Source organism: Rhizobium sp. LARHSG275 (genome assembly GCF_052871115.1).
The window spans coordinates 114,503-172,173 of the sequence record NZ_JBIXJN010000014.1; the positions used below are offsets into that span (position 1 = coordinate 114,503).

At 60.5% G+C, this 57,671-nt stretch carries 50 protein-coding genes, 1 tRNA gene and 1 pseudogene (2 of these 52 running past the window's edge); 23 read left to right on the forward strand and 29 right to left on the reverse strand.

What is annotated here, in order from left to right:
• The 4 genes from ACIPSK_RS20255 to bfr all read left to right on the forward strand — a co-directional run.
• Positions 1–902, forward strand: the 3' portion of a protein-coding gene (locus tag ACIPSK_RS20255) for a Y-family DNA polymerase (protein ID WP_348642874.1). The gene continues 544 nt to the left of window position 1, outside the view; only the last 902 of its 1,446 coding nucleotides appear in the window; its start codon lies off the left edge, out of view; it ends in the stop codon at positions 900–902.
• Positions 899–4,363, forward strand: coding sequence for an error-prone DNA polymerase (locus tag ACIPSK_RS20260; RefSeq protein WP_162114988.1), 3,465 nt, complete (start codon positions 899–901; stop codon positions 4,361–4,363). Before ACIPSK_RS20255 ends, ACIPSK_RS20260 begins: the two co-directional genes overlap by 4 nt.
• Positions 4,364–4,499: 136 nt before the next feature.
• A complete protein-coding gene (locus tag ACIPSK_RS20265; protein ID WP_162114989.1) occupies positions 4,500–4,898 on the forward strand; it encodes a (2Fe-2S)-binding protein in 399 nt (132 codons plus the stop codon).
• Positions 4,864–5,349, forward strand: coding sequence for a bacterioferritin (gene bfr, locus ACIPSK_RS20270; protein WP_064683952.1), 486 nt, complete (start codon positions 4,864–4,866; stop codon positions 5,347–5,349). Before ACIPSK_RS20265 ends, bfr begins: the two co-directional genes overlap by 35 nt.
• 59 nt (positions 5,350–5,408) lie before the next feature.
• Here bfr and ACIPSK_RS20275 read toward each other — a convergent pair whose 3' ends face one another.
• The 6 genes from ACIPSK_RS20275 to rsfS form a co-directional block, all read right to left on the reverse strand.
• Positions 5,409–5,942 (reverse strand): RNA pyrophosphohydrolase, encoded by a 534-nt coding sequence (locus tag ACIPSK_RS20275; RefSeq protein WP_162114990.1) that lies wholly within the window; start codon positions 5,940–5,942, stop codon positions 5,409–5,411.
• 37 nt (positions 5,943–5,979) lie between these two features.
• Positions 5,980–7,176, reverse strand: a complete 1,197-nt coding sequence (locus ACIPSK_RS20280) for a divergent polysaccharide deacetylase family protein (protein ID WP_162114991.1) — start codon at positions 7,174–7,176, stop codon at positions 5,980–5,982.
• A gap of 77 nt (positions 7,177–7,253) precedes the next feature.
• Positions 7,254–8,576 carry a S41 family peptidase gene (locus ACIPSK_RS20285; protein WP_162114992.1) on the reverse strand — a complete coding sequence of 441 codons (1,323 nt, stop codon included), beginning with the start codon at positions 8,574–8,576 and terminating at the stop codon, positions 7,254–7,256.
• Complete coding sequence (locus ACIPSK_RS20290) at positions 8,566–9,966, reverse strand: murein hydrolase activator EnvC family protein (protein WP_162114993.1); 1,401 nt, start codon at positions 9,964–9,966, stop codon at positions 8,566–8,568. Before ACIPSK_RS20290 ends, ACIPSK_RS20285 begins: the two co-directional genes overlap by 11 nt.
• 188 nt (positions 9,967–10,154) lie before the next feature.
• Entirely contained in the window at positions 10,155–10,637 is a 483-nt protein-coding gene (gene rlmH / locus ACIPSK_RS20295; RefSeq protein WP_011654027.1) for a 23S rRNA (pseudouridine(1915)-N(3))-methyltransferase RlmH, read from the reverse strand.
• A gap of 118 nt (positions 10,638–10,755) precedes the next feature.
• A complete protein-coding gene (gene rsfS / locus ACIPSK_RS20300; RefSeq protein WP_003589592.1) occupies positions 10,756–11,199 on the reverse strand; it encodes a ribosome silencing factor in 444 nt (147 codons plus the stop codon).
• 209 nt (positions 11,200–11,408) lie between these two features.
• On the opposite strand from rsfS, the gene ACIPSK_RS20305 reads away from it, so the two are divergent.
• Positions 11,409–11,786: a winged helix-turn-helix domain-containing protein gene (locus ACIPSK_RS20305; RefSeq protein ID WP_162114994.1), complete on the forward strand. Its 378-nt coding sequence runs from the start codon at positions 11,409–11,411 to the stop codon at positions 11,784–11,786.
• Here ACIPSK_RS20305 and modC read toward each other — a convergent pair whose 3' ends face one another.
• The 7 genes from modC to obgE form a co-directional block, all read right to left on the reverse strand.
• Positions 11,787–12,854, reverse strand: a complete 1,068-nt coding sequence (gene modC / locus ACIPSK_RS20310) for a molybdenum ABC transporter ATP-binding protein (RefSeq protein ID WP_162114995.1) — start codon at positions 12,852–12,854, stop codon at positions 11,787–11,789.
• Positions 12,851–13,552, reverse strand: a complete 702-nt coding sequence (gene modB / locus ACIPSK_RS20315; protein WP_162114996.1) for a molybdate ABC transporter permease subunit — start codon at positions 13,550–13,552, stop codon at positions 12,851–12,853. The genes modC and modB overlap by 4 nt, the downstream gene beginning before the upstream one ends.
• 266 nt (positions 13,553–13,818) lie before the next feature.
• Positions 13,819–14,610: a molybdate ABC transporter substrate-binding protein gene (modA, locus tag ACIPSK_RS20320; protein WP_162114997.1), complete on the reverse strand. Its 792-nt coding sequence runs from the start codon at positions 14,608–14,610 to the stop codon at positions 13,819–13,821.
• A 527-nt stretch (positions 14,611–15,137) separates the two neighbouring features.
• Positions 15,138–15,737 carry a nicotinate-nucleotide adenylyltransferase gene (locus ACIPSK_RS20325; RefSeq protein WP_168724633.1) on the reverse strand — a complete coding sequence of 200 codons (600 nt, stop codon included), beginning with the start codon at positions 15,735–15,737 and terminating at the stop codon, positions 15,138–15,140.
• A gap of 37 nt (positions 15,738–15,774) precedes the next feature.
• Positions 15,775–17,058, reverse strand: coding sequence for a glutamate-5-semialdehyde dehydrogenase (locus ACIPSK_RS20330; RefSeq protein WP_162114998.1), 1,284 nt, complete (start codon positions 17,056–17,058; stop codon positions 15,775–15,777).
• On the reverse strand, positions 17,051–18,220 hold the full coding sequence (gene proB, locus ACIPSK_RS20335) for a glutamate 5-kinase (protein ID WP_162114999.1): 1,170 nt from the start codon (positions 18,218–18,220) through the stop codon (positions 17,051–17,053). The genes ACIPSK_RS20330 and proB overlap by 8 nt, the downstream gene beginning before the upstream one ends.
• Positions 18,207–19,295: a GTPase ObgE gene (gene obgE, locus ACIPSK_RS20340; RefSeq protein WP_017966063.1), complete on the reverse strand. Its 1,089-nt coding sequence runs from the start codon at positions 19,293–19,295 to the stop codon at positions 18,207–18,209. The genes proB and obgE overlap by 14 nt, the downstream gene beginning before the upstream one ends.
• 84 nt (positions 19,296–19,379) lie before the next feature.
• Between obgE and ACIPSK_RS20345 the strand changes: the two genes are divergently transcribed.
• A complete protein-coding gene (locus ACIPSK_RS20345) occupies positions 19,380–20,246 on the forward strand; it encodes an endonuclease/exonuclease/phosphatase family protein (protein ID WP_162115000.1) in 867 nt (288 codons plus the stop codon).
• A 46-nt stretch (positions 20,247–20,292) separates the two neighbouring features.
• Here ACIPSK_RS20345 and ACIPSK_RS20350 read toward each other — a convergent pair whose 3' ends face one another.
• From ACIPSK_RS20350 to rplU, 4 genes are all read right to left on the reverse strand, one after another.
• Positions 20,293–20,883, reverse strand: coding sequence for a GNAT family N-acetyltransferase (locus ACIPSK_RS20350; protein WP_162115001.1), 591 nt, complete (start codon positions 20,881–20,883; stop codon positions 20,293–20,295).
• Entirely contained in the window at positions 20,880–21,536 is a 657-nt protein-coding gene (locus tag ACIPSK_RS20355; protein WP_017966066.1) for a GNAT family N-acetyltransferase, read from the reverse strand. The genes ACIPSK_RS20350 and ACIPSK_RS20355 overlap by 4 nt, the downstream gene beginning before the upstream one ends.
• A gap of 126 nt (positions 21,537–21,662) precedes the next feature.
• Complete coding sequence (rpmA, locus tag ACIPSK_RS20360) at positions 21,663–21,932, reverse strand: 50S ribosomal protein L27 (RefSeq protein WP_003543909.1); 270 nt, start codon at positions 21,930–21,932, stop codon at positions 21,663–21,665.
• A gap of 34 nt (positions 21,933–21,966) precedes the next feature.
• Positions 21,967–22,284, reverse strand: a complete 318-nt coding sequence (rplU, locus tag ACIPSK_RS20365; RefSeq protein ID WP_003543907.1) for a 50S ribosomal protein L21 — start codon at positions 22,282–22,284, stop codon at positions 21,967–21,969.
• A gap of 304 nt (positions 22,285–22,588) precedes the next feature.
• Between rplU and ACIPSK_RS20370 the strand changes: the two genes are divergently transcribed.
• Positions 22,589–22,678, forward strand: a tRNA-Ser gene (locus ACIPSK_RS20370).
• Between the two features lie 135 nt (positions 22,679–22,813).
• Here the strand turns inward: ACIPSK_RS20370 and ACIPSK_RS20375 are convergent.
• The 9 genes and pseudogenes from ACIPSK_RS20375 to ACIPSK_RS20415 all read right to left on the reverse strand — a co-directional run bounded on the left by ACIPSK_RS20375 (position 22,814) and on the right by ACIPSK_RS20415 (position 31,264).
• On the reverse strand, positions 22,814–23,161 hold the full coding sequence (locus tag ACIPSK_RS20375; protein ID WP_162115002.1) for a hypothetical protein: 348 nt from the start codon (positions 23,159–23,161) through the stop codon (positions 22,814–22,816).
• A gap of 17 nt (positions 23,162–23,178) precedes the next feature.
• Positions 23,179–23,730, reverse strand: a complete 552-nt coding sequence (locus ACIPSK_RS20380) for a Panacea domain-containing protein (protein WP_162115003.1) — start codon at positions 23,728–23,730, stop codon at positions 23,179–23,181.
• A 151-nt stretch (positions 23,731–23,881) separates the two neighbouring features.
• Positions 23,882–24,358 (reverse strand): hypothetical protein, encoded by a 477-nt coding sequence (locus ACIPSK_RS20385; protein WP_162115004.1) that lies wholly within the window; start codon positions 24,356–24,358, stop codon positions 23,882–23,884.
• Positions 24,359–24,367: 9 nt separating this feature from the next.
• A complete protein-coding gene (locus ACIPSK_RS20390; RefSeq protein WP_162115005.1) occupies positions 24,368–24,991 on the reverse strand; it encodes a hypothetical protein in 624 nt (207 codons plus the stop codon).
• A 311-nt stretch (positions 24,992–25,302) separates the two neighbouring features.
• Positions 25,303–26,655 (reverse strand): KAP family P-loop NTPase fold protein, encoded by a 1,353-nt coding sequence (locus ACIPSK_RS20395; protein WP_446532962.1) that lies wholly within the window; start codon positions 26,653–26,655, stop codon positions 25,303–25,305.
• Positions 26,655–28,463, reverse strand: coding sequence for an AAA family ATPase (locus ACIPSK_RS20400; protein WP_162115007.1), 1,809 nt, complete (start codon positions 28,461–28,463; stop codon positions 26,655–26,657). Before ACIPSK_RS20400 ends, ACIPSK_RS20395 begins: the two co-directional genes overlap by 1 nt.
• Before the next feature lie 531 nt (positions 28,464–28,994).
• A pseudogene (locus ACIPSK_RS20405) lies at positions 28,995–29,186 on the reverse strand (integrase); the annotation flags it as partial.
• 44 nt (positions 29,187–29,230) lie between these two features.
• On the reverse strand, positions 29,231–29,791 hold the full coding sequence (locus tag ACIPSK_RS20410; protein ID WP_162115008.1) for a DsbA family protein: 561 nt from the start codon (positions 29,789–29,791) through the stop codon (positions 29,231–29,233).
• 36 nt (positions 29,792–29,827) lie between these two features.
• A complete protein-coding gene (locus ACIPSK_RS20415; protein ID WP_162115009.1) occupies positions 29,828–31,264 on the reverse strand; it encodes a DUF6880 family protein in 1,437 nt (478 codons plus the stop codon).
• Positions 31,265–31,464: 200 nt separating this feature from the next.
• Between ACIPSK_RS20415 and ACIPSK_RS20420 the strand changes: the two genes are divergently transcribed.
• The gene (locus ACIPSK_RS20420; protein ID WP_017966072.1) at positions 31,465–31,719 is read left to right on the forward strand and encodes a DUF2934 domain-containing protein; all 255 of its coding nucleotides are present in this window, start codon (positions 31,465–31,467) and stop codon (positions 31,717–31,719) included.
• A 33-nt stretch (positions 31,720–31,752) separates the two neighbouring features.
• Here ACIPSK_RS20420 and ACIPSK_RS20425 read toward each other — a convergent pair whose 3' ends face one another.
• Both ACIPSK_RS20425 and ACIPSK_RS20430 read right to left on the reverse strand, forming a co-directional pair.
• Entirely contained in the window at positions 31,753–32,322 is a 570-nt protein-coding gene (locus ACIPSK_RS20425; RefSeq protein ID WP_017966073.1) for a GNAT family N-acetyltransferase, read from the reverse strand.
• Between the two features lie 155 nt (positions 32,323–32,477).
• The gene (locus ACIPSK_RS20430) at positions 32,478–33,122 is read right to left on the reverse strand and encodes a ThuA domain-containing protein (RefSeq protein WP_162115010.1); all 645 of its coding nucleotides are present in this window, start codon (positions 33,120–33,122) and stop codon (positions 32,478–32,480) included.
• A gap of 247 nt (positions 33,123–33,369) precedes the next feature.
• Here ACIPSK_RS20430 and galE point away from each other — a divergent pair, with 247 nt between their 5' ends.
• Positions 33,370–34,353 carry a UDP-glucose 4-epimerase GalE gene (gene galE / locus ACIPSK_RS20435; protein WP_162115011.1) on the forward strand — a complete coding sequence of 328 codons (984 nt, stop codon included), beginning with the start codon at positions 33,370–33,372 and terminating at the stop codon, positions 34,351–34,353.
• Positions 34,331–35,875: an alkaline phosphatase family protein gene (locus tag ACIPSK_RS20440; RefSeq protein WP_162115012.1), complete on the forward strand. Its 1,545-nt coding sequence runs from the start codon at positions 34,331–34,333 to the stop codon at positions 35,873–35,875. The genes galE and ACIPSK_RS20440 overlap by 23 nt, the downstream gene beginning before the upstream one ends.
• Positions 35,876–35,882: 7 nt before the next feature.
• Here ACIPSK_RS20440 and ACIPSK_RS20445 read toward each other — a convergent pair whose 3' ends face one another.
• A complete protein-coding gene (locus ACIPSK_RS20445; RefSeq protein WP_162115013.1) occupies positions 35,883–36,380 on the reverse strand; it encodes a DUF1993 domain-containing protein in 498 nt (165 codons plus the stop codon).
• 369 nt (positions 36,381–36,749) lie between these two features.
• Between ACIPSK_RS20445 and ACIPSK_RS20450 the strand changes: the two genes are divergently transcribed.
• From ACIPSK_RS20450 to ACIPSK_RS20510, 13 genes are all read left to right on the forward strand, one after another.
• Positions 36,750–37,679, forward strand: a complete 930-nt coding sequence (locus ACIPSK_RS20450) for a sugar ABC transporter substrate-binding protein (protein WP_162115014.1) — start codon at positions 36,750–36,752, stop codon at positions 37,677–37,679.
• Positions 37,680–37,747: 68 nt separating this feature from the next.
• Positions 37,748–39,289: a sugar ABC transporter ATP-binding protein gene (locus ACIPSK_RS20455; RefSeq protein WP_162115015.1), complete on the forward strand. Its 1,542-nt coding sequence runs from the start codon at positions 37,748–37,750 to the stop codon at positions 39,287–39,289.
• Between the two features lie 36 nt (positions 39,290–39,325).
• On the forward strand, positions 39,326–40,351 hold the full coding sequence (locus tag ACIPSK_RS20460) for an ABC transporter permease (protein WP_162115016.1): 1,026 nt from the start codon (positions 39,326–39,328) through the stop codon (positions 40,349–40,351).
• A 177-nt stretch (positions 40,352–40,528) separates the two neighbouring features.
• Positions 40,529–41,587 (forward strand): dipeptidase, encoded by a 1,059-nt coding sequence (locus tag ACIPSK_RS20465; RefSeq protein WP_162115017.1) that lies wholly within the window; start codon positions 40,529–40,531, stop codon positions 41,585–41,587.
• 37 nt (positions 41,588–41,624) lie between these two features.
• Complete coding sequence (locus ACIPSK_RS20470) at positions 41,625–43,268, forward strand: ABC transporter substrate-binding protein (protein ID WP_017966082.1); 1,644 nt, start codon at positions 41,625–41,627, stop codon at positions 43,266–43,268.
• 18 nt (positions 43,269–43,286) lie between these two features.
• Complete coding sequence (locus ACIPSK_RS20475) at positions 43,287–44,354, forward strand: ABC transporter permease (protein ID WP_162115018.1); 1,068 nt, start codon at positions 43,287–43,289, stop codon at positions 44,352–44,354.
• Positions 44,351–45,286, forward strand: a complete 936-nt coding sequence (locus ACIPSK_RS20480; protein ID WP_162115019.1) for an ABC transporter permease — start codon at positions 44,351–44,353, stop codon at positions 45,284–45,286. The genes ACIPSK_RS20475 and ACIPSK_RS20480 overlap by 4 nt, the downstream gene beginning before the upstream one ends.
• Positions 45,283–46,116: an ABC transporter ATP-binding protein gene (locus ACIPSK_RS20485; protein WP_162115020.1), complete on the forward strand. Its 834-nt coding sequence runs from the start codon at positions 45,283–45,285 to the stop codon at positions 46,114–46,116. The genes ACIPSK_RS20480 and ACIPSK_RS20485 overlap by 4 nt, the downstream gene beginning before the upstream one ends.
• Positions 46,113–46,895, forward strand: coding sequence for an ABC transporter ATP-binding protein (locus ACIPSK_RS20490; protein ID WP_446532963.1), 783 nt, complete (start codon positions 46,113–46,115; stop codon positions 46,893–46,895). The genes ACIPSK_RS20485 and ACIPSK_RS20490 overlap by 4 nt, the downstream gene beginning before the upstream one ends.
• Positions 46,896–47,023: 128 nt before the next feature.
• The gene (locus ACIPSK_RS20495) at positions 47,024–47,212 is read left to right on the forward strand and encodes a hypothetical protein (RefSeq protein ID WP_162115022.1); all 189 of its coding nucleotides are present in this window, start codon (positions 47,024–47,026) and stop codon (positions 47,210–47,212) included.
• 127 nt (positions 47,213–47,339) lie between these two features.
• Positions 47,340–47,504, forward strand: coding sequence for a hypothetical protein (locus ACIPSK_RS20500; protein ID WP_017966088.1), 165 nt, complete (start codon positions 47,340–47,342; stop codon positions 47,502–47,504).
• A gap of 641 nt (positions 47,505–48,145) precedes the next feature.
• Positions 48,146–56,665: a GH36-type glycosyl hydrolase domain-containing protein gene (locus tag ACIPSK_RS20505; RefSeq protein ID WP_162115023.1), complete on the forward strand. Its 8,520-nt coding sequence runs from the start codon at positions 48,146–48,148 to the stop codon at positions 56,663–56,665.
• Positions 56,666–56,765: 100 nt separating this feature from the next.
• Positions 56,766–57,671, forward strand: partial view of an OpgC family protein gene (locus ACIPSK_RS20510; RefSeq protein WP_162115024.1) — the 5' portion only. The gene runs 327 nt beyond the window's last position; only the first 906 of its 1,233 coding nucleotides appear in the window; it begins with the start codon at positions 56,766–56,768; its stop codon lies off the right edge, out of view.

Here is a 57,671-nt window from a genome sequence, read left to right on the forward strand (position 1 = left end):
TCGGCCCGGAGCTGCTTCTGCGTCTCGACCAGGCGCTGGGACGTGAAGAGGAGCCGGTCTCGCCCCGGCGTCCTGTTGCCAGCCTCTCGGCCGAAAGCCGCCTGATCGAGCCCATCGGGACGGAAGAGCAGATCCTTGCCGTCACCAGGCAGGTCGCCCTATTGCTGCAGCCGTCGCTGGAGGCGCGGGGAGCTGGCGGGCGGGTGTTCGAACTGGTCCTGTTCCGCGTCGACGGCAGGGTCTTTCGCATCTCCGTCGGCGCTTCCCAGCCGCTTCGCGAACCAAAGTTCATTGCCGGACTTTTTTCCGAGCGATTGCAGGCGGTCTATGATGATCTCGATGCCGGCTATGGCTTCGAGATCCTGCGGTTGAATGTGTTGCGGCATGATCCCTTCAACGAGGCGCAGGGTGATTTCGAAGGCGACCGGCAGGGAGAGATCTCGCTTTCGGCCTTCGTCGACCGGGTCTCGGCCCGGCTGGGTGCGGATTGCCTGCAAAGCTTCCAGCTTCGCGAGAGCCATGTTCCGGAACGCGCCGTCATCACGGTTCCTGTGATGGAGAGCCTTCCCAGGCGGAAGGCGGAGCAGGACATCCAGCTTCCTTTCCGCGAAGAGCGCCCGCTGCGGCTGTTTGCAACGCCGGAGCCCGTCGAGACCATACTTGCCGAAGTCCCCGACGGTCCGCCGCAGATCTTTCGCTGGCGGCGTATGCAGCATCAGGTGGCAAGAAGCGAAGGGCCGGAACGGATTGCCATGGAATGGTGGATCGATGGAAATGACGCCGAGGCGCGTGACTATTTCCGCATCGAGGATGAGACCGGACATCGCTTCTGGATCTATCGGCGGGGCTTCTATGGTCAGGAGCTTGATCCTCGCTGGTTCATGCATGGTGTGTTCGCATGACAACCACGCGCGCATTCTTTGAGATCGGCACAAGGACGAATTTCTCGTTTCTTGAAGGCGCCTCCAGCCCGGAAGAGATGGTCGTGCAGGCCGCTTACCTGAAACTCGGCGGCCTCGGGATTGCGGACCGGAATTCGGTTGCAGGCGTCGTGCGGGCGCATGCCCAGGCGGAGCAGCTTGAGGAGAGATACAAGAACAGGGATGAGATTCTGGCCCAGGCTGAGAAGGAAGGAAAAATGGAGGTCATCCTCGATCCTATCCGGGTTCAACCGGGCGCCCGTCTCGTCTTTTCCGACGGAACGCCTGATATCCTCGCCTATCCCCGCAGCCGGCGAGGCTGGGCGAACCTTTGCCGCCTTCTCAGCGCCGGCAATCTGAAGGAGGAAGCGGTCAAGGGAAGCTGCATTCTGACGGAAGCGGAGCTCATGGAATGGGGGGACGAGATGATGCTTGCCCTCGTTCCCGATCGCACCCTTGTCGGTCATCAGGCGGGTCAGTCGACGCTGGAAGATTATCTGGAACGGTTTCGCAGACGCTTCCGCAAGGCTTTTTTTATGGCGCTGGCGCCAGCCTATGACGGTCGAGACAGGCAAGTCTTTGCGGTGATTGCCATGCTTGCTGCCGGAAATCGCGTGCCGCTGATTGCGACCAACCAACCACTTTACCACCATCCCGAACGCCGGCCGCTTTCGGATGTCGTGATCGCGATCCGGGAGCACGTGCAGATAGCGCAAGCCGGATTCCTGCTGGCGCCGAATGCCGAACGCTACCTCAAGGATTCACGTGAAATGGCCCGGATCTTCCGGGACTATCCCGGTGCGGTCGAGAACACGCGGGCTTTTTTCGACAGGCTGACCTTTTCGCTGAAGGAACTGGAGCATAATTATCCGCCTGAAAACGATCCCGGCGAAACACCGCAGGAAACTCTCGAAAGGCTGACGAGAGCAGGAGCGACAAAACGTTATCCTGATGGCATTCCTGAGAAAGTTGCAAAGCAGATCGATTACGAACTGAAGCTTATCAGTGATAAGAATTACGCCTCTTATTTCCTGACGGTGCACCGGATCATCCAGCACGCCCGCTATGAACTCAAGGTCTTGTGCCAAGGGCGCGGATCGGCGGCAAATTCGGTCATCTGCTATTGTCTTGAGATAACGGAGGTCGATCCCGAAAAGAGCACGCTGCTGTTCGATCGCTTCATTTCGATGGATCGCGACGAACCGCCGGATATCGATGTCGATTTCGAGCATGACCGACGCGAAGAAGTCATCCAGTTCATCTACAAAAACTACAAAAGAGAACATGCCGGACTGACGGCGGGAGTGACCACCTACCGCACCCGTTCGGCCGGCCGCGAAGTCGCCAAGGCCTTCGGGCTGTCGGAGGATGTCCAGTCGGCGATCAGTAGTCTCGTCTGGGGGTGGTCGGAGGACAATCTCTCCGAACGCGACGCCAAGGCGGCGGGTCTCGACGTCAAGGATCCGGTGACGCAGAACGTGCTGAAATATGCCTCCGAGCTTCTCGGCTTCCCGCGCCACCTCACCCAGCATGTCGGCGGCTTCGTCATTACGCGGGACCGGCTCGACGAGGTGGTGCCGATCATGAAGACGGCGATGCCGGATCGCTACATGATCGAATGGGACAAGGACGATCTCGACAACGTCAAGATCCTCAAGGTGGATGTGCTGGCGCTCGGCATGTTGACCTGCCTGCGGAAGGCCTTTTCGCTGCTGGAGCTGCATTATGACGTGAAGAAGACGCTCGCAGACCTTGGCCACAAGGAGCACGGGGACGAAGGTGAGCCGGTCTACGAGATGATGGGGCGAGCCGACACGCTCGGTGTCTTCCAGATCGAAAGCCGGGCGCAGATGAGCATGCTGCCGCGTCTTAAGCCGAAGGTGTTCTACGATCTCGTCATCGAGGTGGCGATCGTGCGGCCAGGTCCGATCCAGGGCGATATGGTGCATCCCTATCTGAAACGCCGGGAGCAGCGGGCCAAGAACATTCCGATCAAATATCCGAGCAAGGAGCTGGAAACGGTTCTGGAAAGAACCCTCGGCGTGCCCTTGTTCCAGGAACAGGCCATGCAGATCGCCATTACCGCCGCAGGCTTCAAACCGGCGGAAGCCGACAAGCTTCGCAGAGCGATGGCGACATTCAAAAGAACGGGTACGATCGGTAACTTCGAAAAGCGGTTCATCGAGGGAATGGTCGCAAAGGACTATGATCCGGAGTTCGCGCAACAGTGTTTCAACCAGATCAAAGGCTTCGGTGAATACGGTTTTCCGGAAAGCCATGCCGCCTCCTTTGCGCTGCTCGTCTATGCCTCCTCATGGCTCAAGGCCTATTATCCCGACGTCTTCTGCGCGGCGATGCTGAATTCCCAACCGATGGGCTTTTATGCGCCGGCGCAGTTGGTGCGGGATGCACGCGAGCACGGGGTAAAGATCCTGCCGGTCGACATCAATGCATCGAACTGGGAGTGCGGTCTGGAAGAGGCTGCCTTCGATCGGAATGCCATCGATTTCCGGCATGACAAGATGCGCGAGATCATCAAGACCCGGCATGCGGTGCGGCTGGGCTTCCGGCAGATCAAGGGTCTCTCGACAGACGATATGGAACGGCTCGTCGACAATCGAGGCAAAGGCTACAGTTCGGTGCGCGATCTCTGGCTGCGGTCCGGCCTGCAAAAATCCGTCATCGAGCGACTGGCGGATGCCGATGCGTTCCAGTCCCTCAAACTGTCACGACGCGACGCACTCTGGGCGGTGCGGGCGCTGGATGTGAAAAGCGCGACCGAGGAGCTGCCGCTTTTCGAGCAGGTCCGTCATGTCGACCTCCAGGCCGAGCCTGCGACGAAGCTGCCGGACATGCTGCCGGGCGAACAGGTGATCGAGGATTACCGTTATCTCTCCCTGTCGCTCAAGGCGCATCCGGTTTCCTTCCTGCGGGAGGAACTTCAGAAAATGGGCATCACGCGCAATGTCGATCTTCTGACAGTACCGAACGGAAAGAGGGTGACAGTTGCTGGATTGGTGCTGGTGCGGCAGCGTCCAGGTTCGGCCAAAGGGGTGATCTTCATGACGCTGGAGGACGAAACCGGGGTCGCCAATGCCATCGTCTGGAGCAAAGTATTCGATAAATACCGGGCGATCGTCATGGGTGCCCGGCTGGTGAAAATCCGCGGCAGGCTGCAAAGCCAGAGCGGGGTGATCCATACCGTCGTCGAGCATATCGAGGACATGACGCCGGCGCTCGGTATCCTGCAACGCGAGGCCCGGCGTTTCGGCGTCTGCGAGCGATCGGACGAGGTACTGAAGCCGGGTGTTGATCAGCGGCAGAGAAAGCTCGCGCAGGTACGAGAGAGGGCGGAGCTGGAAAAGCGGATGGCTGCCGCAAGCGGCCATGCGGTTGTGGCGGAAACAGCCCAAGTCATGCCGCGGGGACGGAATTTCCATTAGAGAGTGATGCTAAAAAACGCCACGCGCTTTCGGACGACGTTGTGCTGTATGCCTTTGATCTAGATAGAAATTCGGATTTCAGGCCAATTCTTCAAAAGCTATCCGCCTCCGGAGTGCCCTTCGGCCGCCCGACTGAATGACATGCGACTCAAATTTTTTCTTGACAGTCACCATCTTCTTTAGCAGAAAACACGATAGTCAGTGTCATGTTTGGAATGAAGACGTGCTTGTCTGCAGCTGCAATTATATAACCGATAAGGAAATCCGGGAGGTTATCACCAACCTTCTCGATGAAGATTGTTGGCAGCTTATTGTGCCTGCGAAGGTCTACCACGCCATGGAAAAACGCGGCCGCTGCTGCGGCTGTTTTCCCAACGTCGTCGACATCATTATCCAGACGACCGAGGAATATCACGCCCGTCGTCACTCGACGGAGACCGAAATATTTGATTTCATGTCCCGCTTGAAACAATTCCATGAGGAAAACAGGAGAGCGGACATTGAAAGGCGACAAAAAGGTCATCGAGCGGCTTAACGAGGCGTTGTTCCTCGAACTCGGGGCGGTCAACCAATATTGGGTTCACTATCGTCTTCTCGAGGATTGGGGTTACACCAAGCTCGCCAAGAAAGAGCGCGCCGAATCCATCGAAGAAATGCATCACGCCGATAGGCTTGTCGCCCGCATCATCTTCCTCGAAGGCCATCCCAATCTGCAGACCCTTGCACCTCTACGCATCGGCCAGAACGTCAAGGAAGTTCTGGAAGCCGATCTCGCCGGCGAGTACGACGCCCGCACGGCCTACAAGAAGTCGCGCGATATCTGTCATGAGGCCGGCGACTACGTTTCCATGAAACTTTTCGAGGAGCTGCTGGCCGACGAGGAAGGTCATATCGACTTCCTCGAAACACAGATCGACCTGCTCGAGAAAATCGGCGAGAGCAAATACGGCCAGCTCAACGCCGATTCCGCCAACGAAGCCGAATAAGGTTCGAACGGGATGCCGGCCGCTCATGGCGGCCGGACATACTATTCCTGCCGCCGTGATCAGTCTTCCGATTGAAGTGTTTCCAAGTGCTGGAACTCGGCCACCACCTGGTCGTAGACGGCGCGCTTGAAGGGCACGATCAGCCCCGGCAGTTGCTGCATCGGCTTCCATTCCCAAGCATCGAATTCCGGTTCATGGCCGCCAGGCGGCGGGTTGATGGCGATCTCGCTGTCGTCGCCGTCGAAGCGGAAGGCGAACCAGCGCTGCGTCTGGCCGCGGAATTTCCCCCTGAGCCCGATGCCGATCAGTGCCGGCGGCAGATCATAATTGATCCAGTCTCTCGCTTCGGCAAGCAGGGTCACCGTCCTCATGCCGGTCTCTTCGTAAAGCTCGCGGTAGGCAGCGTCCAATGGATCTTCGCCCTTGTCGATGCCCCCCTGCGGCATCTGCCAGAGCTGCGGCGAGCCGTCATATTCGGAATTGCCATCGGGGATGCGCCGCCCGGCCCAGACGAGGCCATCGCGGTTCAGGATCATCACCCCGACGCAGGGGCGGTAGGGCAGATCCTCGGCTTTCACGCTCGCCTGGTTCATCTTCTTCTCCGTTTTGGGATTCTTCTCAGGGATGCTCTCAAGGATTCCGGGGGTCGTTGGAAAGGGCGGCAACGCCGACGATCTCGACGCCGCGCATCGCTGCCTCCTCGCTCCATTTGGCGATGGCGTCAACGCTCTCATCGAAAGCCGAGGCGATGCCGATCGCCTGGCCATTCTTGCGGGCGATGCGCTCGAGCTCGTCGAGCTTCTTCAGGACGGCGTTGATATCAAGCTGGCCGTCGAGCTGCAGGTCGGCGAAGGCATAGGGCAGTTCGGTTCCCTTGGCGATCGCCGCCGTCTTCGACTGTGCCGAGGTGCTGTCGTCGAGAAACAGCAACCCGCGCTTGCCGATGTCTCGCATGACAGGTTCCATGGCGGCGGGATCAGACAGGAAACGGCCGCCGAGATAATTCATGACGCCGGTATAATTGGTGATCTCACCCATCGCCTTGTGCAGGTTTTCGATGTTGCGGGCGGCCGATTTCGTGGTCAACAGCGTTTCGGGGCCTGGATCGTTTGCCGGATAATCAAAGGGTTCGAGCGGCACCTGCAGAAGGATCTCGTGACCGCCGCGGCGGGCTTCCTGCATCCAGCGCTGCAGGCTGTTGCCGCTTGCGGCAAAAGCGAAGGTGATCTCCTCCGGCAGCTGCGCGATGGCGCGCTGCGTTCCGGTCTGGCTGAGCCCGAGGCCACTGACGACGATGGCGATACGGACGCCGCGCGCGCCGGACGAGGGACGCGCATATTGATCCATCGGCCGCCGGCCATCGGGGCCGACGATCGGCAGCCTGCCAAAAGGCGTCTCTTCGAGCAGTGCTTCATTGGGCTGGGCCGCGATGCGCGGATCCTGGCCGATCTGCATGGCGTCGACCAGCACCGGCCCGCCGCCGTCGCGCGGGCGGGGGCTGAATTTGGTGACAACCGAGCCGTCGCCCGTGACCATCTGCTCGACATTGGCTCCCGAGCGCGGGTCGGCGCGGGGCATACCGTCGCCCGCTTTGTCCGCGGTGGCCATCGGCGGCTGAGGGCTATTGGAAGGGGGCGTTGCGGCTTGTTCGGCCGCCGGTGGCTTGATGCGTTCGAGCTCATTGCCGCGAAACGCCGTATAGAGGGAAAAGCCGCCTGTGGCGAAAAGGCAAAGACTGGCGGCGATGCGGCCCAGGCGCAGAACACCCGGACGCTTGCGGCCGGTTTTGCGGTTGCGGCCCAGAGGCGTATGCAGGTCCGTTCCCAATTTTTCGCCCGCTCCAAAACCGGGAAACAGCAGAAAGGCTCAAGGCCGGGCGAGGTGCCCGGCCTTGAGGCGATTGATTACTTGGCGACGACGGCCTTATCTGGGTTCGGCGGGAAGGCCGGATCGGTCTTCTTGCCGCGCAGAAGGTCGAGCGCGTAGTTCAGCTGAACGTCGTCCTTCGGATCCGGCGGGACGTAGGCAATGGAACCCGAACCTTCGTCGGTTTCGCTCTGGCCCTTGATGTGGCCGCGCAGGCTGGATTCGCCTTCGGTCACCATCTTGCCCTGCAGTTCCTGCGGCAGCGGCTCCTCGACCTTGATGTCGGGAGTGATGCCGGTACCCTGGATCGAGCGGCCCGACGGCGTGTAATAGAGCGCCGTGGTCAGGCGCAGCGCGCCGTTTTCGCCGAGCGGGATAATCGTCTGGACGGAACCCTTGCCGAAGGAGCGCGTGCCGAGAACGGTGGCACGGCGCAGATCCTGAAGAGCGCCGGCGACGATTTCCGATGCGGAAGCCGAACCGCCGTTGATCAGCACGATCACCGGCTTGCCATCCGTCAGGTCGCCCGGGCCGGCATTGAAGCGGCGGGTTTCATCCGGATTGCGGCCGCGGGTCGAAACGACTTCGCCGCGCTGCAGCAGGGCATCGGAGACGTTGATCGCCTGGTCGAGCAGACCGCCCGGATTGAGGCGCAGGTCGAGAACATAACCCTTCAGCTTGTCGGCCGGAACGGTGTCCTTGATCTTCTTGATCGCCTTTTCCATGTCAGGATAGGTCTTCTCGGTGAAGGAGATGATGCGGAGATAACCGACATCGTCCTCGACACGCGACTTGACTGCCTGGACGGCCACAACGTCACGGACGATCGTCAGCTCGATCGGCTTGTCGGCACCCTTGCGGATCAGCGTCAGCTTGATCGGCGTGTTGACGGCGCCACGCATCTTCTCGACGGCGTCTTCCAGCTTCAGGCCGCGCACGGACTGGCCGTCGATTTCGGAGATATAGTCGCCGGCGAGGACGCCGGCCTTGGCGGCGGGCGTATCGTCGATCGGGGTGATGACCTTGACCAGTTCATCTTCCATCGTGACTTCGATGCCGAGGCCGCCGAACTCACCCTTGGTCTGGGTGCGCATGTCCTCGGCGTCCTTCGAATTCATGTAGCTCGAATGCGGATCGAGCGAGGAGAGCATGCCGTTGATGGCGTTCTCGATCAGCTTGTCTTCCGCAGGCGGCGTCACATACTGCGCACGCACACGTTCGAAGACATCTCCGAAAACCGAAAGTTCCTTGTAAGTCGAGGATCCGGCCGCTTCTGCCGGCACACCCGCCGAGTAAATGACGCTCATTGCGGTCGCACCCATCAATGCGCCGACCAGAACAAGAGAAGCCCTACGAATCATTGCGTGCCTTTCCAGTGTCTTTGGCGGTCCACCACGGCCGGGAATCGACCGGTTTACCGTCCTTTCGAAATTCAATGTAAAGCGTTGGCCGGTTCGTTTCCAGCGCCAATGCAGTTGCGCTTGCCACTCTTTTCGCGCCCATCACGGCAAGTGGCTCGCCGGAGAAAACGAATTTTCCCTGGCGGGTATTGATCGTATCCATTCCCGAGAGAACCAGGTGGTATCCATCGCCCGCGTCGAGGATGATCATCTGGCCGTAGCTGCGGAATGCGCCGGCGAAAACCACCAGACCATCCGCAGGCGCCGTCACCACCGTCTCTGGATTGGTGGCGACCGTCATTCCCATGGCTTCGTGCCCGGTGCCATCGGCATCGCCGAACTGGCGCAGGATATCGCCCGTAACGGGCACCTCCAATTTCGCCTTCAATTCTCCGAAGGGATATGCGGGCGCAATGCGGTTTTTATCGGGCACGCCGCTGTCGGCGAGTGCCTTGGCCTGGGCGCGCTGCTCGTCCGTCAGCAGCTTGCGGTTCTCCTCCGCCTGGCGGGCGGCAGCGGCGGCATCCCGCACCGAAGCGATCTCGGATTCCATCGAGGCGACGAGGCCTTCGAGGCTCGTCGCCTTACCTGCCAGTTCCTCCGAGCGTTTCCGTTCGGCCTCAAGTTCGGCGGCGTTGCTGCGGCTGAGCTTGTCGTTTTCGGCAAGCAGCAGATCCATGCGCCGCTCTTCCTCGATGCCGTTGGTCATCGTCGCAGTCAGCGAGGTCTTCTCGGCAGCACTTGCGGTCTGCAATGCGGCGAGGCTTGCGAGGTCTGCGGCAAGCTTGTCGGTCTCCTTGCGGATGCCGGGCACGACGGCGCCGAGCAGAATGGCGCTGCGCACGGAGGCGAGCGCATCGTCGGGGGTGACAAGCAAAGCGGGCGGCGGGTTGCGGCCCATGCGCTGGAGCGCTGCCAGCACCTCGGCCAGCAGACCGCGGCGCTCGTGCAGAGAACGGCGGATGCCATCCTCCTTGACGCCGAGATCGGCGAGCTTGTTCTCGCTTTCGAGGAGCTGCTTTTCGAGCGCCTTGCGGCGGGCGGCGGAATCGATCAGTGCTTGGCGGATGCTATCCGTGCTCTTTTCGAGATCGGCGATGCTCTGCTGAAGCGCGCTCACCTTGTCGGTGGAAAGGCTGATCGTCTTCGACAGGGTTTCGAGTTCGGCACGAGTCTGGTCACGTTTGGCGGCAAGTTCGGCGGCTGGATCGGCTGGCGCCAGCCCGGCTGCCGGCTGCGGTGCAGATTGTGTCGCCTCGGGCGCGGCATCCTGCGCCCGGACGATGAACGGATCTGCCGACACGACGATCACCGCCACAGCGGCGCCGGCCGCGATAGCCGGTAGGATCATGCGGTGTCGCCTGATGGATGCTCTCGTCATGCGTGTTGGGGCACTTTCTCAAATCGCGCGGAGACTAAGCTGATTTGGTGCACTTTGCCAGAAAGTTCGAAGGAGAACGCGTGGCCAAGCAAACACGGCTGCGTGACATTGCGACGCATTGCCGGGGTATCGGGCCGACGCATCAGGCCGACGCGGCATCAGACGCGGTGATAGGGGTGGCCGGACAGGATGGTAACGGCGCGATAGAGCTGTTCGGCGATCAGCGTGCGCACGAGTTGGTGCGGCCAGGTCATCTTGCCAAGGCACAGCGTGGCGTCGGCACGATCGTACAGGGAGGGATCAAGTCCGTCGGCACCGCCGATCGCGATGGTCAGTTCGCGTTTGCCCTGGTCGCGATAGGAGCCGAGCAGGTTTGCGAAGGCTTCGCTGTCGAGCGCCTTGCCGCGTTCATCGAGAAGAATGAGGATACTGCCATCGGCAAGCGATTTCAGAAGCATCGCCGCCTCTTCGCGCTTGCGGGTCTCCGCATTGGAGGCACGGCTTTCGGCGACTTCGGCAACACGGGTCAGTTCGAGGCCGACGGCAGGGCCGGCCTTGGCGAAACGGTCGAAATAACGGGCGGCAAGATCCTTTTCCGGGCCGGACTTCAGCCGTCCCACCGCAAAAAGACCTATTCGCATTCATCCGCTCCCGCTCATGCGACACTTCGGGCGCACAGTGCGCCACTGGCCGGCTTGCGATGTTTTCCAGCCAGCCAATGCCACGTCTCAGGCGCCGGACAGAATGCCGGCACGCCCGTCAGTGCCGTGTTTCTTCATCCATATCCGGAGCCGCCCACATCTTTTCGATGTTGTAGAACTCGCGGATTTCGGGACGGAACACATGCACGATAATGTCACCGGTGTCGATCAGGACCCAATCACCGCCTTCCTGACCTTCGACGCGGGCCGTACCGAGGCCGTCGTCCTTAAGGTCGGTGAGCAGGTGATCCGAGATCGCCATGACATGCCTGTTCGAGCGGCCGGAGACGACGATCATGTAGTCTCCCAGGGCCGATTTTCCGGCAATGTCGATGGTAACGATATCTTCAGCTTTGGAGTCCTCGAGGCTGGCGAGGACGGTTTCTAGGGCGCGGGCGGCGGCATCGGCGCCACGTTCCGCACTCTTCGGGATAACGGCGAACGTTTTTCCCTTGGCGTGTACTGTTGTCAGTGCTTTCCCTTTCCTGGAATGACAAACCATGCACAACACAGATCCGATCGCGACCGGATATGGTTAAGATAGGCATCAAACCATTAATGTTTCAAGACATGCTAAGGTACGGAACGGCTGAAAATCCGATCTGCCGTTCGAATTGAAGAATTTGGCTGCTCGGGGCGGCCTCGTGCGGGCGGTGTACAGTTTCCATGCCGCAGCGTAAAGTGCGGCAAATTCCACGATCTCCCGATTCAATGACCGACTCAGCCGCAAAAACACTCGTGCCCGTCCTGCGAATCAGCTTCCCGGATGAGGATCGTCTCGGCCATGGCAAGATGGAACTGCTGGAACATATCCGCCAGACCGGATCGATTTCGGCGGCCGGGCGGGCGATGGACATGTCCTATCGGCGGGCATGGCTGCTGGTCAGCGAGATGAACCGGATGTTTAACGAACAGGTGGTGGAATCGCAGCGCGGCGGGCAGAAGGGCGGCGGCGCGGCGCTGACGCCGTTCGGTGAGGAATTGCTCGAGCGTTTCCGCCGGATGGAAAGGACGATGCGCACCAGCCTTGCCGACGATCTCGCCTGGCTTGAGGGCAAGCGCAACCTGCAGCAAGGCGAGCGCGGCTGATCAGGCCTCCAGGGCAACTGTCTTGATGACGGCGAAGACCGCCCTTCCCGGTCGAAGATCCAGACGCTCGCAGGACAATGTCGTGATCCGGGAAAGAATGATATCGCCGCCGCAATCGAGCCGGATTTCCACCGTTCCGTCCTCGGTCGACGACATCCCGTCTATCCTTGCTTCCAGGATATTCAGCGCGCTGAGCCCCTCTGGCCTTGCGGTCGCCAGCATGACATCGCGGGAGGGGATGCGGATGCGAACCGATTTGCCGGGCGCAAGGGCGGCTCCCGGAATATGGAGTTGACAGGATTTCAGCGCGACCGTCGATAGACGGTGCCGCGCATCGAAGCTTTCGACCGTGCCTTCCAGCAGTGCGCCCGCTTCCCGCCGGTCGGAGGCGGTGGAGGGGCGGCTCAATATGTCGATGGCAGGGCCTGTCGCTTCCACCTTGCCGTCACGCATGACGATGACCTGGTTTGCCAGCCGCGCCACCTCAGCGATCGAATGGCTGACATAGACGATCGGTATGTCGGTCTCGTCGCGCAATCGTTCCAGATAAGGCAGAATCTCGGCCTTGCGCGCATCATCGAGGGCGGCGAGCGGCTCGTCCATCAACAGCAGGCGGGGCGAGGAGAGAAGTGCGCGGCCGATGGCAACGCGCTGCTTCTCGCCGCCGGAAAGTTTTGATGGGCTGCGCTCCAGCAGCGTCTCGATGCCGAGCAGGTCGACGATGTGATCGAAGCTCTCGCCGTGTGCCGGTCTCGGCGCGAACCAGCGGCCATAGGTGAGATTGGCGCGAATGCTGAGATGCGGGAAAAGTCGGGCCTCCTGGAAGACATAACCGAAGCGGCGACGATGTCTCGGCACGAAGATGCCGGTTGCGGTTTCGGTCAAGACTTCGCCGTCGAGGATGACGCGGCCTTCGTCCGGGCGGGCGAGACCGGCGATGATGCGGATCATCGAGGTCTTGCCGGAGCCGGAGCGGCCGAACAGCGCGGTGACGCCACGCTCGGAGGTGAAGGCGGCATTGAGCGAAAAGGCGCCGAGCCTCTGTTTTGCCTCGACGATCAGCGTCATTCCGGGTCGATCCTCCGGCCGGCGAGACGAGCGAGGAATTCGGAGGCGAGCAGGGCGGCCATTGATATGACGACGGCGACGAGCGTCAGGCGGAGCGCGCCGGCATCGCCGCCCGGCACCTGGGTGAAGGTGTAGATCGCCGATGACAGCGTCTGGGTTTCGCCGGGAATGTTGGAAACGAAGGTGATCGTCGCGCCGAATTCGCCCATCGCCTTGGCAAAAGAGAGGATCATGCCGACGATGATGCCGGGCAGGGTCAGCGGCAGGGTGATCGTCAGGAAGATCCAGACGGGGCCGGCGCCGAGCGTTCCGGCCGCCTCTTCCAGCTTGCGGTCGACCGCCTCGATCGACAGGCGGATGCTGCGCACCATCAGCGGAAAGGCCATGACGGCGCAGGCCAGCGCAGCACCCGTCCAGCGGAAAGACAAGACGATGCCGAAATACTGGTCGAGCAGGCTGCCGATCGGGCCGCGGCGGCCGAACAGGATGAGGAGAAGAAAACCGGTGACGACCGGGGGCAGGATCAGCGGCAGATGAACGACGCCGTTCAGCACCGACTTACCCCAGAAGCGGCCACGGGCAAGCAACAAGGCGACGAGGATGCCGAAGGGCAGGCTCGCCAGCATGGCGACGATCGAGACGCGCAGGCTGAGCAGGATCGCCGTCCATTCCTCATTGCTCAAGCCGAAGATGTCCAAATGCAGTTGTCTCCCTGGAAATTCGGTGTCACCCAGTGCCTGCCCCTCATCCGCCTGCCGGCACCAACCGGGGTCGAGCCACGGGTCTCGACCCGTCCTTCGGACCCCCGCTTGCGGGGCGAAGGGGAATAGCCGCACCCTCTCGGTTCCCCTCAAACCTTTCGCAGGGCACGTCCCCTCGCCCCGTTTACGGGGAGAGGGTTAGTGTGAGGGGCAGCCTCACGCTAGGCCGTCACTGTTGATTCCGCAATCATTTCGCCCCTCAATCACTTGAGAACGGCAAAACCCTGCGCCGCGAAGAAGGCGGCGGCCTTGTCGGATTTCAGGAAGTCGAGATAGGCTGTCGCATCCGGGTTCTTGCTCTCGGCAAGGATTGCGATCGGATAGATGATCGGCGGGTGGGAATCGGCGGGGAATGTGCCGACGATGGCGACACCCTTATCGGCTGCGGCATCCGTCTGGTAGACGATGCCAAAGGGCGCTTCGCCACGCGAGACCAGGGCAAGGGCGGCGCGCACGCTTTCGGCGCCGGCGACCTTGGTTTCGACCGATTTCCAGACGCCGAGCTTTTCGAGCGCGGCCATGCCGTATTTGCCGGCCGGAACCGATTTCGGCTCACCCATGGCAAGCTTGCCGTCGCCCAAAAGCCCGGCGAGATCGAAGCCTTGCTTGATCTCAACCGGTTTTGCCTTGTCCTTTTCCGCAACGAGCACGATCTTGTTGCCGAGCAGGTTGGAGCGGGTGTCGGCCTTGATCAGGCTCTTTTTGGCGACATAATCCATCCAGTCGAGATCGGCCGAGATGAAGACATCGGCAGGGGCCGCGTTTTCGATCTGCTTGGCCAGCGCCCCGCTCGCCGCATAGGAGGTGACGGCTTCCTTGCCGCTTTCCTTCGTCCAGGCGGCATTGGCGGCGTCGAGCGCATCCTTGAGGCTCGCCGCAGCAAAGACGGTGAGCTTTTCGGCTGCGGCTGCAGGCGCCGAAAGCGCTGTCGCGCCAAGCCAGAGGGCTGAGATCGCGGCGATTGCCAGTTTCATCCATCGGCGGCGGTTCTGCATAATTCATTCTCCGAAGTTCGAAATATTGCGACGAATATAACGGTCGAGACGTCTTGGCTAGGGATATATCCAGGAAAATATAACCGTATCGACGCTCGCGTTCGCAGCGGCGCAATGTTCACGCATTCGTGAGGTGCATGGCTTCCGCCGAAAGTGAGATCAGCAGCGCGAAAATACCCGGGAGTCAGGTTTACAAACCGCAAGGACTCCCGGCGACCGGGACTGGTTCGTTATTGTTTGCTAATAAAAACAGCAATGGGGAAGCAAAATTCACCTCGAGATTTGCATCCGGTGCATTGCTGCAATGCACCAATCGGTATTCACCTTTTTGTCGAATATGATAAAACATACTCATCGATACGGCTTCTCCTCCTCCCATAGCCGTTCGATAGGGTCGACAACACTCCTCCTCCCAGTTGTCGATCGAGTTTATAAGCCCGACGGATCTCCTCCCCCGTCGGGCTTTCTCGTTTTCTGGATCTTCTGAAATCAGGCTGACGCATGCGTCTTGCCGGGCGCTCGGCGCTCTATTCGGCGTCGCCGTGCGACGAGCCGTTGCGGATTGCCGTCGAGCTCAGGCCGGAGCGCGGCCCGTGGATAAAGGTCCAGGCCGGGGCACGTTTCTTCCAGAGAATACGGGCATCATCCTCATCGACACGGGCGAAATCGAAGGTCCTGGCCATTTTCGAGGAGAGGAAGGAAAGCGTCGCACCTGGCCGGTCGATCACCGCGATCGGGAAGGTGCGGGCAATCTCCTGCCATTTCTGCCATTTGTGAAAGGTCTGCAGGCTGTCGGCGCCCATGATCCAGACGAAATGCACATGCGGATTGCGCGCCTTGACGCGGGCAAGCGTGTTGGCGGTGTAGCTGGTGCCGAACGTCTGTTCGAAGGCGGTGACCTTGATGCGGGGCTCGGGGGCAACACGCTCGCTTTCGGCAACGCGCTCGGCGAGTGGTGCGAGCTGGTTGCGGCTCTTCAGTGGATTGCCGGGTGTGACCATCCACCAGAGCTGGTCGAGGCCGAGCCGCTTGAGGGCGATCTCGGCGACGAGCGCGTGGCCCTGATGCGGTGGATTGAACGAACCGCCGAACAGACCGACGACCATGCCGCGCTCGCTGTGCGGCATGCGGAGATAGCGCCGGTCCACATTGTCGATCTTCACGTCAGGGCCGCGTTTGTCCGGCGCCGTGCACCCGATATTTGAAAGAAGTGAGCTGTTCGACGCCGACGGGGCCACGGGCGTGCATCTTGCCGGTGGCGATGCCGATTTCCGCACCCATGCCGAACTCGCCGCCATCGGCAAACTGCGTCGAGGCATTGTGCAGCAGGATCGCCGAATCGACCTCGGTGAAGAAACGCGCGACGACGTCAGGATCCTCGGCGATGACTGCCTCGGTGTGGTTCGAGGAATATCTCTGGATATGGGCGATGGCGCCCGAAATGCCGTCGACGACGGCAACCGAAATGATCGCGTCGAGATATTCGGTCGACCAGTCTTCTTCGGTCGCGGGCTTCATGCCGGGGGCGACCTTCAGCACCGTCGGCGAAGCGCGGATCTCGCAGCCGGCCTCCGTGAGAACCTCGAGCAGCGGCGTCAGATGCGTGCCGATTGCGGCGCCATCGACGAGCAGGGTTTCGGCTGCGCCGCAGATGCCGGTGCGGCGCATCTTGGCGTTGACGACGATCCTCTTCGCCATCTCGATATCGGCCGAGGCATCGACATAGATGTGGCAAAGGCCTTCGAGATGGGCAAAGACCGGCACACGCGCCTCGCTCTGCACGCGGGCAACCAGGCTCTTGCCGCCGCGCGGCACGATGACGTCGATCGCCCCGTCGAGGCCACGCAACATGGCGCCGACGGCGGCGCGGTCGGTGACCGGCACGAGTTGGATAGCATGCTCTGGAAGCCCTGCCGCCTTCAGGCCCTCGACCAGGCAGGCATGGATAGCCTGCGATGAACGGCGCGAATCCGAGCCGCAACGCAGGATGACGGCATTGCCCGCCTTGAGGCAGAGTGCGCCGGCATCCGCCGTGACGTTCGGCCGGCTTTCGAAGATCACGCCGATGACGCCGAGCGGCGTGCGGACGCGCTCGATCTTCAGGCCGTTCGGCCGGTCCCAGGCAGCAATGACTTCACCGACCGGATCGGCAAGGGCGGCGATGGCGCGGATTCCCTCGGCCATTTCGGCGATGCGCTTGTCGTTCAGCGTCAGCCGGTCGACGAAGGAAGCGAGCATCTCGGTGCCTTCGACGTCCTTCAGGTCCTTGGCATTCTCGGCAAGAATATGCGCCTTGTTCGCCAGGATCGCATCGGCCATGGCGTTCAGCGCGCTGTTCTTGGCCTCGGTGGACGCAAAGCCCAGCGGTCGTGCGGCAGCCTTTGCCTTGCGGCCGATGTCGTTCATCAGCACGTCAATGTCAGGGCCCGGCGCAACGGTATCAAGCATAGCTCGCGTCCTTCTTCTGCCTTTCCGATTTCGAACCGATCTGCGCGGTCATCACCATGTCGTCACGATGGACCATGGCGGCGCGCCCGGCGTAACCGAGGATGGCCTCGATCTCCGCCGACTTGCGGCCGGCAATCCGACGGGCGTCGTCGGCATCGTAGCTTACCAGGCCGCGGGCGATCTCACGGCCGGCCGGGCCGATGATCGCCACCGTATCGCCGCGGCTGAAGAGGCCGGAAACGCTGCGCACGCCGGCGGGAAGCAGGCTCTTGCCGGCGCCGAGCGCTGCGACGGCGCCGTCATCGACATGCAGTTCGCCGGCCGGCTGCAGTTGCCCGGCAATCCAGGTCTTGCGGGCGGTCACGGGTGTGCCCGATGGCGCGAACCAGGAGGAACGCGCGCCGTTTTCGATCGCCGACAGAGGATTGTCGGTCTTGCCGGAGGCGATGATCATCGCGCAGCCTGATGCCGTCGCAATCTTGCCGGCATCGATCTTGGTGCGCATGCCGCCGCGCGAAAGCTCGGAGGCCGCACCTCCGGCCATTGCCTCGATCTCGGGCGTGATTTCGGCAATCGTATCGAGGAACGTCGCGTTCGCATCGAGATGCGGCGGTGCGGTGTAGAGGCCGTCGATATCGGAGAGAAGAATGAGCAGATCGGCGCCGGTCATCGTCGCGACGCGGGCGGCCAGGCGGTCGTTGTCGCCATAGCGGATCTCGCTGGTCGCAACCGTATCGTTCTCGTTTATGATCGGCACGGCGCCGATCTTCAAAAGCTGATTGATGGTGGCGCGGGCATTGAGATAGCGGCGGCGCTCCTCGGTGTCACCGAGCGTCAGCAGGATCTGGCCGGCGACGATCTCGTCGCGCGACAGACTTTCCGACCAGGCGCGCGCCAGCGCGATCTGGCCGACGGCGGCCGCCGCCTGGCTTTCCTCCAGTTTCAGCGCGCCTGACGGAAGGTCGAGCACCGAGCGGCCGAGCGCGATTGCGCCCGAGGAGACGACGAGCACATCGATGCCCTTGGCCTTCAGGCCGGAGATATCGGCGCACATGGCATCGAGCCAGGCCTTCTTCAGCCCGGCCTTGCGATCGACCAGAAGCGCGGATCCGATCTTGATGACGATGCGACGGTAGCGGCCAAGCGGCTTACGGCTGGTCATCGTCCTCGTCCTTGTCCTGGCCCTCATCGGTGACGACCATGTCGCGATGGCGCAGCTTCGGCACCTTGGCCGGCCTCTCTTCGGTATTTTCCTCGACGATGATGTCGCGCAGCGCACGCAGCACCTCGGTCATGCCTTTGCCGGTAACGGCCGAAATCTGGAATGGCGTCTTGCCGCAGGCCTTGGCCAATTCCTTAGTCTTCTTCTTCAACTCGGCATCGTCGAGCACGTCGATCTGCGACAGTGCCACGATCTCAGCCTTGTCGGTCAGTTCATTTCCGTAGGCTTCCAGCTCGTGCTTGACCGTCTTATAGGCCTTGCCGACCTTTTCTTCCTGGGCGGAGATGAGGTGGAGCAGCACGCGGGTGCGCTCGACATGGCCGAGGAAACGGTCGCCAATGCCGACCCCTTCATGGGCGCCTTCGATCAGGCCCGGAATGTCGGCCAGGATGAATTCGCGCTCATCGATGGTGGCGACGCCGAGATTGGGATGCAACGTGGTGAAGGGATAGTTGGCGATCTTCGGCCGGGCACGGGTGACGGCAGCCAGGAAGGTCGATTTGCCGGCATTGGGCAGGCCGACGAGGCCGGCATCGGCAATCAGCTTCAGGTGCAGCCAGATGGTCTTTTCCTCGCCGGGCAGGCCGGGATTGGCCCAATCCGGCGCCTGATTGGTCGAGGTTTTGAAATGGGCGTTGCCGAAGCCGCCATTGCCGCCATGGGCGAGACAGTAACGCTGGCCTTCGACAGTCAGGTCGCAGATCAGCGTTTCCTGATCTTCCTCGAAGATCTGGGTGCCCACGGGAACCTTGAGCGTCACGTCGCTGCCATTGGCGCCGGTGCGGTTCCTGCCCATGCCATGGGTGCCGATCGTCGCCTTGAAATGCTGCTGATAGCGGAAATCGATCAGCGTGTTCAGGCCGTTGACGGCCTCGACCCAGACGTCGCCGCCGCGTCCGCCATCACCGCCATCCGGGCCGCCGAACTCGATGAATTTCTCGCGTCGGAAGGAAACGCTGCCGCCGCCGCCGTCCCCGGACTTGATATAGACCTTTGCTTCGTCGAGAAATTTCATTTTACTTCCAATATTCAGTGGCACTTGGACGGCCCGTCTTGGCCCATTCGATATAGGCGGTTCGGACGGAGGTCAAAGATTATCGTGAATTTTGCGAGCTATAACATACAGTACGGCTTCGGTCTCGACGGCAGATACGATCTGGCGCGCATCGCCCGGAGCCTCGAGGGAGCCGACGTCATCGCGCTGCAGGAGGTGACCCGCGGCTTCTCCCGCAACGGTTTTGCCGACATGGTGGCCGATATCGCAGGCTTCTTTCCCGACTATTTCTGGGTGTATGGGCCAGCCTGCGATATGCATGTCGAAGCGGATGAAGGCGGACTGCAGCCGGTGCGCGGCACGCGTTTTCAGTTCGGCAACATGGTGCTGTCGCGCTGGCCGATCCTCTCGACCCGAACGCTGCTTCTGCCGCGCAGCCGGACGATCGGCAAGATCAACCCGCAGCGCGGCGCGACCGAGGCGGTGATCGCAGCGCCCGGCGGCGCGATCCGAGTCTACTCCGTGCATCTCGACCATGTCTCCGCTGACGAGCGCATCCGCCAGCTGCAATTCCTGAACGCGCATATCAATGCCTTCGTCCAGGAGGGTGGGTCGCTGACGGGAGGTGGCGAATTCGATCTGCCGGAGCCGCCGCTGCCGGAAGATTACCTGATCATGGGCGATTTCAACATGGAGCCGGAATCGCCGGAATATTGCGCGCTTACTGGGGCTGGCGGTGGATATTATGGCCGCGTGGCGAGGATCGGCACGCCGATGGACGCCTTTGCGGCGCTGGAAGCCTATCGCCCTGGGAGCTACAGTTGGATGGATCCCGAAGATCACGGCAAACGCATGCATCTCGATTACTGCTTCGTCAGTTGCGGCTTGCAGAGCCGATTGAAATCCGCCCGGATCGATACGCAATCCGAGGGTTCCGATCATTTCCCCGTATGGGTCGAGATCGGCGATTGATGGAATTGATGGAGACGCCGCCGGTGCGGCGACGTCTCGGGTTTAATCACGCCATCTTTCGCGGCGGCTGCAGCATGCCCGGCTGCAGCACGGTTTCGATGTGCGACACCATGGTGTTGCGGGCGAAACAATAGATTTCGCCGCAACCCGTCATGCGGAAACCGAGCTTCTTCTGCAGTCGCAGCGAAGCCGGATTGTCGGCGAAAACGCCGGAATGAACCGGCGTCTCCGGCATGCGGCGCGAGAAGCGCTCGATGATCGCCGCCACCGCCTCGCTCATATAGCCGCGCCGCCAGTAGTAGCGGTTCAGCCAGTAGCCGAGGTGCCAGCGACCGTGGCGCAGCTCGATCGACACGTTGCCGAGATGGACATCGTCCTTATCGGTGATCGCCAGCGGCCAGTCGGGCAGGGTGCCAGAGGTGACCGGGATCAGCCAGTCCAGCGCATCCTGCCGGTCGAACGGCGCGGGTACGCGGGACAGCATGCGCGTGACAGCGAAATCGGAGAGCGATTCCGCGATCGCAGGCGCATCGCTCAGCCTGTGGGGGCGGAGCGTCAGCCGGGCGGTCGAGATGACAGGCGCGGGGCCGGGCATCATCGGCTTGACCTCAGGCCTTTGCAGCGCAGTCGTGCTCATGCGATGTTCCCCCAGCTTCGGAGGGACATCCAGGTCTTGCGGTCGAGCCTGTACCATTCGACCGGCACGTTGCTGCCGAGCGCTAGCGAGGCGGCGAGCCCCGAACCCTGGAACTGGAAGCCGCACTTCTGGATGACGCGGCGCGAGGCGACGTTCATGACCCGGCAACGGGCGTCGATCTGATCGACGTCCTGACGGGTCCTGAACACCATATCGACCAGGGCATGGCAGGCCTCGGTCGTATAACCCTTGTTCCAATAGGGCTCGCCCAGCCAGTAGCCGATCTCGACGGTTCTGCCGTCCGCATGCGGCTCGACGCCGCAGCAGCCGATAAAGGCGCCGTTTTCGGCCTTGGTGATCGCATAGACGCACTTGCCAATATCGCCATTTTTCGTGCGACGCACGAAGTCAGCAGCATCATCGGCGGTATAAGGGTGCGGCATACGCGATACCATGGTGGCGACTTTGGCGTTGTTGGCGAGATGGGCAAGGGCGTCGATGTCTTCTTCGTGGGGCGCGCGCATGACGAGCCTTTCCGATAACAAGACAGGGCAATCGGTCCTTAACCGTTCCGGCCTCAGCCGTTCTTCGGAAGACCGCTGGTCTTCCCGGGGAGACCGTGATTGGTCTGCCCTTAACAATTCGCCTTGCATGGTTCAGTCCTCCTTGAGGGGTAAAGAAAAAGGGGAGATGGCGCCCCATCTCCCCTGTTTTCTAGACTGAACCTGATACGGCCAGCCGGGTCGATGAGACGCCGGCTGTTTTTGAGCGCTACCGGCTTATTCCGCTGCTTCCGCTTTCGGCATGACAGACACGTAGACGCGACCGTTGGCCTTCGTTCGGTAGTTCACATTGCCGGCGGTAAGCGCAAAAATCGTGTGATCCTTGCCGAGGCCGACGTTGGAACCCGGATGCCACTCAGTACCGCGCTGACGCACGATGATGTTGCCTGCGATGACGGCTTCGCCGCCGAACTTCTTCACGCCAAGGCGCTTGGACTGAGAATCGCGACCGTTGCGCGATGAACCGCCAGCTTTTTTGTGTGCCATTGGAGTTCTCCTTTAAAACCTTGTCCCGTTGATCTTACTTGGCAGCCACGATGTCCGTGATACGGACGACCGTGTGATGCTGACGATGGCCGCGCGAACGCTTCGAATTCTGACGGCGGCGCTTCTTGAAGGCGATGACCTTCTTGCCGCGGTTCTGTTCGACGACTTCTGCCTTGACAGAGGCGCCGGTTACGAAGGGCGCACCGATCGCAGCGTCGGCGCCTTCGCCGATCACGAGCACTTCGGTGAATTCAATGGAGTCGCCAGCGGTAGCTTCCAGCTTTTCGATGGTCAGCACGTCGTTGGCTGCCACACGGTACTGTTTACCGCCGGTCTTGATGACTGCGAACATTTTTTATCCTTTCATGTTCGTTCCAGCGCTCCCCGCTCATTCAGCAGGTGGCTGTCTTTTTATCAGTCGAAGTTAAGCAGAGATTTCAGAGGTGTAATCCTCGAACTCGTCCTGCCGGTGAAGCCCCGCGCAAGCGCAGGACCAGCTAGGCGCGGATTTCTCCAAACCTATTGCGCAGCCGAGATAGCCGAGGGACAAAAAGCTGTCAAGGCAAAAGGATGGAATGCTTCGACTTTTCGGCTTGCCAGCCTGTCATTTGCCCGTTATGAGAACGCCCGCGCCGAACAAGCGCCGACCAGACCGCGGAGAGGTGGCAGAGTGGTCGAATGCACCGCACTCGAAATGCGGCATACCTGCAAGGGTATCGTGGGTTCAAATCCCACCCTCTCCGCCATTGGGTCTTCGACCGTAAGGGTGTCCGCGTCCTACTGCTATCTTTCGATTTTAGATGCCAGTGCCGAAATTTGGCTAGGGCCACACTAGAGGCACTTCCTGGCTTCTTTCGATGCGCCCCACTGGCGGGAAGATCTCACTGGCAGACAGTTTGAAGATTTTTGATCGCCAACTGCACATGGGCAGGCGGCAGAGTCTTGGGCGGATTGGCATTCAGAAAATCGACGATGCCTTTTGCGAGCTGGGAGGAGATGATGCCGCGATCCTGGGCGCTTCTTAGCTCATGCGCCGGAAATGTGGTCAATCTAGAACAATCGAGAAAGCAGTCATGGGTGAGGGCTTGGTGGTCAGTCGCAGTGAGCTGGAGCTGACCGACTCCATGTGCCCGAGCGTTTGTATTGATCCAGAAAAACAAATTGTCCGAAGCGCAGACGCACAGCGTAATCTTATCCTTCGACGGACGCGCAAGTGCAGTGTTTACCACATATACAGAGCCGAGGATCACAAAACACCGTAAGCGGCGAATTCTTTTGCCTCTTCGATGATATCCTGCTTGGCAGGGTTGTCGTCATCAATCATTGCCTCATAATCCATCACGCCGTTGGCGGGCGCCTCAAGCCAGGATCGCTCTTGATGGGTTAGAGTAGAAAGGGTCCCGAAGCTTCGGCGTCTGCAAAACTGGATCGCTTCGTCCAGGCATTCGATGTCACTCTCAGATAGCACGCTGGTATCAGCATCGCGTAATGCATTGACTTTGGGCCAAGGAGCTTGAGCGACGGAGAAAGCCTTGGTGACGGCCTCTGGATCGCCAGCACTATGGAGCCGTCCTTTTATGAAGTCATAGATGGTCGAGGGAACCGGACCGTTAGGCATAGCGATGAAGGTATCTGCTACGATCGGACGCGCGTATCTGTTGAGATGATACTTCTCAGCGAAAAAAAGAATTTTTGCTGCAAAAAAGGCAGTGACGTCTGGCCAGCGCGACGCGATGTATGTCATCGCCTCCACGCCTTTCTTCTCGTCGAACTGAAATCGCAACATCATGTCTCTCATAGAGATTTCTATCTCACACTTAACCTTGACTCGTCACCTCAAATGTGGTGGCGCGCTGCGATTCTTCAATGCCGTGTCTATTGAGTCACGCTTAAGCGTGGGGTTTCAATAAACTTTCTAGCCAAATCTCACTGATTTTGCAGTCACATCTTCAAAAAGGAGGCTGAAGATGCTGCGCCCAGGCGGTTGCTGCATCCGCTGCCGCATTTAGAGCGTGGATAATCTCGCCGCGATGAGTGGCCGCATAGGCCGTCGCCTTGTCGAGGATTTCGGCCCCATGATTGCCGACATAGGTCGTGACACTGCCGCCAATCGCCCATGCCAAGCCCTTCCCAAGTATCACAGCCAGGCGGCGGAACAGAGATGCTTTCTGGATGACGGCAGCAGGGTCCGGTGTCTCCGCGTTAGCCTCCTGACGACCGTCGGCAATAAGCTCAAGCACTTGCTGCTGCTGGTCTTCCGTCAGCGGTGGGTCTCGCTCCAACAGTTCGGGTGGGTGATTATGCGATCGATGCGCACGCTCTCTCTCGCCACGAACGAGCGCTTCCAAGCGGTCGAATCGCGAAAGCATTTCGAGCCGTAGTGCTTCTGTCTGCTCAGGCGTTGCTAGAACTTCCGTGGGATTCACAAAATCATCTTAGAAAGCCCCAGATTGGAACCCTGCAGTATCATCGTCTGGCTCGTTATAATCTTCGTCTTCGCCTGGACCATTCAGATCCTCGTCTTCTGTCGGCAGATCGTCCCCAATATGCTTCGGCGCCCATTCAAAAAGGCCATCTCTTTGCACCTCGTCGACCGCCGCCTGGATTAGTTCCTCGGTCGCGACATCACCGAAGTGGCTGTAAAGCTCTTCCGAGGCATCGTATGGTCCACCCCATATGTATTGGTATCCGCCGTCGGACGAAGCGTGCGGCGTCTTTTCTGCTGGATCTTCGAAATTATCGAAGAACCATTCGACCATCGACGCAATCTTCCGCACTCTTGACAGCCGGCGAAACTGGGAAGCCGTTAGTTCATCCCCTTCTAGATAATATTGTGGCGCCCTGGCCATGGTTTCCTCGCGAATCTGGCGATTGTATTGCTTCGCCTTACACCTTAGCCGCAACCGATGGAATCGCGAAAATTCGGTGGCCGCCCCGCCCGCGAAATCCTGACTAAAGGTTCTTGAGGTTCTCACGTTCCTTGAACGAATGGCCGACGGCTCGAAAGGCAATTTGGCATTTGGCCGCGCCGCGCCGACAGTACTCAATGCGGTAAACAACGACTGCCCCCCAGCGCCGACTTCGATGACCTCGGTTTCGTCCGGATCTGAGAGGCGCGGTGTCCCCAGCTTATGCCGCCTCGGGCTCCCACGCCCCCTCGATGCGCGTCTACATCGGCAACTGTCCGACGCCTGAAAGCCTCGACGCTGCCGGCCGCCGCTGCGGCGCACGCAGTGCGGCGTCTCAACCCGGCGGCTATGACGCCTATTCATCATTGACTACGCCGACTCCGAGTTATGGCGGAAGCGCTGTATGTGGGCGGGTATTCTCGCAAGAACGGCACTTACGTTCACGGCTAGACGCGCCGTCGCTAATCGTTGATTTGGAAAAGACCGAAGTAGTCTCTACGTACCTGTGGCAGAATATCGCTGGCGTCCCTCATGCCAAAACTGTCGAACGCCCGAGAAAAGTGCTCCTGGTCCTGCGCCGGCTCGGCCCCGCCCGTGAGCGCAAATTGCCACAATCCGCGGATGATATAGGCTTCGTGCTTATAGACCCCGCTCTTTTGTGCCTCTCTGTCGATCATCGACGCGTTGATGCCGTAGAACGCATCGATTTCGGTGATTTTGAGTTTATCCGTGGTCGCTGCTTTGAAGAGGTCAGGCCTCACAGCCTGCAGCAAAACATGCGATATGATGATGGTTTGCCAACCATGATAAAAGCCGCTGATCTTCTTGTTGTGCGGAATGAGAACTAGTCGCGTTAAGACCTTTTCGATATCTCTTAGCGACACGCCGCCCGCAGTTGCAAGCTCAAGGTGACGGGTCACCTCTCCTGCCAGTTTTTGATCTATTCCCATGTCGGACGCGATTTTCTGGAAATATTTAATTTGCGCACGAACCTGGTTGGTTTTGTCGGTGAAATCGGGGAGACGCATCGAAAGAGAAATGAACCGCTTGAGGTAGTCGGCAGCGTTGACACCGATCCCATATCGCGCCCGGACGATGTGCTCCAACGCGTCAAGATTTACGCCTAGAATGAAATGCACCTTCGGCACTGCGAAGAAGTGTTTTATGACCTCCAATACGCTCAAGGCGTAATCTGGCCTGCACCGATCCAATTCGTCGATCACGACAATCAAGGGTGCGCCAGCGTCAGTCAATTGAGCGAGGCATTCCTGAAATTTGAACATAGCCGCTTTCCGTCCATCCTCGCGGCGCCAGAAATCCTCCGCGGCTTTCTCAGCTTCTTTCCCACCGGCTTCAATGACTGCATCGATGACGGGGCCGGCTAGTTCGGTAGCGCCGGCTGTTGCGGCTGCGGCGCCTAGGCGCAGAAGCGGACGAGCAAGTTTATAGGCGACCGCTTTGGCTGTCTTCCAGTGGTCCTGTTCCTTTCCGACCGGAAGCCGTTCGCCGATTGCACCAGTCAATGCAATAAGCGGATCGTCGAGGAAGTCGTTCGCGAAGGCATCGAAGTAAATGGTCGTCGCTACACCGCCGTTTTCAAGCCGGTGAGCCCCAACCCACCTCTTTAGGAAATGCGACTTCCCGCTTCCCCAGGGGCCATCCACCGCGACGACGACTGGATCTTCCACCTTCTCGAGTAACTCGGACAGACGCTGGCCAGCATCTCGGCGGCCCAATAAGTCTGCTGCGTCGAATCCTTGTTCATAGATATTCAATTCGTCTTGCGGAGGAAAAAGCTTCATCGGTAGATCCATCAGCTCCTAGACAGAGCAACGAGTTGCTTTACGAAATGGGTCAGATCCTCAACGTGGGCGCGGTCACTCGCAAGGATCTCCTTCAAGATCGCAAATGAGTGGACGCGCTTTGAGAACGGGAGCCGAGCGCCAGAAAGGCTATTGAACAGGTCGCTCAGCAGATTGGCGGCGTCTACTTTATCAAGCCATTTCTCGTTCTTCCAATCTCCGTTCCACTCGTTAGCAGCCTTGTACTTGGCAGACCCGCCTTCCCCGCTTAAAAACCCTTCGACCGCGTCTACCGATACCGGCTCCTCTTCCAACCAGGTGTTTATGACGGATGTGATCGCCGCGGGGTGAAGCAAGTAGCATTCGAAAAGTCGCCGCGGCAAAAACAGGAGCCGGCCCTTTGCCTGGCGCGTCAGATCTTCCCTTTGCTTTTCCGTCAATCCCTCCGCATCAAAGGCAAACGTCACCGCGCCAGAAAGCACAGATGCCGCGTTGCTCAAGCGATCGTAAATGTCGAATACCAGCTCGGGACGGGTGCGTTTCGCAGTAAAGTCGCCAGTGGCGACAACGGCAGTAAATTGCGGCGCCCGCTGCTGGCGCTCGCTCGCGCTGTCGTCTCGCGTTTCCTCGAATATGTAAGGGAAGGCGAGTTCTTCCGTCGGGCCTTCTACCCAAATAACTCGGTCAGACGCGAAGACATCGGTCATGGACAGACCGAGTTCGCTTGTCAGAGCGCGAAGTTGGCTGACGTTCTCTACGTCTATCGGAACGACGGTCGACGTGAAATCCGTCTTTGTGACCAGATGAACTGCTGACGGCCTGCAGGCTGAAAGCACTTCCGGCGAATGGGTTGAGATGATGTACTGATGGTGACCATAGTGGCTTTCGAGAATTCGAACCAAAGCCTTGGCCGCTGCCGGATGCAGGAAACTGCTAATTTCGTCGATTACAATGACGGCATCCTCCATTGTCATCGCGACGGTCAAAATCGCAAGAACCTGAGAGAGGCCCGTCCCGCTTTCATCAAGCGGTGTAGCCAATTCGCGATACTGCTGCTTAAGCACTGGCCAGACCAAAATTTCCAGTTCCATTGATTCGCTCTGGCTGGAAATACTCAGGTTACGAACTGTCGGGAAGATGTCTCGCATGTGCTGTTTGAGAGCATTGAAAAGATCCCCGCGATTGCCTTGCATGCGCATTAAAACAGCGGGCAAATTTCCTGCATCAGGCTGCAACTTTTCAGCTAAGTTGATAGCACACCGGCCAACGTTGTAACGTTGCGCGTCGAAATAGAAGACCGCACTATGCCAGCGCGCATCAACGATGTGATTCAAAGTCACGCCTCGGGCCTCGTAACCTACGAACTCTGCCCCCAATGGTGATGGGCGAAACCGAACTGTAGTAACGTGCTGGCCCGTATGGGCCGGCATGTTTACAACTGTTAGCCCCGCCGCATCTCTACGACACTCCGCAAGCCACTTCTCTCCATTGAAGAAGTTGTCCAGAGCGCCACTGAAACTCTTCGGTTCTGCTTCTACGGTCCAGATGAGTTCCCAGCCGGCCAGCTGCCACGTCCTGAATAATTCAGCTCCAGAAAGTTGGACCTTTGCTTGTTGAACTGACGCGGTGAGTTGCTCACGTCGAAAGGTCGTCGCATTGCGATGAGGACTTTGTTGAAAGCTCGGCCTGAAGCTGCGCAGCAAAGCAGATTTGCCAGTGTTATTCTGCCCGACGAAGAAATTGATGCCCGGCCCAAGCGCCAACACATCAGTACTGGAGAAGCTTGCGTACCCGCTCAATTGTATATCGGAAAACCTCAAATCATCTTCTCCGCCGTTCGTCAACGGAACGGAACACCGAGTCGCTTCATGCTGTCAATCAGTCGCGTATCCTGCGCCGAATTCCGGATTCTGACTTTCACTAAGGCAGGTTATTGCAGGCGCCGCTGCGCTTCGTACCGCCGACAATCCAGAAATCGGCGCCTGAAGACTTGCTCTCATTTGTGGTTCGGACCACTGCGCCGTGCGGGTGATGGCAGGAGTGACGTTCGTCGCCGGCATTATCATGTAGACGGGCGCGGTTCTGAAGACGAAAACGCGACCGCCGCCGATCTGGTAAGCGTCGTCAGGGTCATGCCGGTGGCGGACATGAATTCGCTGATAGGGCAGCCGTTGTATTGCGTCAGCCTGCCGTCAAGCATCGCATCGATCTCAGTCTGATGCTCGGCGCCGGACTGGCACCTGGAAAGCGACAGGAGCCCAAGCAGGAATATCGATCGGCAGTCCATCTCGGGCCCCCGCGCGCCGTTTCAGCGGAATAACATTGTCGGCCTTGGGTTCGCAGTAGTTCGCTCACGCCGTCATCAACCGCCGGCGCTTCTTGAGCGCGTCACCGCGGCGGTAGGCCTGTTCCGTTTCGTCTCCAACCACGTGGGCGAGCGCGGCTTCGGCGATCTCGCGCGGAAACGTGCTTTTCTCGCCGCACCAATCTCAGAAGGACGAGCGGAAACCATGCACTGTGACGTCAACCTTCATCCGGCGAAGCTGAGACAGATACGCGGGTGGAATAATCCCCGCCACCACCAGAATCAGCCACCCAGCACCTTCTTCACCCAGGCTCCAACCTCATCGCCGCTGCTCATGTCGGGCTGCACCAAGCCGTCTATCATGAAGGTCGGCGAGACGTGGATGCCGTTCTGCCGGGCATATTTGCAGTGCCGTTTGATCTCCCGGTCGAGATCCGGGATGGCGAAGGCCTCTTTCAGCTTGACGCCGCTGTAGCCTTCCAGGCGCTCGATGATCTGGTTCGGCGTCGCATCCATGTTCGGGCCGCCGGCATGGCGTTCGAATTCGAATTCCTCGCGATGGGCGGCGATAGCAGCCATCACTTTCTTTGCAGTCTGCTTGCCGCCTTCCAGCGTCGAGGCTGCGATGATGCAGCGGACGAGGACGCCCGAATACATATGCCAAGGTTGCGACTGCAGGCGGATCTTCACGGTGATCTTGTCTTCGCCGGCCTGGCCGAGCAGTTCGTCGAGCTTGTTGAACGCTCTGACCGAATAGGGGCAAGTCGGCTCCAGAAAGGCTTCGAAGATGCGGGGTCCGTTGCCCCAAGTGAGCGGATCGGCGTGCCAGGAAGCGGTCGTCATGGAATTCCTCTCTAAAGGTAAAGCATCCGCAGCGACTTAAGGTATCAGGCTCCAGAAGCCATGCCTCTTGCCGTGCCGACGTTTGAGTTCTGCGACATAGAGGTCATGGGATCTTGTGTTGCCGAAGTCATCGATATGAGGCGCAAGCGATGCGCAGTCCGCAAGATGCCTCGCCGCGTACTTATAGCGGCTGGACCGGCCGCTATCGAGCGTGAAATCGATCATGGAGCGCAAGACGATGGTTGCCGCGAGCGGATGTTTCTCCGCCAGAGCTTCGGCCGCCGGCGACATCAGCTCATAGAGATTGCCGTCCAGTTCCGCCTTCCGCCTCAACACGAGTTTCGCTGCCTCGGCAGGTGCCGGCCAATTCAGAAAAAATGTAAGCGCCTGATGGACGTCCGGGAAAGCCTGGGCATGGGCGAATGCCTTCTCCTCCGCCTCCAGATCGTCGAAATCCGGCAGTCGCTTGAGGAAGGCGCGGAGATGCTGGTCATGCAGCGACTTCTCGAAGCATGTCCATCGATAGGTCTGCGCCTCCTCTCGCCGCCCCAGGGCATCGAGCGTCTCGACGCGTGCGAACTGCCATTCGAATGGCATGCCAGCCTGGCCTGTCGCATCGACCTTATTCAACGCCGCAAGCGCTTCTTTCGCCCGGCCCGCCGAGACCAGACGACTGGCGATGCCGGCCGCAGTCATCGGCATCTTGCGCATTTTCTCAGGGTGCTGGGCGATGTAGGCATCAACATCGCCCTCAGCGTCGGCTATTTCCTGCAAGGCTATGCGCACCATCAGATCCCGCTGCGTGCCGTAGATCTCATCTTCGTAAAGCGGACCTCCGCTGCTCCAGCCGATGATCTCGCGCTTATCCTTGGCCGGCTTGTCCTTCGGTTCCTTGGACCATTGGGCGAAGAGGGTCTTCAAGCAATTGAGACCATCCTTGCCGAGAGCTGGCGCCATCGCCGCAATGAGCTTGTCGTATTGGCCGTAGCCATCGTCTTGCACGGCTTTGAACACCTTGTCGGCCAGGACATTGGAGGCGATCTTGGCGGACGCGGCGATTGCGGCAGCATCCTCGCAAGCCTGATGAAAACTTTCGATGAGAGAACTGCTGCTGTCGCTGGATCTTTCAAAGATCGGATTCGCCAGTGCGAGGAACTGCCATATCAGTTCGAAAGCCTCCTGGGGATCATCGGCGGCAACGGTCTCTGCAATGGTCTTGCGCTGGGTTTCCAGATCGCTCTTCAGCGCTTTCACTTTGTGCCAGTTGATGACGGTGCGGGCGCGCGCAATGCTGGCAAGCCGCTTTCGTACTTCACGCGCCACCTCGGCGCTGCCGTGATTGCCGGCTAGTTCCATTCGAAGCCGTCGCTTGTGCGCGGCGCTGCCCGTGCTGATCTCGATCAGCAGCTCGGCAAGGCGCTGGGCACCAAGGGATTCGAGATTCTTCGCATTGAGTGTGGTCTTGGCTGCCATAGGTCATCGCTGTCGTTTCTGTGGATGACCCTATCCTGGAGATAGTACGAGGCCAAGGTCCGGGAATGTGTGCCCTGAATAATCCCTCGGCACCTCGGATTAGCTAAAAACTAACGCTGCCTCGTAACGACTCCTAAAGCCGGTTTTGGCACCTTGTTGCCTGTCGAATATTGCTTCCAAATTTTCCGCTGGGGTTGGTCATGAGTCATAATAGAGACGCCTGGGTCAGCCAGCGCGCTTATTCACTATGGGAATTGGAAGGCAGGCCGGACGGGCGTGGGGAAAGCCATTGGGCGCAGGCGCTGAGGGAGTTCGAACAGCTGGAGCTGACGAGGGCTTCGCCTGACGGAAACGATCTCATCGAGAAACTGAAGGCAGCCGGGCGGCTGATGCGGATCTATGACGGGGCGGCCCCCGCCGTCGAGAACGACCGGCAGATCAAAGCGGCTCGGTAGACCGTATTGCCAATTCCTGAGCTGCCGAAATATTCAGGCGCATTCCAGGCGGACGACCGGCCTTGCGGGCAGGCGTCTTGCCACTTCGACGAAACCGGCACCCAGAAACATCGAGAGCGTTCCGGGATAAAGCTCGGCTCCGTTCGAAGCACGGGCAGCCTGGTCGACGGGGTATGCCTCGAGACATTGGGCGCCGTTTGTCTGCGCAAATTCGACCGCATGTTTCAGCAATAATCGCGATAATCCCTGCCGCCGGAACGGCTTGCGGACGATGAAGCAATTGATCGACCAGACCGGCCTGTCATCGACCGGCGCAAAGGGCTTTGAGCGGCGCAGCCGATCGAAGACGACGCGCGGCGCGACGCCGCACCATCCGGCCGGCTCATTCTCGTGGTAGCCGAGAATGCCGGGCGGGCGCGGTTCGGCGAGCAGGCTCCGGAACCAGTTGCGATTTCCCTCGCCCCATCCTGCCTTGTAGTCGGCATTCGGACGATACCAGTAGGCGCAGCGACAATTCCGGCCGTCGGCGCAATCGTCGAAGACCGCTTCTATATGGGCCAGGCGGTCGGTGGTGGCGGGGAAGAAAGACAAGCGATCCTGCATTCGGCTAAATTATGGCGCAGGCGGACGATCGGCAAGCGGTCGACCGTGCTGGCCGATCAGGCGCGGCTGCCCTCCAGCTTGAACGCTCGTTTTTCAGCCGCCGACATCGTTGGGCTGTCGCCGCCGCTCCTCGTTCGAGGGCGATCGTCCTGGCGCTACTGGCGTGCGGCCCAGCTCAGGCCCCGCCGTAGGATGAGGGGCATGTAGGGATGGTCGAATTCGGCTGCGACATGGCCGAGGGCGGAATAGAAGATGCGGCCGGCGCCGAAATGGCGCTTGAAGACGACGGGCATCACTACATTGCGGACTGCCGGATCGTAGGCGCCGGTGAAGGTGGTGGTCGCAAGGATTTCGACTGTGGGATCATAGTGGAGGTAATATTGCTCCGAACGATAGTCGAAGTCGGGAATGCCCTCCATGACGGGGTCGTCCTGGCGGGTGACGGCGACCCGGAAGTCGATGATATTGCCGGGATGGGCGACCCAAGTGACGCCGGAGACATAACGGAAAGGCGCGCTTTCCTTGAAGGACGTGGCGAGCGCGCCGTGATGGCCGGCAAGCCCGAGCCCGCCGCGCACCGCTTCGACGAGGCCAGCGGCATGCTCCTTCTCAAGCTTTTCGCCGGTGATGATCGGCACCAGCAGATCGGCTTTCGCCAGCGTCGGAGATCCAAACACGCCGAGATCGCCGGTCACCTCGACGGTAAAATCGTCCTCGCGCAGCAGGTCGGCGACAATATGAGCGCATTGCTCCGGCTCATGGCCTTGCCAGCCGCCCCAAACGACCAATGCCTTCCTCATTCGCGCTCTCCCTGCTTTATAGCTGCAGACCGTTTATCATCACATGGTGGTGGAAAGCCCATTAGATCGGGCTACTGTGCAAATCACGCGAATAATTCAAGACTATTTGCTGATCCGGCACAATCTCCGCGAATGGGGCTTCGGCATTTGACGTATTGTCCATTGACGCCGATCGCAGTTCCTTCTTTTTATTGACGTGTATCTCGTCTAGGTTTCTCCCATCTCTCGTGAACAATAAGGGTGGTGCATGGCAGGTGAAACTGTTCTTGTCGTCGGCGGCGCCGGCTATATCGGCTCGCATACGTGCCTCGACTTGGCGAACAAGGGCTATAAGCCTGTCGTCTTTGATAATTTTTCGAACGGCCATCGCGAGTTCGTCAGATGGGGGCCGGCCGAAGAGGGCGATATTCGTGATCGCGCCCGGCTGGACGAGGTGCTGGCCAAACACAAGCCGGCGGCGATCCTGCATTTTGCGGCGCTGATCGAGGTCGGCGAATCGGTCAAGGATCCGGTTTCCTTCTACGAGAACAATGTGATCGGCACTTTGACGCTGCTTTCGGCGGCACAGGCGGCCGGCATCAATGCCTTCGTCTTCTCCTCCACCTGCGCGACCTACGGCCTGCCGCAGAGCGTGCCTCTCGACGAGACGCACCGGCAGGTGCCAATCAATCCCTACGGGCGGACGAAATATATCGTCGAACAGGCGCTCGCCGACTACGACCAGTACAGAAGCCTGCGCTCGGTGGTGCTGCGCTATTTCAATGCGGCCGGCGCCGATTTCGAGGGCCGTATAGGCGAATGGCACCAGCCGGAAACGCATGCGATACCCCTGGCGATCGACGCGGCGCTCGGCCGCCGCCAGGGTTTCAAGGTGTTCGGCAGCGATTACGAGACCCGCGACGGCACCTGCGTGCGCGACTATATCCATGTGCTGGATCTCGCCGATGCGCATGTGCGCGCTGTCGAATATCTGCTGAAGGGCGGCGATTCCGTCGCGCTCAACCTCGGCACCGGCACCGGCACGACAGTCAAGGAATTGCTCGGCGCCATCGAGGACGTGTCGAACCGGCCTTTCCCGGTCGAATATATCGGCCGTCGCGAAGGCGATTCGCATACGCTGGTCGCCAATAACGACAAGGCGCGTGACGTGCTCGGCTGGGTGCCGCAGTATGATCTGTCTGAGATCATCCGCTCCGCCTGGGACTGGCATGCAAAATCCAACCAGCATTGAAAAGGCTCGCCGGCCGAACATCCTGCTCATCACGGCGGACCAGTGGCGCGGCGATTGCCTGTCGGCTGTCGGTCATGCCTGCGTAAAGACGCCTGGTGTCGATGCGCTGGCGCGGGAAGGCACGCTATTCCAGCGGCACTATGCCGGGGCAGCACCCTGCTCACCGGCGCGGGCCACGCTCTATACCGGTCTCTATCAGATGAACCACCGCGTCTGCCGCAACGGTTCGCCGCTCGATGCCCGCTTCGACAATCTGGCGCTGGCGGCCCGGCGGGCGGGATACGACCCGACGCTGTTCGGCTACACGGATACGGCGCCCGATCCGCGCGAGATGGATACCGCCGATCCGCATCTGACGAGTTATGAAGGCGTGCTGCCCGGCTTTACCGCCCGCCAGCTTCTGCCCGAGCATGAAAGACAATGGCTATCCTGGCTCAGGTCCCGTGGCCACGCGGATGCCGTCAACCGCGATATCCATATTCCGGTCGGTGCTGGAGCTGGAGACATTTCCGATGCGCCACCGGCCTATTCACGCGATGAGACCCAGACGGCTTTTCTGGCCGGCGAGTTCATCCGCTGGATGGGCGAACAGGACAGGCCGTGGTTTGCGCATGTCTCTTTCTTACGTCCGCATCCGCCATTCTCCGTGCCGGAGCCGTTCAACCGAACGTTCATGCCGGGCGAGGGACCGGCTTTTGCGCGCGCGGCAAACCGCGAAGCGGAACAGAACAGTCATCCCTATCTCGCCTATGCCATGCCACGCTCCGACAAGGGCAACTTCATTCACGGTGCAACGGGGCCGCTCAGCGGCTGGAACGCCGAGGATTTCGCCGCGATCCGGGCGATCTATTACGGCATGATATCGGAGGTCGATGCACAGCTCGGCCGCATTTGGCAGGCCCTCAAGGATGCGGGCGCCTGGGACGATACGCTTGTTGTCTTCACCTCCGATCACGCCGAGATGGCGGGCGATCACTGGATGCTCGGCAAGGGCGGCTTCTTCGACGGCAGCTACCATATTCCGCTTGTCATTCGCGATCCCGCAAGCAGTGCTGCGGGCGGGGTCGTCGACAAATTCACCAGCGCTGCGGATATTTTTCCGACACTTTGCCAAAGGCTCGGCATCGACGCCAAGAACGGACTCGATGGCCGGTCGCTGATGCCGTTTGTCAGGGGTGGGAGCGGAGAGGGCTGGCGGGATGCGGCATTCTGGGAATTCGATTTCCGCGACATTGCGCATGGCGAGGCCGAGCGGCATTTCCGGCTGCGGCCCAACGAATGCAATCTCGCGGTGATCCGCGACGCGCGGTTCAAATATGTGCATTTTACCGCATTGCCGCCGCTGCTCTTCAATCTTGCCGACGATCCGATGGAACTCAACAATGTCGCGGCGGATCCGGCTTATGCGGCGATACGGCTCGATTATGCCGAGAAGCTGCTGTCGCTCCGAGCACGCCATCTCGATCAGACGCTCGCCTATACCGAGCTGACGGAAAGAGGGCCGGTGACGCACCGGCCCTGATAATCACTTAGCCGAGATAATCGCGCTTGCCGATCGGCGCACCCTGGTTGCGCAGGATGGCGTGGGCGGTCGCGACGTGGAAATAGAAGTTCGGCAGGGCGAAGGTGGCGATATAGTCGTCACCCGGCAGCACAATCCCACTCTTTCCCGGAAGGGTGATCTGGCGGGTTTCTGTGCCTTCCAATGCTTCCACCGAGAAACCGGCGAGATAGGCTTCGGTCTTTGCCAGGCGCTCACGCAGGTCGTCGAATGTCGTTTCGTTGTCCTCGAATTTCGGGGCGTCGGTCGCCGTCAGACGGGCGAGCGCAAATTTGGCGGTGTCGCTGGCGCGCTGATACTGGCCGGAGAGCGGCAGCATGTCGGGCGCGAGGCGAGCGGCGATCAATATGGCAGGATCGATATTCTTTTCCTTCGCATAGGCCTCGGCCTTGTCGAGGTAGGTTTTCAGGCTGGCGAGGCCACGCTGGAACATCGGAACGGTAAGGCGATACATCGAAATGGACATTTGTCCTGTCTCCAAAATCTTAAAATGATCAGCCGCGGTGAGCGGTCGAAGCGCTTGCGACCGTGAGCCTGTCTTCGACCCATCCCATAGATGGATGCTCGCCTGGTCTTTGACAACACAGGAATGCGGTGCGGTCGTGACGCCCGCATGGCATTGCGCCTCGTCCGTATCTCGTCGCCGTTAAAGATACTTGACGCCGTTCCCAGAAAATGGAATGAATATTCCGCAGAACAGATTTGACGGTTTGTTTGTTCCGTTTGCGGAGCGCCGCGGGAGAGGTGGCGCAGGGGAATTGCGGCTTCAGAGCAAATGCCTGGAGCTCCGGCGTGAGGAGGGTGCAGCCGGGCACCGCTTTGTGGAGGAAGTGAAATGAAAAAGTTTATCCTGGGCACTGCGATGGCGCTCGTCATGTCGACGGCCGCTCACGCAGAAACGGTCGGCGTCTCGATGGCGAAATTCGACGACAATTTCCTGACCGTTCTGCGCAATGGCATGACCGATTATGCAAAGACACTGAGCGGCGTGACGCTGCAGGTCGAAGACGCACAGAACGACGTTTCCAAGCAGCAGAGCCAGATCCAGAATTTCATCGCCTCCAAGGTCGATGCAATCATCGTCAACCCTGTCGATACCGATGCGACCACGGCAATGTCGAAGCTCGCGGCCGATGCCGGCATTCCGCTGGTTTACGTCAACCGCCAGCCGGTCAACGTCGACACGCTGCCGGAGAAGCAGGCTTTCGTTGCATCCAACGAGCAGGAATCCGGCACGTTGGAAACCAAGGAAATCTGCCGCATTCTCGGCGGCAAGGGCAAGGCCGTCGTCATCATGGGCGAGCTTTCCAACCAGGCTGCACGCATGCGGACCCAGGACGTTCACGACGTCATCAAGACGGATGAATGCAAGGGCCTGGAGATCGTCGAAGAGCAGACGGCCAACTGGGACCGCACCCAGGGCGCCGACCTGATGACCAACTGGCTCTCCAGCGGTATCGAATTCGACGCCGTGATCGCCAACAACGACGAAATGGCGATCGGCGCCCTCCAGGCGCTGAAGGCAGCCGGCAAGGATATGAGCAAGGTCGTCGTCGGCGGTGTCGACGCCACACAGGACGCGCTTGCCGCCATGCAGGCCGGTGACCTCGACGTCACGGTGTTCCAGGATGCCGCCGGCCAGGGCAAGGGCTCGCTCGATGCGGCGCTCAAGCTCGCCAAGGGCGAAAAGATCGACAAGAAGGTCTACATTCCCTTCCAGCTCGTCACGCCTGCCAACGTCAAGGACTTCGTCACCAAGAACTGAGGCGAACGCCTAGAGGATGCGGGCTTTGCCCGCATCCTTTTCGCCTACCCGTATCTGGAGGAGATGATATGGCCGTCAGCCCGACAACCATGGCCGCCGTTCGTGCAAGCGGCGCCGTCCCGAATGCGGAATATCTCTTGAGCGCCGAGGGCGTCCGCAAGGAATTTCCCGGCGTCGTCGCACTTGACGACGTGCAGTTCCGGCTGAAGCGCGCTTCCGTGCATGCCTTGATGGGCGAAAACGGCGCCGGCAAATCGACGTTGATGAAGATCCTCGCCGGCATCTATACGCCCGACAAGGGCGATATTCGGCTGAAAGGGATCGAGATCCAGCTGAAGTCTCCGCTCGACGCACTGGAAAACGGGATTGCCATGATCCATCAGGAACTCAACCTGATGCCGTTCATGACGGTCGCCGAAAATATCTGGATTCGCCGAGAACCGAAGAACCGCTTCGGCTTCATCGATCACGGCGTGATGCACCGCATGACCGAGGAATTGTTTACTCGGCTCAATATATCAATCGATCCTGATGTCGAGGTCCGGTTCCTGTCGGTCGCCAACCGGCAGATGGTCGAGATCGCCAAAGCGGTTTCCTACAATTCCGACGTGCTGATCATGGACGAGCCGACTTCGGCGCTGACGGAGCGCGAGGTCGAGCATCTTTTCCGGATTATCCGCGATCTTAGGGCCCAGGGCATCGGCATCGTCTACATCACCCACAAGATGAACGAGCTTTTCGAGATCGCCGACGAGTTCTCCGTCTTCCGCGACGGCCGATATATCGGCACGCATGCCTCGACCGACGTCACCCGCGACGACATCATTCGCATGATGGTCGGGCGCGAGATCACCCAGATGTTTCCCAAGGAAGAGGTGCCGATCGGCGAGGTCGTGCTCTCCGTCAAGGATCTTTGTCTCAAGGGCGTCTTCACCAACGTCTCCTTCGAAGTGAGAGCCGGCGAAATCCTCGGCGTCGCCGGCCTCGTCGGATCCGGCCGGTCGAATGTCGCCGAAACGCTGTTCGGGGTGACGCCGGCAAGCTCCGGCTCGATCGAGCTCTACGGCAAGCCGGTGGCCATTTCTTCGCCGACCGAGGCCATCCGCAATCGGATGGCATTTCTGACCGAGGACCGGAAGGATACGGGCTGTCTGCTGATCCTCGATATTCTCGAGAACATGCAGATCGCCGTTCTGCAGGACAAATACGTCAAGGGCGGCTTCGTGCAGCAGGGCGCGATCGAGGCAACCTGCGAAGACATGGCAAAAAAGCTGCGCGTGAAAACGCCCAATCTTTACGAGCGGGTAGAAAATCTTTCGGGCGGCAATCAGCAGAAGGTGCTGATCGGGCGCTGGCTGCTCACTGATCCGCGCATCCTCATTCTCGACGAGCCGACCCGCGGCATCGATGTCGGCGCCAAGGCGGAAATCCACCGGCTGGTAACGGAGATGGCGCGAAACGGCGTGGCGGTGGTGATGATCTCGTCCGAGATGCCCGAAGTTCTCGGGATGAGCGACCGCATCATGGTCATGCACGAGGGACGCGTGACCGGTTTTCTCAATCGCGACGAAGCAACGCAGATCAAGGTGATGGAGCTGGCGGCGCAGTGATGCGCTGACGGCGATTGCCCCAAAGGGAGGTTTGACATGACTACCAAGGCAGCAGAGGGCGCGGCTCCGCTCGCAACCCGGCAAAGGCGGCGGCGCATACCGACGGAACTCAGCATTTTCCTCGTGCTCGTCGGCATCGCGCTCATCTACGAAGTGCTCGGCTGGATGTTCATCGGTCAAAGCTTCCTGATGAATTCGCAGCGTCTGACGATCATGATCCTGCAGGTCTCCGTCATCGGCATCATCGCCGTCGGCGTCACGCAGGTCATCATCACCGGCGGCATCGACCTTTCGTCGGGTTCGGTCGTCGGCATGACGGCGATGATCGCAACAAGCTTCGCACAGTCCTCGACCTGGGGACGAGCCGTTTTTCCCTCGCTGACCGACCTGCCCGCCTTCGTGCCGATCATCGTCGGTCTGCTGATCGGGGCGACCGCAGGTCTCGCGAACGGCGCACTCATCGCCTACACGAAGATCCCGCCGTTCATTGCCACGCTCGGCATGTTCGTTTCGGCCAGAGGTGTGGCGAAGTGGTATACGAAGGGGCAGCCGGTTTCCGGGATCACCGAGCAGTTTCATTTCATCGGAACGAAAGCCTGGCCGGTTGTCGTCTTCCTGGTCGTCGCGCTGATCTTTCATATTGCGCTGCGCTATACGCGTTATGGCAAATTCACCTATGCCATCGGTGCGAACCCGCAGGCTGCGCGTGTTTCCGGCATCAACATCGAGGCACATCTCGTCAAGGTCTATGTGATTGCCGGATTGCTTGCCGGCCTTGCCGGTATCGTCACGGCGGCGCGTGCGGAAACCGCCCAGGCCAGCATGGGTGTCGGATATGAACTCGATGCGATCGCCGCGACCGTCATCGGCGGCACCTCGCTCACCGGCGGTGTCGGGCGCATCACCGGCACCGTCATCGGCACCATCATTCTCGGCGTCATGACCTCCGGCTTCACCTTCCTCAGGATCGACGCCTATTACCAGGAGATCGTCAAGGGCCTCATCATCATCGCGGCTGTTGTCATCGACGTCTACAGACAGAAGAAACGCCGCAAGCACTGATCTCTGGCATGCGATGGTATCTTGCGGGGGCTTCGGCCCCCGTTTCGTTTTCAGCGCCGACGGATTTCTAAAAAAAGAGGTGGCGAATTCCGTCAGCTTTTCTATTCTGCCGCTACATTCGCCCTCCAATCGATTCCGATTTAAGGAATTAGGCAGTGGGGCAGCGCAGGAAGACAGATGCAATTCGTATTTGACGGTCACAACGACGTTCTCCTTCGACTCTGGACACATTCAAAAGACGGCAGTGACCCGATCGCGGAATTCGCAGACGGCACGACGGTCGGCCATATCGATGCGCGTCGGGCCAGAGAGGGCGGTCTTTCGGGCGGTCTTTGCGCCATCTATATTCCCTCAGGCGATCTCGTCTTCGCCGATCCGGATGCCAGCGGTCGCTATATCACGCCGATGGCGGCCCCTCTTGATCCGCTGCCTTCCCTTGCCATCGCCAATGAAATGGCGGCGATCGCGCTGCGGCTCGATCAGGCCGGCGCCTGGCGGCTTTGCCGGACGGTGAAGGATATCCGCGGCGCCATGGCGGACGACATTTTCGCCGCCGTCATGCATATGGAAGGCTGCGAAGCGATCGGCGCCGATCTTTCGGCGCTCGAGGTATTCTACGCGGCGGGGCTGCGGTCGCTCGGGCCTGTCTGGAGCCGGCACAATGTCTTCGGTCACGGGGTGCCCTTCGCCTTCCCGATGTCGCCGGACACGGCGCCGGGCCTTACCGCTGCCGGCTTCGCGCTGGTCAGGGAATGCAATCGCCTCGGCGTCCTGATCGACCTCGCCCATATCACCGAGAACGGTTTCTGGGACGTGGCGAAGACGACGGACCAGCCGCTGGTCGCCAGCCATTCCAATGCCCACGCCCTGACGCCGGTCGCGCGCAACCTGACGGACAGGCAGCTCGATGCGATCCGCGAAAGCCGCGGGCTCGTCGGTATCAATTATGCGACCGCCATGCTGCGTGCCGACGGCCGCTCGGACAGCGATACGCCGCTTGCCGACATGATCCGCCATATCGACTATCTCGTGAACCGCATCGGCATCGACTGCGTGGCGCTCGGATCGGACTTCGACGGGGCCACCATTCCTGAAGAAATCGGTGATGCCGCGGGCAATCAGAAGCTGATTGCCGCTCTCAGAGAGGTTGGTTATGCTGACGCCGAGCTGGCAAAACTTGCCCGTGAAAACTGGCTTCGCATTCTGGCCCAAGCTTGGCGGGAGGACCACGCCTAAGCCTTTCGTATCAAAACAAAAAACAAGGGAACAGACCATGATGATGACCAAACTCAGCCGCAATTTTCGCATGCTTTCTGGAGGGGCCGCTCTTTCGCTCCTGATGATGGCTGCACCCTCGGCCTTTGCCGAGACGCCGAAGGATACGCTGGTCGAAGGATTTGCCATCGACGATATCATCACGATGGATCCGGGCGAGGCTTTCGAGCTTTCGACGGCTGAAATCACCACCAACAGCTACAGCCTGCTTGTTCGTCTCGACATGGACGATACGTCGAAGGTGAAGGGCGATCTGGCCGAGAGCTGGAGCGTTTCCGATGATGGTCTCACCTATACGTTCAAGCTGAAATCAGGCCTGAAATTCGCCTCCGGCAACCCGATCACCGCCGAAGACGTTGCCTGGTCGTTCGAGCGCGCTGTGAAGCTCGACAAGAGCCCGGCCTTCATCCTCACCCAGTTCGGCCTGACCGGCGACAACGTCACGGAAAAAGCCAAGGCGGCCGATGCCGGCACCTTCGTCTTCACGGTCGACAAGGCCTATGCGCCGAGCTTCGTGCTCAACTGCCTGACAGCAACTGTCGCTTCCGTCGTCGACAAGAAGCTGGTGCTGGAGCATGTGAAGGCGGTGACGCCGGATGCCGAGCACAAATACGACAACGATTTCGGCAATGAATGGCTGAAGACCGGCTATGCCGGCTCCGGCGCCTATAAGATGCGCGAATGGCGCGCCAACGAAGTCGTCGTGCTGGAGCGCAACGACAATTTTTATGGCGACAAGGCAAAGCTCAACCGCGTCATCTACCGCTACATGAAGGAAAGTTCGGCCCAGCGGCTGGCGCTCGAAGCCGGCGATATCGATATCGCCCGCAACCTCGAGCCGGGTGACCTCGATGCCATTTCGAAGAATGCCGATCTGGCGACAACGAGTGCGCCGAAGAGCACGATCTATTATGTCAGCCTGAACAACAAGAACGAGAACCTGAAGAAGCCGGAAGTCCAGGAAGCCTTCAAATACCTGGTCGACTACGATGCGATCGGCGCAACGCTGATCAAGGGGATCGGCGAGATCCACCAGACCTTCCTGCCGAAGGGCCAGCTCGGCGCGCTCGACGAGAATCCCTACAAGCTCGATGTCGCCAAGGCCAAGGAACTGCTCGCCAAGGCCGGTGTACCCGATGGTTTCTCGATCACCATGGATGTGCGCAACACGCAGCCGGTGACGGGTATTGCCGAATCCATGCAGCAGACGTTGGCCCAGGCCGGCGTCAAGATGGACATCATCCCCGGCGACGGCAAACAGACGCTGACCAAGTACCGCGCCCGCACGCACGACATGTATATCGGCCAGTGGGGTTCGGACTATTTCGACCCGAATTCGAATGCCGATACCTTTACCAGTAATCCCGACAATTCCGATGCCGGCACGGTGAAGACGCTCGCATGGCGCAACACCTGGGAAGCGCCGGAACTCGACAAGGAAGCGAAGGCCGCACTTCTCGAACGCGACGCCGCCAAGCGCGCCGCCATGTACCAGGATATCCAGAAGAAGTACCTGGCAAACAGCCCCTTCGTCTTCATCTTCCAGCAGATCGAGGTGGCCGGCTACCGCAAGAACCTGAAGGGCTTCAAACTGGGTCCGAGTTTCGACACCAATTTCGTCGGTCCGATCGCCAAGGAATAGTCCGGCAGGATTGGTCGCTTGAGCACCGTCGAAACAATGCAGGAGGCGCGGCCCCGAAAGGGCCGTGCCAGCGCCTTCGCAAAGGCGTTGGGGCGGTTTCTGTTTGCCGCCGTCACCACCTATTTCGGCCTGCTGGCCGTCACCTTCTTCATCGGCCGCGTCGTGCCGATCGATCCCGTGCTCGCCATCCTCGGCGATCGCGCGCCCCATCATGTCGTCGAGCGCGTTCGCCAGGAAATGGGCTTCAACCTGCCGCTCTATCAGCAGTTCTTCATCTATATCAAAGGCATCCTCTCCGGCGATTTCGGCAATTCGGTGCTGACGACCAATCCCGTGATGGTCGATATTCGCCGCGCTCTGCCGGCGACGGTCGAGCTGGCAACGCTTGGAACGATCATCGGCGCCGTCGTCGGCGTGCCGCTTGGCGTTCTCGCCGCGGTGCGCCGCGGCAGTATCGTTGACCAGGTCGTGCGCGTCATCGGCCTTGTCGGTTATTCGGTACCGATCTTCTGGTTGGCGCTGATTTCGCTCGTCATCTTTTATGCGCAACTGCGCTGGGTGGCCTTTCCAGGCCGGATCGACATCGTCTTCGAATACACGTTCACGCCGATCACCGGCTTGTACCTCTTCGACAGCGCCTGGCAAGGGCAGTGGGATGTCTTCTACGACGTGTTCCGCCACATTATCTTGCCTGCATCCCTGCTCGGCTATTTCTCGCTCGCCTATATCAGCCGGATGACGCGCAGCTTCATGCTGAACGAGCTTTCCCAGGAATATATCGTCGCCGTGCGCGCCAAGGGGCTTTCGGAAACACGGGTGATCTGGGGCCATGCGCTGCGCAATGCCGCCGTGCCGCTCGTTACCGTGATTGCGCTTTCCTATGCCGGCCTGCTCGAAGGATCGGTGCTGACCGAGACGGTCTTTTCCTGGCCGGGCATCGGGCTCTACATCACCAATTCGCTGCAGAACGCCGACATGAACGCCGTTCTTGGCGGCACGATCGTCATCGGTACGATCTTCATCGGTATCAACCTTCTGTCCGATCTTCTCTACCGGACGCTCGACCCGAGGACGCGAAACCGATGACGGCCAATGCCAGCCCATCTCTTGCGATGAGCCGCCGCGAATGGCTGCTTTCCGACCGGCCGCAATCGCGCCTGCAGGCCCGCCTCGGCCGTGCCTATGTCACATGGCGGCAGTTCACGGCCAACAGGCTCGCCGTCGTCGGCCTGCTGATCATCGTGGCGCTGCTTTTCATCGCCGCCTTTGCCGATGTGCTCGCCACGCATAATCCGGTGGTCGGCGATCTGCGCAATGCCCGCCTGCTGCCGCCCGGCACGGGGGAATTCTGGCTCGGTTCGGATGACCAGGGCCGTGATATCTATTCGCGGCTGATCTACGGATCGCGATTGACGCTGCTCGTCGTCGCGCTCGTCGCCATCATCTCGGCGCCGATCGGGCTGATCGTCGGCACGGTCTCCGGTTATGCCGGAGGCTGGGTGGATGCGACGCTGATGCGGATTACCGATATCTTCCTCGCCTTCCCGAAGCTGGTGCTGGCGCTCGCCTTCGTCGCGGCGCTCGGGCCCGGCATCCAGAACGCGATCATCGCGATTGCGATCACGTCCTGGCCGCCCTATGCCCGTATCGCGCGCGCCGAGACGCTGACGGTCCGGCGTTCCGACTATATTTCGGCGGTGAAGCTGATGGGAGCCTCGCCGCTTCGCATTGTCGTGCGCCATGTGATGCCGCTCTGTATTTCCTCGCTGATCGTGCGTGTGACGCTCGACATGGCGGGCATCATCCTGACGGCGGCCGGTCTCGGTTTCCTCGGTCTGGGGGCGCAGCCACCGCTGCCGGAATGGGGTGCGATGATTGCCTCGGGACGGCGTTTCATCCTCGATCAATGGTGGGTCGCGGCGATGCCCGGCATCGCCATCCTCATCGTCAGCCTCGGCTTCAATCTCCTCGGCGACGGCCTGCGCGACGCGCTCGATCCCAAGGAGAGCGGCCAATGACAACACTTCTGACGGTGGACAAGCTCAAGGTCAGCTACCCCACGCGCACCGGCCTGATCGAGGCCGTGCGCGGCGTCTCCTTTACGCTCGGCAAGGAAAGACTCGGCATCGTCGGTGAATCCGGTTCCGGCAAGTCGCAGACCGGCCGGGCAATCATGGGCCTGACGCCGAAACACGGCGTCGTCACGGCCGACAGGCTTGATTTCAACGGCATCGATCTGATCAATGCGTCTGCCGGCGAAAGGCGCAGGCTGCGCGGCAAGCGCATCGCCATGATCCTGCAGGATCCGAAATATTCGCTCGATCCCGTCATGTCGATCGGACGGCAGATCTGCGAAACGCTGCGCACGCATGAGAAGGTCGGCAAGGCGGAGGCGCGCGAGCGCGCGCTCGCCATGCTGGAAGCGGTGCAGATCCGCGACCCGAAACGTGTCTTCGACCTGCATCCGCACGAGGTTTCGGGCGGCATGGGGCAGCGTGCGATGATCGCCATGATGCTGATTGCCGGGCCTGAGCTGCTGATTGCCGACGAGCCGACCTCGGCGCTCGACGTGACGGTGCAGCTCGACGTGCTGAGGATCATGGACAAGCTCGTGTCCGAGCGCGGCATGGGGCTGATCTTCGTCTCCCACGATCTGAGGCTGGTTTCCTCCTTCTGCGACCGCGTCATCGTCATGTATGCCGGTAAGATCGTCGAGGAGCTGGCGGCCGCCGATCTCAAACATGCGCGGCATCCCTATACGCAGGGGCTGCTGAACTGCATGCCCGAGATCGGCGCGAACCGCCACCCGCTGCCGGTGCTCGACCGAAAACCGGAGTGGGCGGCATGAGCGCAGCTCTCGAGATCGACGATCTGAGTGTCGTTTACGATCATTTTCATGCATTGAAGGATGTCAGCATCGCCGTCGAACGCGGCGAATCCTTTGGTCTTGTCGGCGAATCCGGCTCGGGAAAATCGACCTTGTTGCGGGCCGTTGCCGGACTTGCGCCGGTGAGCAGCGGCGCGATCAACATCGACGGTGAAGCGTTGAAAGGTTCGAAGCGAAGCAAAGTCTTCTACCGGCGCGTGCAAATGATCTTCCAGGATCCTTATGGTTCGCTGCATCCGCGCCAGACGATCGACCGGCTTCTGCTCGAACCGCTTGCAATCCACGGCATCGCCGACGGCGAGAAGCGCATCGCCCGAGCGCTCGACGAGGTCGGCCTCGGCAATGGTTTCCGCTTCCGCTACCCGCACCAGCTCTCCGGCGGCCAGCGCCAGCGCGTGGCGATCGCCCGGGCGCTGATCGTCGAACCGTCGATCCTGCTGCTCGACGAGCCGACATCGGCGCTCGACGCCTCGGTGCAGGCCGAGGTGCTGAACCTGCTGGAAGAGATCCGACGCGACCGCAAGCTCACCTTCGTGATGGTGAGCCATGATCTCGGTGTCGTCACCCATATGTGCGAACGGCTCGCGGTAATGCGCAACGGCGCCGTCGTCGAGCGGCTAAGCTCGCAAGAGCTGGCTGGAGGCGCTGTTCATGAGGACTATACGAGAAATTTGATGATCGCGAGCAAGGGTTTCGTCAAGGCTGAAAGCCAACCTTTTCAGACCTTTGAAAAGAAATGATTGGCGGCGGTGTTAAGGATAATGTTTTCTTAAAAGACGACCATTCAACTAGACTATTGACAGCTGCCTCGCTTCTGTCATGATCCCGTTAACGACTGTTAGCTTTCGTGATCGGTGGAGGTTGATGCATGTTCTTTCTCGGTGGGATGACCATGGGTTACCTCGATCCTCCTGTGAGAGCCGATCGCCGGGAACAGATTTCGGCATCCATTCCTGCGGAAAAGGACCGTCGGCTGATCGAGAGTTCCTCCAACCCGTCGCAGAACGAGAACGCCGTCGAGCGCTCGTTGATCTGGGCATGGCGCACGCTCTGCTAAAAGGGCTGGTTGAATTTTCTCTTCCGCTCCCTCTGGACGGAAATTTATCTCTACCTACTTGATAGAGAAAATACGAATATAAGCGCGAGCCGCACAACCGGCCGCACGAGAACAACGGAGGCGACATATGGCAGATCTGGGTATTTCGCATGCTCACGTGAACCAGTATGGTTCCGTGCCGACCAAGAAGCCGCTCACCAAGCGCCACAGGCTTCAGACGGTGCTCCATGGCGCGATCTTCACCGCGGCGTTCCTGTTCGTGGTCGCCATGGTTTGCGGCGTCGTCGGGTAATCCGGCGGATGAAGCGTCGGCAGATGCCGGCGCTGCGGCGGTTTCCGCCTCTATTGAATTCCGGACCATTCAATTTGTCTCGGCATTCTCCTGGCACTCAAATGTCAAAAGGAGAGTGATCACGAGAGGCATTTTGTTATGGTTGATCGGCATTCCGATCCCCCATCATCATTCTTCTCTATTTTTTTACGCCATCTGAAGCGTCCCACGAAGGCCTTGATCTTGAGCGCAAACGGCGTGGGCCGGCCGCCCAGACTGACGCCAGCATGGTGAGGCAATCATGCGTCTTTCGTTTTTCTGGAATCGAACAGCTCTTGCATTGCCGGAACCAGGCATTTTCGTCATTTCCCACCGCCCAGACAAGCTCGCCGGGCGGCGGGGAATGCCTGCCGACTTGAATTTTCCCAAGGATGTCCAAATTTTCGACATGGCTTTCGCGGAGAGGTTATCGATGGTCTCGATCACCCGTCGGGCCGTGTCCTGACCAGGGCTTAACCCGTTTGCATCGCTTGCCAGGTGTCGTTCACCCCGGCTTCATCGATCTTTGAAGAATAGGGCTCCGTTCATGTAGCAGTCATGATAAGCAGTGCAAAAGGCCGAGCAAAACAGCCATAACTTCGTTTGGATCCAGAACCGAACCCATGTCTATTTCAAATCTTTCTCCGAGCCTTTCGCGCGAACCCGAGACGAAGCAGATCGATCATAACGATTCGATCCGCTCGACCTATCTTTCCATCGAGGACATCAAGGCGATGGGCGATGCGGTCGCCCGCAACGGCGTCGACAAGCTGCCGGCTTTCGCCCCCTTCGATTTCTTTGCGCGTCATAAGGAAAACCAGAAGGAAATCCTGCGCGTCTACAGGACCACGGCGACCGATGTCGAGGCCGGCGATACCATCACGCCGGCGGCAGAATGGCTGCTGGATAATCACTATATCGTCGAAGAGGCGATCCAGGAGGTGCGGCGCGACTTCCCCCGCCGCTTCTATCGCGAATTGCCGACCATGGTCGTCGGCGGCGTCGAAGTACCGCGCACCCTTGTGCTTGCCTGGCTCTATGTCGCCCATACCCACAGCACGATCTCGCAGGAAAGTCTGACGGCACTGGTCGACGGCTTCCAGGCCAGCGAGACGCTCAGGATCGGCGAACTCTGGGCGTTGCCCTCCCTCGTGCGCTACGTGCTCGTGGAAAACCTTCGCCGTATTTCGAGCCGCGTCGAAGCCAGCCGCCGCCTGCGCCGCCGCGCCAACGAGGCGGCCGACGAATTGGTGCGCCTGACCGACCCAGCCGCGGCGGCCGCCTATCTGAAGACGTTGGAACCGCTTGCCGAGGACAATACCTTCTCGACGCAGTTCCTCTATCGCTTGCGCGACGGCTCGCAGACGTCGAGCCTGGCGATCACCTGGCTCGACGAGCGGCTGGAAGAGCTCGGCCGCAACACCGAAGAGGCGACGACGGCCGAACACAGCCGGCTCTCTTCCGGCAACGTGACGATGGGCAACATCATCCGCAGCCTTCGCGAGATCGATGATGCCGAGTGGTCGGTCTGGGTCGAGCAGGTCAGCCATGTCGACAAGCTCCTCTGGGAGCATTCGGATTATGGTATCCTCGATTCCGGCTCGCGTAACAAATACCGCAAACAGATCGAGAAGCTGGCCAAGCGCTCGCCGCTGTCGGAAATGGAAATCGCCCAGCTGGCGCTCGACATGACCGATGCCGCCAAGGCCTCCGGCGAGCCGCAGCCGCATGAACCGAATGTCGGTGGCTTCCTGTCGGGCGCGCAGCGGCCGAAACTCGAGGCGCGGGCGAACTATCGGCCGACGGCCATCCAATATTTCGTGCGTGCGGTGCGCCGGTTCAACTGGCTGGCGATTGCCGTGCCCGTCATGCTGCTGACGGTCATCGCCATGGCGATCGTCGGCAAGTTCATGGCGAATGCCGGCATGGGTGCGTTCGAAATCGCCCTGCTGCTGATCATGTTCTCAGTGCCGGCATCGGAGGGGGCGACAGGTCTCTTCAACACCGTGCTGTCCTTCTTCGTGACGCCGGCGCGCCTCGTCGGCTACGAGTTCAAGGAAGGCATTCCGGAGGATGCGCGCACGCTGCTCGTCGTGCCCTGCCTGATCTCGAACCGCGACAGCGTCGACGACCACGTGCGCAATCTCGAGGTTCATTATCTCGCCAATCCGCGTGGCGAGATCTATTTCGCGATGCTCAGCGATTGGCCGGATAGCGAGGCCGAGGAAACGCCCGCCGATCTCGAGGTTCTCGATTATGCCAGGCGCGAGATCGCCAATCTCTCCGCCCGCTATGCCTATGATGGCAAGACGCGTTTCTACCTGTTGCATCGCCGTCGCCTCTATAATCCCTCGGAAGGCGTCTGGATGGGCTGGGAGCGCAAGCGCGGCAAGCTGCACGAGCTGAACATGCTTCTGCGCGGCGACCGCGACACGACGTATCTGCCGGGCGCCAATACCGTGCCGGCCAAGGTGCAATATGTCATGACGCTCGATGCCGATACGCGCCTGATGCGCGATGCCGTCACCAAGCTCGTCGGCAAGCTCTATCATCCGATCAACCGCCCGGTCATCAACCCGAAAACCGGCCGCGTCGAAAGCGGCTATGGCGTACTGCAGCCGCGGGTCACGCCGTCGCTGACGACGGGCAAGGACGCGTCGGTCTTCCAGCGCGTCTTTTCGATCAACCGCGGCCTCGATCCTTATGTCTTCACCGTTTCCGACGTCTATCAGGATCTCGCCGGCGAAGGCACATTCACCGGCAAGGGCCTTTATCATGTCGATGCCTTCGAAGCGTCGCTGAAGGGACGGATCGACGAGAACTCCGTGCTCAGCCACGATCTTCTCGAAGGCTCGATGGCGCGTTGCGCGCTCGTCACCGATCTCGAACTGGTCGAGGATTTCCCGATCCGCTACGAGGTAGAAACCTCGCGCCAGCATCGCTGGGCGCGCGGCGACTGGCAGCTTCTCCCCTACATGTTCAATCCGAAATACGGCGTCACGGCACTCGGCCGCTGGAAGATGTTCGACAATCTGCGCCGTTCGCTGACGCCGATCGCCTGGTTCTTCGCCTCCGTGCTCGGCTGGTATTTCATGGGTCCGCTCGGCGCGCTTATCTGGCAGATTCTGCTGATCTTCTGCCTCTTCGTTGCGCCGACGCTGTCGCTCATCAACGGCATCATCCCGCGCACCAGCGATATCATCGCCCGCGCCCATCTCTATACGGTCTGGTCCGATATCACGGCCGCCAATGCGCAGGTTGCGTTGCGTATCGTCTTCATCGCCGATTCGGCTTGCATGATGGCGGATGCAATCGGCCGTTCACTCTATCGCCTCTTCGTCAGCCGCAAGCTGATGCTGCAGTGGCGGACCGCCGCCAGCGTTCAGGCCGGCGGCCAGGGCACGTTGATTTCCTACTACAAGGCGATGTGGCATGCGCCGGCGTTGGCGCTGCTGGCGCTCGGTTTTGCAGCCCTTCCCGGCAACAGCGCCTTCCTCGTCGGCATTCCCTTCGCGCTGCTGTGGATGTTTTCGCCGGTGGTGGCCTGGTATGTCAGCCAGTCGGCAGAGACCGAGGATCGGCTCGAAGTTGCCGATTCGGTGTCGAGCGAACTGCGCAAGATCGCCCGGCGCACCTGGCGCTATTTCGAAACCTTCACGACGGCCGAGCAGAATTATCTGCCGCCGGACAATATCCAGGAAACGCCGCATGTGATCGTTGCGGCGCGCACCTCGCCGACCAATATCGGCGTCTATCTGCTTTCCGTCGTTTCCGGCCGGCATTTCGGCTGGTTCTCCTTCGAGGAGACGCTCGAGCGGCTGGAGCAGACGATCGCGACGATCGACAAAATGGAGAAATTCCGCGGCCATTTGTTCAATTGGTACCACACCGATACGCTGCAGACGCTTGGGCCCCGTTATGTCTCGGCCGTCGACAGCGGCAATCTCGCCGGTCATCTGATCGCGATTTCGTCGGCCTGTCGCAACTGGGCGGAGGCGCCGTCCGCCCATATGCAGGGCAATCTCGACGGCGTCGGCGACACGGCCGGCATTCTCGGCGAAGTGCTGGCGGACCTGCCCGATGACCGCAAGACCGTGCGCCCGCTGCGCCGGCGCCTGGAGGAGCGCATCGTCGGCTTCCAGAACGCGCTTGCCGCCGTCAAGCGCGAGCACGAATTCGCCTCGATCCGCATCATCAACCTCGCCGTTCTCGCGCGCGACATCGAGAAACTCGCCGCCAATCTCGACCATGAGGTCAAGTCGAAGCAGAGCGAAGAGGTCACCCTGTGGGCGGCATCGCTGGTGAAGGTCTGCGAGGCGCATATTTCCGACAGCACCTTCGATCTTTCCAAAGTCGATGCGCTGAGGCCGCGCCTGGTGGCGCTGCGCGACAAGGCCCGCGATCTTGCCTTCTCGATGGATTTCGGCTTCCTGTTCCGGCCGGAACGGCGCCTGCTGTCGATCGGCTACCGCGTCGAAAGCGGCGAACTCGACCAGGCCTGCTACGACCTTCTCGCCTCGGAATGCCGCCTGACCAGCCTCTTCGGCATCGCCAAGGGTGATCTGCCGACGGAACACTGGTATCGCCTCGGCCGCCAGGTCGTACCTGTGGGGTCGCGCGGTGCGCTGGTCTCCTGGTCCGGCTCGATGTTCGAATATCTGATGCCGCCGCTCGTCATGCAGGAGCGCGGCGGGGGTATTCTCAACCAGACCAACAATCTGGTCGTGATCGAACAGATGAATTATGCCCGCAAGCTCGGCATTCCCTGGGGCATTTCGGAAGCGGCCTTCAATGCCCGCGACCACAACCTCAATTATCAGTACACGAATTTCGGCGTGCCGACGCTCGGCCTGAAGCGCGGCCTCGGCCACAATGCCGTCATCGCGCCTTATGCATCGTTGCTTGCCAGCCAGTACGACCCGACGGCCGCGCTCGAAAACCTGCAGAGGCTGCGCAAGGTCGGGGCGCTCGGCAAGTTCGGTTTCCACGACGCCGTCGACTTCACGCCGACGCGCGTGCCGGAAGGCAAGAAATGCGCGGTGGTCTACAATTATTATGCTCACCATCACGGCATGTCGATCGCGGCGGTGGCCAACGTCGCCTTCAACGGTCATCTGCGCGAGCTCTTCCACTCCGATCCCGTCATCGAGGCAGCGGAGCTGCTGCTGCAGGAAAAGGCGCCGCGCGACATTCCCGTCATGAGCGGCAAGCATGAATCCGACACGCCGGCCAGCATCCAGGACGATCTCCTGCGGCCGGAGCTCAGGAAAATCAGCGATCCGGCATCGCGCGACCGCGAGCTCGTGTTCCTGTCGAACGGTCACTATTCGCTGATGCTGACGGCGACCGGTGCCGGTTATTCCCGCTGGAACGGCCTTTCCGTTTCCCGCTGGAAAGCCGATCCGACCGAAGACCGCTGGGGCAGCTTCATCTTCCTGCGCGATACCGCCACCAACGAATGGTGGTCGACGACATCTGAGCCGAAGGGTGTCGAAGGCGAAAAAATCAAGGTCGAATTTGCCGACGAGAAGGCGCAGTTCACCAAGACGGTCGGTGACCTCACAAGTGAGGTGGAATGCATCATCGCGACCGAGCATGATGCCGAGGCCCGACGCGTCACCCTGCTGAACATGGGCACGGAGGACCGTTTCATCGAGGTCACCTCCTATCTCGAACCGGTGATCACCTCCGACGACACCGACAATGCGCATCCGGCGTTCGCCCGGATGTTCGTCAAGACCGAGATCGGCAAGCGCGGCGACGTCATCCGCGCCGAACGCAACAAGCGCGACCCGAACGAACCGAACATCAGCATCGCACATCTGATCGTCGACAATGCCGGCGACACCCGCCATACCGAATTCGAGACCGACCGGCGCAAGTTCATCGGCCGTGGCCGCAGCCTTGCCGATGCGGCGGCCTTCGATCCGGGTGCCACGCTTTCCGGCAGCGACGGTTTCATGCTCGATCCCGTCATGTCGCTGCGTCGCACCGTCCGCGTGCCGGCCGGCAAGAAAGTCAGCGTGATCTTCTGGACGATTGCGGCGCCGAGCCGCGACGAAGTCGACAAGGCAGTCAATCGCTACCGTCATCCCGACGCCTTCACCCACGAGCTCGTTCAGGCCTGGACACGCACGCAGGTGCAGATGCGCCATGTCGGCGTCACCTCGCAGCAGGCGGCGGCCTTCCAGCATCTCGGACGCTATCTCGTTTATCCCGATATGCAACTGCGCAAGGACGAGGCGACCGTCGAGGCCGGCTTGCAGTCGCAATCGGCGCTATGGCCGCTGGCAATCTCCGGCGACTTCCCGATCTTCACGCTGCGCATCAACGACGACATGGATCTCGAGATCGCCCGCGAGGCGCTGCTGGCGCAGGAATATCTGCGCTCGCGCGGCGTCACCGCCGATCTCGTCATCATGAACGAACGCGCCTCTTCCTATGCGCAGGACATGCAGCATGCACTCGACGCCATGTGCGAGAACGTCCGTCGCATCGGCCAGGCCGACGGATTGCGCCAGCATATCTTCGCGGTTCGGAAGGACTTGATGGAGGAGAGCACCTATCACGCGCTGATCGCGGCTTCGCGTGTCACGCTGCATACCAAGAACGGCAAGGTGGTCGACCAGATCAACCGCGCCGTGGCGCTGTTTGCGCCCTCGAAGGAGGAACTGCAGGAGATCGAACGGGCCGAGCGCAACAAGCCCCCCGTCAAGCGTGTTGCCCCAGTGCCAGCGCCTGTCGTGCCCGCCGTCGTCATCGAGGAGGAAGGCGATCTCGACTTCTGGAACGGCATCGGCGGCTTTGCCCGAGATGGGCGTGAGTATGTCGTTCGCCTGCCCGGAGGTCATGCGACGCCGCAGCCCTGGATCAATGTCATCTCCAACGACAGGTTCGGCTTCCACGTGTCGGCGGAGGGCGCCGGATTCACCTGGAGCGCCAATTCGCGCGACTATCAGCTGACCTCCTGGTCGAACGATGCGGTGGTCAACCGTTCGGGCGAGGCGTTCTATCTCACCGATCTGGACAGCGGCGCCGTCATGACGCCGTTCGCAGCGCTTTCCCGCCGGCCTGACATCCGTTTCGAAGCCCGCCACGGGCTCGGCTATTCCGTCTTTGCCAGCGTTCAGCACGAGATCGCACTCGAGCTGGCGCAGACGGTCGATCGCGAAAAGCCGGTGAAACTGCAGCGCCTGCGCCTGCGCAATACCGGTTCGGCCAGCCGCAGGCTGCGTCTCTACGGCTATGTCGAATGGATCCTCGGCAGCAATCCGGCGCGCACGGTGCCCTTCATCCTGTCGCAGCATGACGAGGAGACGGGGGCGCTGTTTGCCACCAATCCCTACAGCATCGATTTTTCCAACCGCACCGCCTTCTTCGCGGCGAGCGAGACGCTTTCGAGCTTCTCGGCAAGCCGGCGCGAATTCATCGGCAAGGCGGGAACGATCCAGGCGCCGCAGTCCGTCATCTCGGCCGCCGCGCTTTCCGGCGCGACCGAACTCGATGGTGATCCGGCCGCGGCGCTTGCGATCGACATCGAACTTGGCGCCGGCGAGGAGCGCGACTTCACCTTCTTCCTCGGCGATACGCCGACGGAAGAAGAAGCGCGCACTGTCATCGCCGATATTCGCAAGGCTTCGTTCGACGATGCCGTCGAGGCGAACCGCTCCTTCTGGCGGGATTTCACCGGCAGGCTGCAGATATCGACGCCAGATCGCGGGATGAACAATCTCGTCAATACCTGGCTGCCTTATCAGAGTCTCGGCTGCCGCATCATGGCCCGCACCGCCTTCTACCAGGCAAGCGGCGCCTTCGGCTTCCGCGATCAGCTGCAGGACACGCTGGCCTTCGTGCTGCACGAACCCTCGCTTGCCCGCCGGCAGATCCTGAATGCCGCTTCGCGCCAGTTCCGCGAAGGCGACGTGCAACATTGGTGGCTGCCGGGAACGGGTGCGGGCGTGCGCACGCTGATTTCGGACGACGTCGTCTGGCTCGCTTACGCGATCCATCACTATTGCAACGTCACCGGCGACAAAAACGTCCTCGACGAGGAGATCGCCTTCCTGGAAGGGCCGGCACTGCTCGAAGGCCAGCACGACTCGTTCTACAAGCCGGAGATTTCCGAGGACAAGGCAAGCGTCTACGAACACGCGGCGTTGGCGCTCGATCTCGCCATCGCTCGCAAGGGGGCTAACGGCCTGCCGCTATTTCTTGGCGGCGACTGGAACGATGGCATGAACCGCGTCGGCATCGGCGGCCGCGGCACCAGCGTTTGGCTCGGCTGGTTCCTGGCGGGGGCATTGCGCTCCTTCGTTCCCTATGCCGAGCAGCGCGGCGACACGGCCCGTGCAGAGCGCTGGTCGGCGCATCTCACCGAACTGAAGAAGGCGCTGGAAACTGCGGCCTGGGATGGCGGCTACTATCGCCGCGGCACGTTCGACGACGGTGCGCTGCTCGGCTCCAGGGAAAGCCCCGAATGCCGGATCGATTCGATCGCGCAGTCCTGGAGCGTGCTGTCCGGCGAGGGCGATCCGGCCCGCGCCGTCACGGCGATGGATGCGGTGCTCGATCAGCTGGTCGACGAGGATGCCCGCATCATCCGGCTGTTCACGCCGCCTTTCGTCAATTCCGCCAGGGATCCCGGCTATATCAAGGCCTATCCGCCGGGTGTGCGCGAAAACGGCGGGCAATATACCCATGCAGCGACCTGGGTCGTGATGGCGCTGGCGGAGCTGAAGCGGGGCGACGATGCCTTCCGCTGCTTCCAGATCCTCAACCCGATCACCCACGCGCTCGACAAGGCTTCAGCGGAGCAATACCGCGTCGAACCCTATGTCGTGGCGGCCGACGTCTACGGAAACGAGCCTTATACGTCGCGCGGCGGCTGGACCTGGTATACCGGGTCAGCCGGCTGGCTCTACCGCGCCGCCGTCGAGGGCATCCTCGGTATCCGGCTGAAAGACGGCCGGCTCTACGTGCGCCCGTCGCTCCCTTCGGAATGGGACGGTTTTGCGGCAGAGGTGGAGCAAGGCGGCGGCAAATACCGCATTTCGGTCTCAAAAGCGTCCAATGACAGCGGCTACACTCTGTCGATAAACGGCTGCGAAGTCACCGATCCCGAAGAGGGATATCCGCTCGGATAACAGCGTTCTCCACGCTGAAAAACACGGCGATTCGCGACGGCCAAAAGGGAACCCTTTTGGCCGTCGTCGCGTTTGCAAATCGGATAATAAGGAGAGACCCATGGCAAGCACGCCGACCGAAGCCATCGTCACGGGGCGCAGTTCCCTATCCGCAGCTGCGCCGGTGCGTGACACAAGGCTCGACGTCTTGCGCGGCGTGGCGCTGATCATGATCTTCATCAATCATGTTCCCGGACAGATCTTCGAATATGCGACGACGAAGAATTTCGGCTTCTCCGATGCCGCCGAAGCCTTCGTGCTGATTTCGGGCATTGCCGTCGGCCTTGCCTATGGGGGCCGCTTCCAGCCGGGCAACCGGCTCACGGTGGCGATCAAGGCGGCAAAGCGCGCCTTCACGCTCTATCTCGCCCACATGATCACCACCTTCATGACGCTGGCGCTCTTCATCTGCGGTGCCTGGCTGTTCCATCGGCCGGGGTTGCTGGTCGAAATCAATATTCTGGCGGTTCTGATGAACCTGAAGGAAGGCATTCCGGCGCTGCTCCTGCTCGGCCACCAGATCGGCTACAACAATATCCTGCCGATGTACGGGGCGCTGATGCTGATGGTGCCGATCATCCTGCTCTTAAATGCGCGCAGCCCATGGCTGGCGCTCGGCGTCTCGGGCACGGTCTGGCTGCTTGCGGGCATCTACGAGGTGGCGCCGCACAACATGCTGATCGAGGGCTACTGGTTCCTCAATCCGCTCTCCTGGCAGTTCTTGTTTTCGATCGGCATCGTCTCGATGCTGCATATCAAGCGCGGCGGCTCGATCCCGCAGCATCCGTTGCTGCTGGCGACCGCTGCCGGTTACGTCATCTCGTCCTTCATCTGGGTGACCGGCCATCTCTGGATTTTCGGCAACTCGCTGGCAGCCCTTGGCCTGCCGCCCGTCATCACCGGTTTCGACAAGACCTTCCTGTCGCTGCCGCGGCTGCTACATGTGCTGGCGCTGACTTATCTCGTT

Excerpts from the sequence above, each read along its gene's own strand:
- ACIPSK_RS20415 (WP_162115009.1), bottom strand. The coding sequence starts at position 31,264 with ATGGCAGCCAAGACCACACTCAATGCGAAGAATCTCGAATCCCTTGGT.
- ACIPSK_RS20325 (WP_168724633.1), bottom strand. The coding sequence starts at position 15,737 with ATGCCGCACAGCGAGCGCGGCATGGTCGTCGGTCTGTTCGGCGGTTCG.
- ACIPSK_RS20460 (WP_162115016.1), top strand. The coding sequence starts at position 39,326 with ATGACTACCAAGGCAGCAGAGGGCGCGGCTCCGCTCGCAACCCGGCAA.
- modC (WP_162114995.1), bottom strand. The coding sequence starts at position 12,854 with ATGACGCTGATCGTCGAGGCAAAACAGAGGCTCGGCGCCTTTTCGCTC.
- ACIPSK_RS20485 (WP_162115020.1), top strand. The coding sequence starts at position 45,283 with ATGACAACACTTCTGACGGTGGACAAGCTCAAGGTCAGCTACCCCACG.
- ACIPSK_RS20420 (WP_017966072.1), top strand. The coding sequence starts at position 31,465 with ATGAGTCATAATAGAGACGCCTGGGTCAGCCAGCGCGCTTATTCACTA.
- ACIPSK_RS20450 (WP_162115014.1), top strand. The coding sequence starts at position 36,750 with ATGAAAAAGTTTATCCTGGGCACTGCGATGGCGCTCGTCATGTCGACG.
- ACIPSK_RS20330 (WP_162114998.1), bottom strand. The coding sequence starts at position 17,058 with ATGCTTGATACCGTTGCGCCGGGCCCTGACATTGACGTGCTGATGAAC.
- ACIPSK_RS20495 (WP_162115022.1), top strand. The coding sequence starts at position 47,024 with ATGTTCTTTCTCGGTGGGATGACCATGGGTTACCTCGATCCTCCTGTG.
- ACIPSK_RS20355 (WP_017966066.1), bottom strand. The coding sequence starts at position 21,536 with ATGCAAGGCGAATTGTTAAGGGCAGACCAATCACGGTCTCCCCGGGAA.
- ACIPSK_RS20305 (WP_162114994.1), top strand. The coding sequence starts at position 11,409 with ATGACCGACTCAGCCGCAAAAACACTCGTGCCCGTCCTGCGAATCAGC.
- ACIPSK_RS20465 (WP_162115017.1), top strand. The coding sequence starts at position 40,529 with ATGCAATTCGTATTTGACGGTCACAACGACGTTCTCCTTCGACTCTGG.
- ACIPSK_RS20380 (WP_162115003.1), bottom strand. The coding sequence starts at position 23,730 with ATGAGAGACATGATGTTGCGATTTCAGTTCGACGAGAAGAAAGGCGTG.
- ACIPSK_RS20430 (WP_162115010.1), bottom strand. The coding sequence starts at position 33,122 with ATGAGGAAGGCATTGGTCGTTTGGGGCGGCTGGCAAGGCCATGAGCCG.
- ACIPSK_RS20445 (WP_162115013.1), bottom strand. The coding sequence starts at position 36,380 with ATGTCCATTTCGATGTATCGCCTTACCGTTCCGATGTTCCAGCGTGGC.
- ACIPSK_RS20260 (WP_162114988.1), top strand. The coding sequence starts at position 899 with ATGACAACCACGCGCGCATTCTTTGAGATCGGCACAAGGACGAATTTC.
- rlmH (WP_011654027.1), bottom strand. The coding sequence starts at position 10,637 with ATGCGAATAGGTCTTTTTGCGGTGGGACGGCTGAAGTCCGGCCCGGAA.
- ACIPSK_RS20455 (WP_162115015.1), top strand. The coding sequence starts at position 37,748 with ATGGCCGTCAGCCCGACAACCATGGCCGCCGTTCGTGCAAGCGGCGCC.
- proB (WP_162114999.1), bottom strand. The coding sequence starts at position 18,220 with ATGACCAGCCGTAAGCCGCTTGGCCGCTACCGTCGCATCGTCATCAAG.
- ACIPSK_RS20285 (WP_162114992.1), bottom strand. The coding sequence starts at position 8,576 with ATGATTCGTAGGGCTTCTCTTGTTCTGGTCGGCGCATTGATGGGTGCG.
- ACIPSK_RS20350 (WP_162115001.1), bottom strand. The coding sequence starts at position 20,883 with ATGAGCACGACTGCGCTGCAAAGGCCTGAGGTCAAGCCGATGATGCCC.
- modA (WP_162114997.1), bottom strand. The coding sequence starts at position 14,610 with ATGCAGAACCGCCGCCGATGGATGAAACTGGCAATCGCCGCGATCTCA.
- rpmA (WP_003543909.1), bottom strand. The coding sequence starts at position 21,932 with ATGGCACACAAAAAAGCTGGCGGTTCATCGCGCAACGGTCGCGATTCT.
- ACIPSK_RS20480 (WP_162115019.1), top strand. The coding sequence starts at position 44,351 with ATGACGGCCAATGCCAGCCCATCTCTTGCGATGAGCCGCCGCGAATGG.
- rplU (WP_003543907.1), bottom strand. The coding sequence starts at position 22,284 with ATGTTCGCAGTCATCAAGACCGGCGGTAAACAGTACCGTGTGGCAGCC.
- ACIPSK_RS20410 (WP_162115008.1), bottom strand. The coding sequence starts at position 29,791 with ATGACGACCGCTTCCTGGCACGCCGATCCGCTCACTTGGGGCAACGGA.
- ACIPSK_RS20505 (WP_162115023.1), top strand. The coding sequence starts at position 48,146 with ATGTCTATTTCAAATCTTTCTCCGAGCCTTTCGCGCGAACCCGAGACG.
- ACIPSK_RS20470 (WP_017966082.1), top strand. The coding sequence starts at position 41,625 with ATGATGATGACCAAACTCAGCCGCAATTTTCGCATGCTTTCTGGAGGG.
- galE (WP_162115011.1), top strand. The coding sequence starts at position 33,370 with ATGGCAGGTGAAACTGTTCTTGTCGTCGGCGGCGCCGGCTATATCGGC.
- ACIPSK_RS20290 (WP_162114993.1), bottom strand. The coding sequence starts at position 9,966 with ATGATCCTACCGGCTATCGCGGCCGGCGCCGCTGTGGCGGTGATCGTC.
- ACIPSK_RS20490 (WP_446532963.1), top strand. The coding sequence starts at position 46,113 with ATGAGCGCAGCTCTCGAGATCGACGATCTGAGTGTCGTTTACGATCAT.
- ACIPSK_RS20425 (WP_017966073.1), bottom strand. The coding sequence starts at position 32,322 with ATGCAGGATCGCTTGTCTTTCTTCCCCGCCACCACCGACCGCCTGGCC.
- ACIPSK_RS20500 (WP_017966088.1), top strand. The coding sequence starts at position 47,340 with ATGGCAGATCTGGGTATTTCGCATGCTCACGTGAACCAGTATGGTTCC.
- ACIPSK_RS20265 (WP_162114989.1), top strand. The coding sequence starts at position 4,500 with ATGACATGCGACTCAAATTTTTTCTTGACAGTCACCATCTTCTTTAGC.
- obgE (WP_017966063.1), bottom strand. The coding sequence starts at position 19,295 with ATGAAATTTCTCGACGAAGCAAAGGTCTATATCAAGTCCGGGGACGGC.
- ACIPSK_RS20440 (WP_162115012.1), top strand. The coding sequence starts at position 34,331 with ATGCAAAATCCAACCAGCATTGAAAAGGCTCGCCGGCCGAACATCCTG.
- rsfS (WP_003589592.1), bottom strand. The coding sequence starts at position 11,199 with ATGGTTTGTCATTCCAGGAAAGGGAAAGCACTGACAACAGTACACGCC.
- ACIPSK_RS20395 (WP_446532962.1), bottom strand. The coding sequence starts at position 26,655 with ATGGATCTACCGATGAAGCTTTTTCCTCCGCAAGACGAATTGAATATC.
- ACIPSK_RS20275 (WP_162114990.1), bottom strand. The coding sequence starts at position 5,942 with ATGAACCAGGCGAGCGTGAAAGCCGAGGATCTGCCCTACCGCCCCTGC.